General features: G+C 71.6%; 55 protein-coding genes (2 of these 55 only partly in view). 41 read left to right on the top strand and 14 right to left on the bottom strand.

Annotation, left to right across the window (positions count from 1 at the left end; translation table 11 throughout):
- Both ACIBVP_RS26710 and ACIBVP_RS26705 read left to right on the top strand, forming a co-directional pair.
- A protein-coding gene (locus ACIBVP_RS26710) for a TIM-barrel domain-containing protein (protein ID WP_396109084.1) crosses the window boundary here: on the top strand, positions 1-1078 show its 3' end. It extends 2237 nt beyond the left edge of the window; 1078 of the gene's 3315 nt are visible here — the last part of the coding sequence; its start codon lies beyond the left edge, outside the window; the stop codon is at positions 1076-1078.
- Positions 1075-3924 carry a TIM-barrel domain-containing protein gene (locus ACIBVP_RS26705; RefSeq protein WP_396109083.1) on the top strand — a complete coding sequence of 950 codons (2850 nt, stop codon included), beginning with the start codon at positions 1075-1077 and terminating at the stop codon, positions 3922-3924. Before ACIBVP_RS26710 ends, ACIBVP_RS26705 begins: the two co-directional genes overlap by 4 nt.
- On the opposite strand, the gene ACIBVP_RS26700 is transcribed toward ACIBVP_RS26705, so the two are convergent.
- Positions 3921-4598: a GNAT family N-acetyltransferase gene (locus tag ACIBVP_RS26700; RefSeq protein WP_396109082.1), complete on the bottom strand. Its 678-nt coding sequence runs from the start codon at positions 4596-4598 to the stop codon at positions 3921-3923. The two genes, ACIBVP_RS26705 and ACIBVP_RS26700, sit on opposite strands and share 4 nt — an antisense overlap.
- 69 nt (positions 4599-4667) lie before the next feature.
- Between ACIBVP_RS26700 and ACIBVP_RS26695 the strand changes: the two genes are divergently transcribed.
- The 9 genes from ACIBVP_RS26695 to ACIBVP_RS26655 all read left to right on the top strand — a co-directional run bounded on the left by ACIBVP_RS26695 (position 4668) and on the right by ACIBVP_RS26655 (position 12525).
- Positions 4668-6827 carry a transglycosylase domain-containing protein gene (locus ACIBVP_RS26695; protein ID WP_396109081.1) on the top strand — a complete coding sequence of 720 codons (2160 nt, stop codon included), beginning with the start codon at positions 4668-4670 and terminating at the stop codon, positions 6825-6827.
- A gap of 249 nt (positions 6828-7076) precedes the next feature.
- On the top strand, positions 7077-7574 hold the full coding sequence (locus tag ACIBVP_RS26690) for a pyridoxamine 5'-phosphate oxidase family protein (protein ID WP_396109080.1): 498 nt from the start codon (positions 7077-7079) through the stop codon (positions 7572-7574).
- 74 nt (positions 7575-7648) lie between these two features.
- Positions 7649-7993, top strand: coding sequence for a YciI family protein (locus tag ACIBVP_RS26685; RefSeq protein WP_396109307.1), 345 nt, complete (start codon positions 7649-7651; stop codon positions 7991-7993).
- Positions 7990-9135 carry an RNA polymerase sigma factor gene (locus tag ACIBVP_RS26680; RefSeq protein WP_396109079.1) on the top strand — a complete coding sequence of 382 codons (1146 nt, stop codon included), beginning with the start codon at positions 7990-7992 and terminating at the stop codon, positions 9133-9135. The genes ACIBVP_RS26685 and ACIBVP_RS26680 overlap by 4 nt, the downstream gene beginning before the upstream one ends.
- 38 nt (positions 9136-9173) lie before the next feature.
- Positions 9174-9746, top strand: a complete 573-nt coding sequence (locus tag ACIBVP_RS26675; RefSeq protein WP_396109078.1) for a nucleotidyltransferase family protein — start codon at positions 9174-9176, stop codon at positions 9744-9746.
- Entirely contained in the window at positions 9743-9997 is a 255-nt protein-coding gene (locus ACIBVP_RS26670; RefSeq protein WP_396109077.1) for a BON domain-containing protein, read from the top strand. The genes ACIBVP_RS26675 and ACIBVP_RS26670 overlap by 4 nt, the downstream gene beginning before the upstream one ends.
- Positions 9994-10710 carry a metallophosphoesterase gene (locus tag ACIBVP_RS26665; protein ID WP_396109076.1) on the top strand — a complete coding sequence of 239 codons (717 nt, stop codon included), beginning with the start codon at positions 9994-9996 and terminating at the stop codon, positions 10708-10710. The genes ACIBVP_RS26670 and ACIBVP_RS26665 overlap by 4 nt, the downstream gene beginning before the upstream one ends.
- A 31-nt stretch (positions 10711-10741) precedes the next feature.
- Positions 10742-11875, top strand: coding sequence for a sensor histidine kinase (locus tag ACIBVP_RS26660; RefSeq protein ID WP_396109075.1), 1134 nt, complete (start codon positions 10742-10744; stop codon positions 11873-11875).
- Complete coding sequence (locus ACIBVP_RS26655; protein WP_396109074.1) at positions 11872-12525, top strand: response regulator; 654 nt, start codon at positions 11872-11874, stop codon at positions 12523-12525. The genes ACIBVP_RS26660 and ACIBVP_RS26655 overlap by 4 nt, the downstream gene beginning before the upstream one ends.
- Position 12526: 1 nt before the next feature.
- Here the strand turns inward: ACIBVP_RS26655 and ACIBVP_RS26650 are convergent, their stop codons facing one another.
- The gene (locus ACIBVP_RS26650; protein WP_396109073.1) at positions 12527-13423 is read right to left on the bottom strand and encodes an alpha/beta fold hydrolase; all 897 of its coding nucleotides are present in this window, start codon (positions 13421-13423) and stop codon (positions 12527-12529) included.
- A gap of 289 nt (positions 13424-13712) precedes the next feature.
- Here ACIBVP_RS26650 and ACIBVP_RS26645 point away from each other — a divergent pair, with 289 nt between their 5' ends.
- Positions 13713-14195 (top strand): ATP-binding protein, encoded by a 483-nt coding sequence (locus ACIBVP_RS26645; RefSeq protein ID WP_396109072.1) that lies wholly within the window; start codon positions 13713-13715, stop codon positions 14193-14195.
- On the opposite strand, the gene ACIBVP_RS26640 is transcribed toward ACIBVP_RS26645, so the two are convergent.
- Together ACIBVP_RS26640 and ACIBVP_RS26635 are read right to left on the bottom strand one after the other, a co-directional pair.
- Positions 14161-14907: an ABC transporter permease gene (locus ACIBVP_RS26640; protein ID WP_396109070.1), complete on the bottom strand. Its 747-nt coding sequence runs from the start codon at positions 14905-14907 to the stop codon at positions 14161-14163. The genes ACIBVP_RS26645 and ACIBVP_RS26640 overlap by 35 nt on opposite strands.
- Entirely contained in the window at positions 14904-15626 is a 723-nt protein-coding gene (locus ACIBVP_RS26635; RefSeq protein ID WP_396109069.1) for an ABC transporter ATP-binding protein, read from the bottom strand. Before ACIBVP_RS26635 ends, ACIBVP_RS26640 begins: the two co-directional genes overlap by 4 nt.
- Positions 15627-15738: 112 nt before the next feature.
- On the opposite strand from ACIBVP_RS26635, the gene ACIBVP_RS26630 reads away from it, so the two are divergent.
- The 3 genes from ACIBVP_RS26630 (at position 15739) to ACIBVP_RS26620 (ending at position 18336) form a co-directional block, all read left to right on the top strand.
- A complete protein-coding gene (locus ACIBVP_RS26630; RefSeq protein ID WP_396109068.1) occupies positions 15739-16860 on the top strand; it encodes a sensor histidine kinase in 1122 nt (373 codons plus the stop codon).
- Positions 16857-17501 (top strand): response regulator, encoded by a 645-nt coding sequence (locus tag ACIBVP_RS26625; RefSeq protein ID WP_396109067.1) that lies wholly within the window; start codon positions 16857-16859, stop codon positions 17499-17501. Before ACIBVP_RS26630 ends, ACIBVP_RS26625 begins: the two co-directional genes overlap by 4 nt.
- A 76-nt stretch (positions 17502-17577) precedes the next feature.
- On the top strand, positions 17578-18336 hold the full coding sequence (locus ACIBVP_RS26620; protein WP_396109066.1) for a GAF and ANTAR domain-containing protein: 759 nt from the start codon (positions 17578-17580) through the stop codon (positions 18334-18336).
- A 25-nt stretch (positions 18337-18361) separates the two neighbouring features.
- Here ACIBVP_RS26620 and ACIBVP_RS26615 read toward each other — a convergent pair whose 3' ends face one another.
- The 3 genes from ACIBVP_RS26615 to ACIBVP_RS26605 are packed head-to-tail and all read right to left on the bottom strand — an operon-like array spanning position 18362 to position 21227.
- Positions 18362-18871, bottom strand: coding sequence for a DUF4240 domain-containing protein (locus ACIBVP_RS26615; protein ID WP_396109065.1), 510 nt, complete (start codon positions 18869-18871; stop codon positions 18362-18364).
- A 47-nt stretch (positions 18872-18918) separates the two neighbouring features.
- Positions 18919-20439 (bottom strand): glycerol kinase GlpK, encoded by a 1521-nt coding sequence (gene glpK / locus ACIBVP_RS26610; RefSeq protein WP_396109064.1) that lies wholly within the window; start codon positions 20437-20439, stop codon positions 18919-18921.
- A gap of 23 nt (positions 20440-20462) precedes the next feature.
- A complete protein-coding gene (locus ACIBVP_RS26605; protein WP_396109063.1) occupies positions 20463-21227 on the bottom strand; it encodes an IclR family transcriptional regulator in 765 nt (254 codons plus the stop codon).
- Between the two features lie 241 nt (positions 21228-21468).
- Here ACIBVP_RS26605 and ACIBVP_RS26600 point away from each other — a divergent pair, with 241 nt between their 5' ends.
- From ACIBVP_RS26600 to ACIBVP_RS26560, 9 genes are all read left to right on the top strand, one after another.
- Positions 21469-22251 (top strand): MIP/aquaporin family protein, encoded by a 783-nt coding sequence (locus tag ACIBVP_RS26600; RefSeq protein ID WP_396109062.1) that lies wholly within the window; start codon positions 21469-21471, stop codon positions 22249-22251.
- 14 nt (positions 22252-22265) lie between these two features.
- Positions 22266-23780: a glycerol kinase GlpK gene (gene glpK, locus ACIBVP_RS26595; RefSeq protein WP_396109061.1), complete on the top strand. Its 1515-nt coding sequence runs from the start codon at positions 22266-22268 to the stop codon at positions 23778-23780.
- 21 nt (positions 23781-23801) lie between these two features.
- A complete protein-coding gene (locus tag ACIBVP_RS26590) occupies positions 23802-25481 on the top strand; it encodes a glycerol-3-phosphate dehydrogenase/oxidase (protein WP_396109060.1) in 1680 nt (559 codons plus the stop codon).
- 176 nt (positions 25482-25657) lie between these two features.
- Positions 25658-26572 carry a sulfate adenylyltransferase subunit CysD gene (gene cysD, locus ACIBVP_RS26585; RefSeq protein ID WP_396109059.1) on the top strand — a complete coding sequence of 305 codons (915 nt, stop codon included), beginning with the start codon at positions 25658-25660 and terminating at the stop codon, positions 26570-26572.
- A complete protein-coding gene (gene cysC, locus ACIBVP_RS26580) occupies positions 26572-28479 on the top strand; it encodes an adenylyl-sulfate kinase (RefSeq protein WP_396109058.1) in 1908 nt (635 codons plus the stop codon). The genes cysD and cysC overlap by 1 nt, the downstream gene beginning before the upstream one ends.
- Before the next feature lie 7 nt (positions 28480-28486).
- A complete protein-coding gene (locus ACIBVP_RS26575) occupies positions 28487-29680 on the top strand; it encodes a hypothetical protein (RefSeq protein ID WP_396109057.1) in 1194 nt (397 codons plus the stop codon).
- 264 nt (positions 29681-29944) lie between these two features.
- Positions 29945-30631, top strand: coding sequence for a helix-turn-helix domain-containing protein (locus ACIBVP_RS26570; protein ID WP_396109056.1), 687 nt, complete (start codon positions 29945-29947; stop codon positions 30629-30631).
- Positions 30624-31277, top strand: a complete 654-nt coding sequence (locus tag ACIBVP_RS26565; protein WP_396109055.1) for an arsenate reductase ArsC — start codon at positions 30624-30626, stop codon at positions 31275-31277. The genes ACIBVP_RS26570 and ACIBVP_RS26565 overlap by 8 nt, the downstream gene beginning before the upstream one ends.
- A gap of 16 nt (positions 31278-31293) precedes the next feature.
- Positions 31294-31986, top strand: coding sequence for an aquaporin (locus tag ACIBVP_RS26560; protein ID WP_396109054.1), 693 nt, complete (start codon positions 31294-31296; stop codon positions 31984-31986).
- On the opposite strand, the gene ACIBVP_RS26555 is transcribed toward ACIBVP_RS26560, so the two are convergent.
- The 4 genes from ACIBVP_RS26555 to ACIBVP_RS26540 are packed head-to-tail and all read right to left on the bottom strand — an operon-like array spanning position 31987 to position 36168.
- Entirely contained in the window at positions 31987-32793 is an 807-nt protein-coding gene (locus ACIBVP_RS26555; protein ID WP_396109053.1) for an SDR family NAD(P)-dependent oxidoreductase, read from the bottom strand.
- Positions 32790-33632 carry an amidohydrolase family protein gene (locus tag ACIBVP_RS26550; RefSeq protein WP_396109052.1) on the bottom strand — a complete coding sequence of 281 codons (843 nt, stop codon included), beginning with the start codon at positions 33630-33632 and terminating at the stop codon, positions 32790-32792. Before ACIBVP_RS26550 ends, ACIBVP_RS26555 begins: the two co-directional genes overlap by 4 nt.
- On the bottom strand, positions 33629-34807 hold the full coding sequence (locus ACIBVP_RS26545; RefSeq protein WP_396109051.1) for a mandelate racemase/muconate lactonizing enzyme family protein: 1179 nt from the start codon (positions 34805-34807) through the stop codon (positions 33629-33631). The genes ACIBVP_RS26550 and ACIBVP_RS26545 overlap by 4 nt, the downstream gene beginning before the upstream one ends.
- Before the next feature lie 2 nt (positions 34808-34809).
- Positions 34810-36168, bottom strand: coding sequence for an aspartate aminotransferase family protein (locus ACIBVP_RS26540; RefSeq protein WP_396109050.1), 1359 nt, complete (start codon positions 36166-36168; stop codon positions 34810-34812).
- 189 nt (positions 36169-36357) lie between these two features.
- Between ACIBVP_RS26540 and ACIBVP_RS26535 the strand changes: the two genes are divergently transcribed.
- Positions 36358-37152, top strand: a complete 795-nt coding sequence (locus ACIBVP_RS26535; protein WP_396109049.1) for an IclR family transcriptional regulator — start codon at positions 36358-36360, stop codon at positions 37150-37152.
- Positions 37153-37217: 65 nt separating this feature from the next.
- On the opposite strand, the gene ACIBVP_RS26530 is transcribed toward ACIBVP_RS26535, so the two are convergent.
- Positions 37218-37352: a hypothetical protein gene (locus tag ACIBVP_RS26530; RefSeq protein ID WP_396109048.1), complete on the bottom strand. Its 135-nt coding sequence runs from the start codon at positions 37350-37352 to the stop codon at positions 37218-37220.
- Positions 37353-37371: 19 nt separating this feature from the next.
- Here ACIBVP_RS26530 and ACIBVP_RS26525 point away from each other — a divergent pair, with 19 nt between their 5' ends.
- The 12 genes from ACIBVP_RS26525 to ACIBVP_RS26470 all read left to right on the top strand — a co-directional run bounded on the left by ACIBVP_RS26525 (position 37372) and on the right by ACIBVP_RS26470 (position 50209).
- Positions 37372-39207 (top strand): hypothetical protein, encoded by a 1836-nt coding sequence (locus ACIBVP_RS26525; RefSeq protein ID WP_396109047.1) that lies wholly within the window; start codon positions 37372-37374, stop codon positions 39205-39207.
- Positions 39208-39218: 11 nt separating this feature from the next.
- Positions 39219-41327, top strand: coding sequence for a hypothetical protein (locus ACIBVP_RS26520; RefSeq protein ID WP_396109046.1), 2109 nt, complete (start codon positions 39219-39221; stop codon positions 41325-41327).
- Positions 41320-42576, top strand: a complete 1257-nt coding sequence (locus ACIBVP_RS26515) for a Gfo/Idh/MocA family protein (RefSeq protein ID WP_396109044.1) — start codon at positions 41320-41322, stop codon at positions 42574-42576. The genes ACIBVP_RS26520 and ACIBVP_RS26515 overlap by 8 nt, the downstream gene beginning before the upstream one ends.
- A gap of 27 nt (positions 42577-42603) precedes the next feature.
- Positions 42604-43827 (top strand): ABC transporter substrate-binding protein, encoded by a 1224-nt coding sequence (locus ACIBVP_RS26510; RefSeq protein WP_396109043.1) that lies wholly within the window; start codon positions 42604-42606, stop codon positions 43825-43827.
- Positions 43828-44014: 187 nt separating this feature from the next.
- On the top strand, positions 44015-44851 hold the full coding sequence (locus ACIBVP_RS26505) for a carbohydrate ABC transporter permease (RefSeq protein ID WP_396109042.1): 837 nt from the start codon (positions 44015-44017) through the stop codon (positions 44849-44851).
- Complete coding sequence (locus tag ACIBVP_RS26500; RefSeq protein WP_396109041.1) at positions 44848-45678, top strand: carbohydrate ABC transporter permease; 831 nt, start codon at positions 44848-44850, stop codon at positions 45676-45678. The genes ACIBVP_RS26505 and ACIBVP_RS26500 overlap by 4 nt, the downstream gene beginning before the upstream one ends.
- A gap of 2 nt (positions 45679-45680) precedes the next feature.
- A complete protein-coding gene (locus tag ACIBVP_RS26495) occupies positions 45681-46700 on the top strand; it encodes an NAD-dependent epimerase/dehydratase family protein (protein ID WP_396109040.1) in 1020 nt (339 codons plus the stop codon).
- Position 46701: 1 nt separating this feature from the next.
- Positions 46702-47688, top strand: a complete 987-nt coding sequence (locus ACIBVP_RS26490; protein WP_396109039.1) for a dihydrodipicolinate synthase family protein — start codon at positions 46702-46704, stop codon at positions 47686-47688.
- A complete protein-coding gene (locus ACIBVP_RS26485; RefSeq protein WP_396109038.1) occupies positions 47672-48625 on the top strand; it encodes a hydroxyacid dehydrogenase in 954 nt (317 codons plus the stop codon). The genes ACIBVP_RS26490 and ACIBVP_RS26485 overlap by 17 nt, the downstream gene beginning before the upstream one ends.
- Positions 48622-49524 carry a GNAT family N-acetyltransferase gene (locus ACIBVP_RS26480; protein ID WP_396109037.1) on the top strand — a complete coding sequence of 301 codons (903 nt, stop codon included), beginning with the start codon at positions 48622-48624 and terminating at the stop codon, positions 49522-49524. The genes ACIBVP_RS26485 and ACIBVP_RS26480 overlap by 4 nt, the downstream gene beginning before the upstream one ends.
- Before the next feature lie 65 nt (positions 49525-49589).
- Positions 49590-49937, top strand: coding sequence for a hypothetical protein (locus ACIBVP_RS26475; RefSeq protein ID WP_396109035.1), 348 nt, complete (start codon positions 49590-49592; stop codon positions 49935-49937).
- 101 nt (positions 49938-50038) lie between these two features.
- Positions 50039-50209, top strand: coding sequence for a hypothetical protein (locus ACIBVP_RS26470; protein ID WP_396109034.1), 171 nt, complete (start codon positions 50039-50041; stop codon positions 50207-50209).
- Here ACIBVP_RS26470 and ACIBVP_RS26465 read toward each other — a convergent pair.
- Positions 50185-51738: a PucR family transcriptional regulator gene (locus tag ACIBVP_RS26465; RefSeq protein ID WP_396109033.1), complete on the bottom strand. Its 1554-nt coding sequence runs from the start codon at positions 51736-51738 to the stop codon at positions 50185-50187. The genes ACIBVP_RS26470 and ACIBVP_RS26465 overlap by 25 nt on opposite strands.
- A gap of 137 nt (positions 51739-51875) precedes the next feature.
- Between ACIBVP_RS26465 and ACIBVP_RS26460 the strand changes: the two genes are divergently transcribed.
- From ACIBVP_RS26460 to ACIBVP_RS26450, 3 genes are read left to right on the top strand one after another with little or no spacing between them, the layout of a single operon-like run.
- Positions 51876-53135: an NAD(P)/FAD-dependent oxidoreductase gene (locus ACIBVP_RS26460; RefSeq protein WP_396109032.1), complete on the top strand. Its 1260-nt coding sequence runs from the start codon at positions 51876-51878 to the stop codon at positions 53133-53135.
- Complete coding sequence (locus tag ACIBVP_RS26455) at positions 53132-53317, top strand: hypothetical protein (RefSeq protein WP_396109315.1); 186 nt, start codon at positions 53132-53134, stop codon at positions 53315-53317. The genes ACIBVP_RS26460 and ACIBVP_RS26455 overlap by 4 nt, the downstream gene beginning before the upstream one ends.
- Positions 53314-53772 (top strand): GreA/GreB family elongation factor, encoded by a 459-nt coding sequence (locus ACIBVP_RS26450; protein WP_396109031.1) that lies wholly within the window; start codon positions 53314-53316, stop codon positions 53770-53772. The genes ACIBVP_RS26455 and ACIBVP_RS26450 overlap by 4 nt, the downstream gene beginning before the upstream one ends.
- Here the strand turns inward: ACIBVP_RS26450 and ACIBVP_RS26445 are convergent.
- Positions 53754-55061, bottom strand: a complete 1308-nt coding sequence (locus ACIBVP_RS26445; protein ID WP_396109030.1) for a family 43 glycosylhydrolase — start codon at positions 55059-55061, stop codon at positions 53754-53756. The genes ACIBVP_RS26450 and ACIBVP_RS26445 overlap by 19 nt on opposite strands.
- Positions 55062-55228: 167 nt before the next feature.
- On the opposite strand from ACIBVP_RS26445, the gene ACIBVP_RS26440 reads away from it, so the two are divergent.
- Positions 55229-56181, top strand: partial view of a TerC family protein gene (locus ACIBVP_RS26440; RefSeq protein WP_396109029.1) — the 5' portion only. 217 nt of this gene lie beyond the right edge of the window; the window shows 953 of its 1170 coding nt (coding positions 1-953); its start codon is at positions 55229-55231; the stop codon falls past the right edge of the window.

Here is a 56181-nt window from a genome sequence, read left to right as displayed (position 1 = left end):
CTACACCGAGGCGCGGAACTCGGCCAACACCGGCCTGCCGATGATGCAGGCGATGAGCGTCCAGTACGGCTCGGACGCGACCGCCGCGGCGCAGGACCAGCAGTACATGTTCGGGCGCCAGCTCCTGGTCGCGCCGATCACCACGCAGGGCGCGACGTCGAAGAGCGTCTACCTGCCAGCCGGTGAGTGGTACGACTTCTGGAACGGCGGCCGCGCTCAGGGGCCGGGCACGAAGACGTACTTCGCGGGCACCGACTCGATCCCGGTGTACGCCAAGGCGGGCGCGATCGTGCCGCTGAACCTGAACGCCAACTACCAGCTCGGCGGCACCATCGGGAACAGCGTCACCAGCTACCCGAACCTGACGTTCCGGATCTACCCGTCCGGCACGACCAGCTACGGCTACTTCGAGGACTCGGCGAACGCGACCCGCACGATCACCTCGACGGAGTCGTTCGGCACGCACACGGTCACCGTGTCCGCACCGGCCCTCACGACCACCTCGACGTTGCAGGTCGCGTCGACCAAGCCGACGTCGGTGACCCGCTCCGGCACCACGCTGACGCAGCACGCGTCGGTGGCGGCGCTGTCGGCGGCGACCGAGGGCTGGTACTGGGACCCGGTGCAGCAGCTGACGTTCGTGAAGCTGCCGAGCAGTGCCTCGTCCCGGTCGGTGGTCCTGAACGGCGTCGACAAGGCCGCGTACGAGGCCGAGTTCGGCACCAACACCAACGTGTCCACCAACACCGACCACCCCGGCTACACCGGGACCGGTTTCGTGGACGGGTTCACCGCCTCCGGCGACTCCGTGACCGTGGACGTCAACTCGGTGAGCGGCACGCACAACCTGAAGTTCCGCTACGCCAACGGTTCCGGGACCACCGCCACGCGGACGGTCCACGTGGACGGCGTGTCCGTGGGCACGGTCTCCCTGCCCGCGACCGCCAACTGGGACACGTGGGGCACGGCGACGCTGTCGACGTCCCTCACGGCGGGCAAACACGCGATCCGGTTGTCGTACGACGCGAGCAACACCGGCGCGATCAACCTGGACAACATCACGGTGGCCAGACCATGAGAAGAATCCTACTAGTCCTCGCGCTCGTCGCGGCGGGCCTGACCGCGTTCGTGCCGCAGGCCGCGGCCGCGGTGCAGCGGGTCCAGTTCAGCGCGGGCGGCAACTACCTGGTGGTCGAGTTCCTCGACGACGACCTGGTGCACTTCGAGACCGGTGTGGGCAGCGGCCCCGGCACGGGCACGCCGCTGTTCACGACCCGGCAGGTGTACAAGACCAACTACCCCGGCCCGACGAGCCTCACGCAGAACGGCGGGATCCTCACGACACCGGGCATCCGGGTCGAGGTGAACACCGCCACCCTGTGCGCGGCCGTCTACGACACGGTGCCCGCCACCGACCTGCTGCTCACCACGCAGTGCCCGCGCAACCTGACACAGGCGTGGAAGGGCCTGTCGTTCACGAAGTCGTCGATGCAGCACGCGTACGGGCTCGGCGAGCAGTTCTTCATGGGCGGCAGCGCGGACGGCGACTGGGTCGGCCGCAGCCGCACCCCGGGCGGCACGTACGGCAACGCGATGATCTATGACACCGACAACGGCCCGGTCGGCAACGCACAGATCCCGGTGCTGTTCGCGGTCGGCCCCGGCAACGCGAACTACGGGCTGTTCGTCGACCAGGTCTACAAGCAGGAGTGGAACCTGACCGGCGACCCGTGGACCATGGACACCTGGGGTGACCAGGTCCGCTGGTACGTGATGTCCGGCCCGGACCTGCCCGACCTGCGCAAGGACTACCTGGAGCTGACCGGGAAACCGCCCGTGCCGCCGAAGAAGGCGTTCGGGCTGTGGATGTCGGAGTTCGGCTACGACAACTGGGCCGAGGTCGACTCGACGCTGGCGTCCCTGCGCACCAACCAGTTCCCGACCGACGGCGTGATGCTCGACGTCGACTGGTTCGGTGGCGTGACCGCCGGGTCGGACAGCACCAGGATGGGCACGCTCGACTGGGACACCGCCGCGTTCCCCAACCCGGCCACCAAGATCGCGTCACTGGCGTCGGCGAACGGCGTCGGCGTGATCCCGATCGAGGAGTCCTACATCGGGCGGGCCCTGCCGGAGCACACGAGCATGGCCAACTCCGGCTACCTGGTGCGCGCGGGCTGTTCGACGTGCGCGCCCGTGTACCTCACCGGCAACGACTGGTGGGGCCGCGGCGGCATGATCGACTGGACGCAGCAGGCCGCGGGCACGTACTGGCACGACACCCAGCGCGACCACCTCGTCGACGAGGGCGTCACCGGGCACTGGCTCGACCTCGGCGAGCCGGAGATGTACGACGGCGGAGACTGGACCGCGGGCGTGCTGCCCGGCAAGCACGCGCACGCCGACTACCACAACGTGTACAACCTGGAGTGGGCGCTGTCGATCCAGAAGGGCTACGCCGACAACGCCGAGACCAGGCGCCCGTTCCTGTTGGTGCGGTCCGGTGCCGGCGGTATCCAGCGCACGGGTGCCGCGATGTGGTCCGGTGACATCGGGTCGAAGCTGACCGCGTTGGCGCAGCAGCAGAACGCGCAGATGCACATGTCGATGTCCGGTGTGGACTACTACGGGTCGGACATCGGCGGGTTCCGCCGCGAGATGCTGAACAGCGACCTCGACGAGCTGTACACGCAGTGGTTCGCCAACTCGGCGTGGTTCGACGTGCCGGTGCGGCCGCACACCGAGAACCTGTGCAACTGCCTGGAGACCGCGCCGGACAGCATCGGTGACGTGGCGAGCAACCGGGCGAACATCGCACGCCGGTACGAGCTGACGCCGTACTACTACTCGTTGGCGCACAACGCGTACACGACCGGTGACCCGCTGGTCCCGCCGCTCGTCTACCACTTCCAGAACGACCAGAACGTGCGCGAGATGGGCCACGAGAAGATGATCGGCAAGGACCTGCTGGTCGGTGTCGTGGCCGGGGCGGGTGAGCGGTCGCGGAACATGTACCTGCCCGCGGGCACCTGGTGGGACTACCACACCGGTCAGAAGATCGTCTCGACCGGACAGTGGGTGAACGACGTCCCCTTGTACCGCAACGGGAAGTTCACGCTGCCCACGTACGCCCGGGGCGGCGCGATCCTGCCGAAGATGCACGTCGACGGCCAGACCATGAACGTGCTCGGCAAGCGTGCCGACGGGACGACCCGCAACGAGCTGGTGACCCGGGTGTACTCGGACACCACGTCCTCGTCGTTCACCCTCGCCGAGGACGACGGCGCGTCGACCGGCTACCAGACCGGTGCGAAGCGGACGACGCTGCTGAGCCAGTCCCGCAGCGGCTCGACCGCGACGGTGACGGTCGCGGCCGCGTCGGGCACCTACTCCGGTGCGCCGTCGTCGCGGCAGAACGTGGTTGAGCTGGTCACGGACTCGCAGGCGTCGGCGGTCACGCTGAACGGCGCCGCGCTGACCCAGCACGCCAACAAGGCGGCGTTCGACGCGGCCGCGTCCGGTTGGTACAACGCGGGCGGGAACGTGGTGGTCGCGAAGTCGGCGTCGCTGTCGGTCACGTCGGCGAAGACGTTCCAGTTCACGGTGGGCCAGGCGCCGGTGTCGGCCACGTTCACCTGCACGAACGGCACGACCGTGGCGGGTCAGTCGGTGTACGCGGTCGGCAGCGCGCCGCAGCTCGGCGAGTGGTCGGTCGCGAGCGCGGTGAAGCTGTCGCCGACCGCCTACCCGACGTGGAGCGGCACGGTGACCGGCCTGCCGCCGAACACACCGGTCGAGTGGAAGTGCGTCAAGCGGCAGGAGGCGGGCTGGCCGGACACGGCCGACCAGTGGGAACCCGGGGCCAACACGGCCTTCACGACCCCGGCCACCGGCTCGTACGGCACGACGACGGGAGGGTTCTAGCCGGTGGGCGTGCGGAAGCCGCGGAAGATCACGCGTCTCCGCGTCTCGAACCCCAACCGTTCGTAGAGGGCGATCGCACCGACGTTCGACTCCGCCACGTGCAGGAAGGGGCGTTCGTCGCGGGCCATGACGCGCGCGACGAGCGCCCCGACCAGGCGGGCGGCGAGGCCGCGTCCCCTGGCCTCCGGCGCGGTGCAGACGGCGCTGATCTCGGTCCATCCCGGTGGGTGCAGCCGTTCGCCCGCCATCGCGACCAGCGTGCCACCGTCGCGGACGCCGAGGTACGTGCCGAGTTCGCGGGTGCGCTGCCGGAACGGGCCGGGCCTGGTGCGTTCGGTCAGGTCGAGCATCTCGGGCACGTCGGCCGCGCCCAGTTCGACCACGTCGCCCGCGTCCGGGGCCCGCCCGGTCCAGATCATCTGGCGGCCTTCGAGGACGAACACCGGCTCCCAGCCCGGTGGCGGGGCCACCGGGTGGCTGAACATGTCGGCGAACGCGCCGGGGCCCAGCAGCTTGGCGAGGTCGGGCCACCCGTCGCCGGTGAGTGAGGAGAAGGTCGCGACGTCCGGTTGGTAGGTGACCGCGCCGCCGAGCGTGCGGGCCAGGGCTGCGTGGTGACTACGCAGTGACGCGCCGACCGGGTCGTCGAGCGTGGTGTCGTCGAGGTTGCTCAACTGTGCGATACCTCTCGTGTAGGGCATTCGATCACGAGCCTCTCACGTCACCCTGCGTACCCTGGCCGCATGCGCACGAGGGGGAGTCTGCTCAGGATATTCGGTCTCTGCCTGCTCGCCGGGGTGCTCGTCGCGGGAACACTGCTCCCGGTCGCCGCACTGGCAGGGGTGATGACGAACCAGGCCAGCGAGACGGTGGAGTCGTTGTCCGCCGAGCTGGCCGACGAGCCGCCGCCCCTGGTCACGACCATCACGGACCGCGACGGCGCCCCCATCGCGACGCTGTACGACCAGTACCGCATCCCGACCCAGCCGGACGAGATCTCCGACGCGATGAAGTGGGCGCTGATCTCCGTCGAGGACCGCCGCTTCTACGAGCACCACGGCGTCGACTGGAAGGGCACCATCCGCGCGGCGCTCAACAACACCTCCGGCGGCGACACGCAGGGCGCGTCGACGCTGACCCAGCAGTACGTCAAGAACTACCTGATCAACGTCGTCTACCGGGACGACAAGGCCGGGCAGCAGCGGGCGCAGGAGACGAGCATCTCGCGCAAGCTCGCCGAGGCGAGGATCGCGATCCAGCTCGAGACGACCATGAGCAAGGAGGAGATCCTCACCGGCTACCTCAACGTCGTCGAGTTCTCCCGCCAGGTCTACGGCGTCGGCGCGGCCGCCAAGTCCTACTTCGGCACCACGCCCGACAAGCTCACGGTCGCCCAGAGCGCGCTGCTCGCCGGCATGGCGAACAACCCGTCGATCTACGACCCGTGGAGCCACCCGGAGCGCGCGCTCGACCGGCGCAACTTCGTGGTCGACAAGATGGTGGAGAACCGCAAGCTGTCGAAGGACGACGCGGAGCAGGTCAAGGACGAGGGGCTCGGCGTCCTCGAGGGCGGCCCCGACAAGCCACCGGCGAACTGCGTCGGCGCCGGCCCGGAGAACGGCTTCTTCTGCCAGTACGTCGAGGACTACCTGATCGAGCACGGCATGTCCAAGGACGACCTCTACACCGGCGGCTACACGATCCGCACCACGCTGGACCGGAGGGCCAACCACGCCGCGAAGGAGTCCGCGGAGCGACAGGTGGACAAGACGCAGGAGAACGTCGCCAACACGTTGTCGCTGGTCAAGCCCGGCAAGGACCGGCACGAGGTGGTGGCGCTGGCCGCCAACCGCGACTACGGCCCGAACGCCGACGCGGGCCAGACCGAGTTCTCGCTGCCGTCGGCCATCTCCAACGTCACCGGCACCGGTTCGAGCTACAAGATCTTCACCGCGGCGGCGGCGATGGAACGCAGGGTCGCGGGCATCTACGACACCGTCCAGTCACCCAGCTCGTACACCTCGAAGGTGTTCGTCGGCGGCGGCGACCAGTGCCCGACCGTCGCGCAGGGCACGCGTGCCTACTGCCTGACGAACGCCAGCGAGGGCGGCAGCGGCAGCATGACGTTGCAGACCGCGCTGCAGACGTCGCCGAACACCGCGTTCGTCATCCTCGAGGAGAAGGCGGGCATGGGCGCCGTGATCGACATGGCGCGCAAGCTGGGGTTGCGCAAGACCATGGCGTCCAACGCGGCGACCGGCGCCAAGCCGAACCCCAAGGGCGACAGCGCGGAGGTGCGGCAGAGCCAGGCCGAGTTCTTCGGCCCCAGCGAGAACTCGCCCGGCAAGGGTTCCTTCACGCTGGGGGTGAGCCCGACGAGCGGGCTGGAGCTGGCCAACGTCGCAGCCACGATCCTCAGCGGTGGCGTGTGGTGCCCGCCAACGCCGCTGCAGTCGGTCACCGACCGCGACGGCGAGCCGTACCCGGTGCAGGAGGAGAAGTGTGAGCAGGCGGTGCCGGAGGGCCTCGCCGACACCCTCGCCGTCGGGATGAGCAAGGACGACCTGCCCGGTGGCACCGCGGCCGCCGCGGCGGCGGAGGTCGGCTGGAACCGGCCGATGATCGGCAAGACCGGGACCACGCAGCACAACGGGTCGGCCGCCTTCGTCGGTGGCACGCCGCAGCTGGCCGGTGCCGCCATGGTGTTCCGGCCGGACCGGCCCTTCGGCGGGTTGTACGACGGCGGGCCCGGGAACGTCACCGCCACCGAGGGTGACTCCGGGAACATGTTCGGCGGCAAAACCCCTGCCAGGACCTGGTTCGGCGCGATGACCAAGATCCTGGAGGGGCAGCCGAGCCTCCCACTGCCCGCCTCCGACCCGAGCTACGAGCGGATCAACTGACGCCGGAATGCCCTGAAAGACGCTTTCGGTGTGCGACGGCCTGGCCATGCGGTGGCTACTGGACCCGGCGCGCGGCCGGTGCCGCGTCCACGCGGATGGGCTTCCCCCGGTGTGCTGAAGGACTTCACGAACCGGGCCGGGCGCTGCGCGCCCGGCCCGCGGAAGCGGGCCCGGTGTCGAGAACCGGGAGTCGGCTCCGTCCCAGGGGCACGAGCGGCCACGACGGGCCGCGTGACCAGGGAGCCGATCGTGGAGCAGAACGAGATCACCGAGGTCCTGAACCGCCCCTTCAGCCGGGAACTGCTGGCCCGTGACCTGACCCGGCTGGCCTACGTCGCGAAGGACGGCACACCGCGCACCATCCCCATCGGGTTCACCTGGAACGGCACGGAGATCGTCATGTGCACGACGACGAACGCGCCGAAGCTCGCCGCCCTGCGCCACAATCCCGCTGTGGCCCTGACGATCGACACCGAGGTGCACCCGCCGAAGATGCTGCTGGTCCGCGGCCGGGCCGAGCTGGACTACGTCGACGGCATCCCCGACGAGTACCTCCAGATGAACGGCTCGTACCGGATGACGGCCGAGCAGCGGGTCGAGTGGGAGGCCGAGGTCCGCTCGCTCTACGACGGCATGGTGCGCATCGTCGTCACCCCGACGTGGGCCAAACTGATCGACTTCGAGACGACCCTCCCGAGCGCCGTCGAGGAACTGGTCCGGCGGCGCGCGGAACGCCAGAACGCCTGAACGAGGAGCCCACCGTGAAGTACCTGCTGCTCAAGCACTATCGCGGCGCGCCGGCGCCGGTCAACGACGTGCCGATGGACCAGTGGACGCCCGAGGAGTTCGACGCGCACGTGCGGTACATGCGCGACTTCGCCGCCCGCCTGGAGGAGACGGGGGAGTTCGTCGACCACCGGGCGCTGGCGCCGGGCGGTGCGTTCGTGCGCAACGACGGCGAGGGCCGCCCACCGGTGACCGACGGGCCGTTCGCCGAGACCAAGGACCTCGTCGCCGGGTGGATGATCATCGACGTGGAGTCGTGGGAGCGCGCCGTCGAGCTGGCCGGGGAGCTGTCCGCCGCGCCGGGGGCCGGGGGCAGGCCGGTCCAGGAGTGGCTCGAGGTGCGGCCGCTCCTCACCGACTCGGCCCCGTTCACCGAGTGAACGCGGCGCTGCTGCGGGAGCTGGTGCCCGCGGTGATCGGCGTCCTCGTCCGGCGCGGAGCCGACTTCGCGTCCGCGGAGGACGCCGTGCAGGAGGCACTGATCCGGGCGCTCGACACGTGGCCCGACGACCCGCCGCGCGACCGGAAGGGCTGGCTCGTCGCGGTCGCGTGGCGCAAGTTCCTCGACGCCGCCCGTGCCGAGTCGGCGCGGCGCGGCCGGGAGCTCGTCGTGGACGCCGAGCCGCCCGCGGGCCCCGCGCCCGCGACGGACGACACGCTGCGGCTGTACTTCCTGTGCGCGCACCCCACCCTGCCGCCCGCCTCGGCGGTCGCGCTGACGCTGCGCGCCGTCGGCGGCCTGACGACACGCCAGATCGCGGCCGCCTACCTCGTCCCCGAGGCGACCATGGCGCAGCGGATCAGCCGGGCCAAACGCAGGCTCGCGGGCCTGCCGCTCGACCAGCCCGGCGACCTCGGGACGGTGTTGCGGGTGCTCTACCTCGTGTTCAACGAGGGGTACGGCGGGGACGTGGACCTCGCGGCGGAGGCGATCCGGCTCGCCCGCCAGCTCGTCGCGCTGACCGACGAGCCCGAGGTCGCCGGCCTGCTCGCGCTGATGCTGCTGCACCACGCCCGCCGCGCGTCGCGCACCGATCCCGACGGTCGTCTCGTGCCGCTCGCCCAGCAGGACCGGTCGCGCTGGGACACCGCCATGATCACCGAGGGCGTCGCGATCCTGCAGGCCGCGCTGGCCCGCGACCGGCTCGGGGAGTACCAGGCACAGGCCGCCGTCGCCGCCCTGCACGCCGACGCGCAGCGCGCCGACGAGACGGACTGGGTGCAGATCGTCGAGTGGTACGACGAGTTGCTGCGCGTCACCGACAGCCCGGTCGTCCGGCTCAACCGCGCGGTGGCGGTCGGTGCGGCCGACGGCCCGCACGCCGGTCTGGCGGCGCTCGCGGACGTGAGCCCCGACCTGCCCAGGTATGCCGCGGCGGCCGCCTACCTGCACGAACGCGCGGGTGACCACGAGCGGGCCGCGCAGCTGTACACACAGGCCGCCCAGGCCGCGACGAGCGTGCCGGAACGGGACCACCTCACCCGCGAGGCCGCCCGGGTGCGGCAACTGCCGCCCTCCTAGCGGGCGCGTTTTCCCGCGCGACGCCCGGGTAACCGTTCGTGGTGGACGAGGCGACGTTGCTGCACGCGTTGACGAAGGTGGTCAACACGCTCTCCGCCGCCGGCATCGACTTCGCGGTGGCGGGTGGGTGTGCGGTGTACGCGCGGGGCGGGCCACCGTCCGAACACGACGTCGACGTGTTCCTGCGTGAACAGGACGCGCGGGCCGCGCAGCAGGCGCTGGCGGCCGAGGGGATGCGCCCCGAGGACCCGCCGGAGGACTGGCTCCTCAAGGTCTACGACGGGCACGTGCTGGTCGACCTGATCTTCCAGCCCAACCACCGCGACCCCGGGGAGGTCCTCCGCCGCGCGGAGCCGATGCGCGTCGGGCCCGCGTACGCACCCGTCGTCTCGGCGACCGACCTGATGGTCGACAAGCTGCTCGTGCTCGGCCCGCACCGGTGCGACTTCGCGCCGCTGCTGACCGTCGCCAGGGACCTGCGGGAGCAGGTGGACTGGGCGCGGGTGGCCCAGGAGACCGCGGCGTCACCCTACGCGCGGTCGTTCCTGGTGCTCCTCAATGGACTGTCCGTTGTGGACATCGAGTCGTGCGGCGAAAGGATCCCGACATGACCGACGAGAGCCCGCAGTACCGGGTTGCGCACATCCGGCGCGCACTCGCGGAGGACCCGCGCACCGCCGAGATGGGCGTGCGTGTCAACGTGCGGGGCGACCACGTCCACCTGTCCGGTGAGGTCGCGACCGAACAGCGGCGCACCGAGCTGGAACAGGTGCTGGCCGAGGTCGCGCCGGACGTGTCGGTGAACAACGACGTGCGGGTGGCCGACACCCGCGAACCCGCGCGCCGGGAGGAACTCCGATGATCCGCATCGCCGCGGTCGGGGACGTGCACCTCGGCGAGGACGCGCGCGGGCAGCTGCGGCCCGCGCTCGAGAAGCTGCCCGCACACGCCGACGTGATGCTGCTGGCAGGCGACCTGACCCGGCACGGCACGCTCGACGAGGCGCGGGTCGTCGCCGACGAGTTCGCCGACCTGCCGGTGCCGGTCATCGCCGTGCTCGGCAACCACGACCACCACAGCGACCTGGCCGACGACATCGCGAAGCTCCTGGAGGACCGGGGGCTGCGCGTGCTCGAAGGCGAGGCGGTCACGCTCGAGGTCGACGGCACGAGCGTCGGCGTCGCCGGTGTGAAGGGCTTCGGCGGCGGGTTCGCCGGCAAGTGCGCGAGCAACTTCGGTGAGCCCGAGATGAAGGCGTTCGTCGGGCACACGGTCGAGCGCGCCGAACGCCTGCGTGCCGCGCTGCGCGGCCTGGACACCGACGTGCGGATCGTGCTGACCCACTACTCGCCGATCCCGGAGACGCTGCGTGGCGAGCCGCCGGAGATCTACCCGTTCCTCGGCTGCTACCAGCTGGGCGAGGTGATCGACGAGTGCGGCGCGGACCTCGCGCTCCACGGCCACGCCCACTTCGGTTGCGAGCAGGGGGTGACCGCGGGCGGCATCCGCGTCCGCAACGTCGCGCAGCCCGTCATCCGCAGCGCCTACGCGACCTTCGGCCTGACCGCCGCCTGAGTGGGTGCGCGGACGCCGCTAAGCTGCGCCGGTGATCGATCCTCGGGGGATTGTTCGTCGGTTCGGTGGCGTGGTCTGGTATTCGTCGATCGCGCTGATGCTCTTCGTCGGGTCGCTGGTCCCGGCGTTGCACAGCCACGGGACGCAGTTCGGTGGCATGCCTGCCCGGCCGTACGACGTGCTGGCCGTCGTCGCGATCGCTCTCCAGTGCGGTCCGCTCGTGGTGTGCAGGCGGTGGCCCGTCGCCGGTTTCGTCGTGGTGTCGGCCGGTTTCGCCATCGACCAGCTCCGCGGCTACCACTCGTTCGCGGGCACCGCGTTCGCGATCGCGTTGCTGACCGCCGCGTCGCGGTCGGAGCGGCACCGGCGGGCGACGGCGGTCGTGTCCTCCGCCGCGTACGTGGCGTTCGTGCTCGCGTTCGAGCTGCTCGGCGCGGGCGAGGCGGTGAGCGAGTACCTGACGTTCTACGTGGCGCTGGCGTTGGTGTGGGGCGTGGGCTCGTGGCTGCGGGCCACCAGGGCGGCCGAGGCCGAGCGACGCCGCCGCGTGGCGGAGGAAACCCGTGCCGCGGAACGGACCCGGCTCGCCCGCGAACTCCACGACGTCGTGACCCACCACGTGACGGCGATGGTGGTGCAGGCGGAGGCCGCGCGGTACCTGACCGCGAAACCGGACCGCCTCGACGAGACGCTGACCGTCGTCACCGACACCGGCAGGCAGGCGCTGACCGAGCTGCGGCACCTGCTCGACGTGCTCAACCCCGACCACGGCGCACCGTCCGCGGCCGGGCTCCGCACACTCGTGGAGCAGACCCGCAAGGCGGGCCAGCCCGTGGAGTTCACCGAGGAGGGCACCCCGGCCGGGTCGGCGGGCAACGCGGGCCCGGTGGCCTACCGGGTCGTGCAGGAGGCCCTGACCAACGCGCTCAAGTACGCGCGCGGCAGCCGCACGTCGGTGCAGGTCCTCCACGGCGACCGCGAGATCACCGTGGAGGTCAGCACCGACGCTGCCGGTCCCTCCGACGCGTCCCTCGGCGGGAGCGGGCGCGGACTGGCCGGCCTGCGCGAACGCGTTGACGTCCTCGGCGGCGAGTTCAGCTCGGGCCACGCCACGGGCGGCGGCTTCTACGTGCGGGCCCGCATCCCGGCGGGGGCCTCGTCGTGACCATCCGGGTCCTGGTCTGCGACGACCAGGTGCTGGTCCGCACCGGCCTGGTGACGATCATCGACGCGCAACCCGACCTCGAGGTGGCGGGCGAGTGCGAGGACGGCCAGACCGCGGTCGACCTCGCGCGTGCGCTCGACCCGGACGTGGTGGTGATGGACGTCCGCATGCCGGTGCTCGACGGCATCGCGGCCACCCGCCTGCTCGCGGGCGCCGACGTGCCGCGCCCGGTCAAGGTGCTCGTCGTGACCACGTTCAACCTGGACGAGTACGTGTACCAGGCGTTGCGCGCGGGGGCGGGCGGGTTCCTGCTGAAGGACAGCCCGCCGGACCGGCTGCTGCACGGGATCCGGACCGTGGCGACCGGCGCGGCGCTGCTGGACCCGGCGGTGACGCGTGAGCTGGTCGGCCGGTTCGCCACCCGGATCCGCCCGGCCGAGGGCAGGCCGCGGAACGTGCCGCTGACCCCGCGTGAGCTGGAGGTGCTGCGTCTCGTCGCGGACGGGTTGTCCAACAACGAGATCGCGGGCACGCTCGTGATCAGCCCCGAGACGGTCAAGACGTTCGTGTCGCGCATCCTCACCAAGCTCGGGCTCCGTGACCGGGTGCAGGCCGTCATCTACGCCTACCGCCACGGGTTGGTCACCTGAGTCAGCCGTTGTGCTCGGCGGCCTGCGCGACGACCTGCTGGATGGCCCGGACGGCGACCTCGGGTTCGTCGACGTGAACGTAGTGCCCGCTGTTCGGTGCGGTGACCAGCGTGCTGTCGCTGGAGACGGCGAGCCACTTCCGCTGGCCCTGCGCCCAGGCCTGCTCCATGTCCTGCCCGTACTCGGGAACGGCCTCGGCGAGGTACGGCTTCCCGTGCTGGACCACCTGCACCGGGATGTCCCCGGCGGACGCGACGTCCCCGTCCGGGGTCACGAGCCGCTCCGGGTTCTGCCCCCGCAGCACGGCTTCGGTCTGCGCCACCAGGTCGGCCGCGGGCCCGGTGGCGTTCGCCGGGACGATGGCCTTGAGGTCGGCGCTCTGCGTCGGTGAGGTGGCGTCCAGCAGGACCAGTCCCGCGACCCGGTCCTGGTGGTCGGGCGCGTACCGGGCGGCGAGCAGACCGCCGAGCGAGTGGCCGGCGAGGACGACCGGCGCGTCCCCGGCGACCCGGTCGATCACGGCGGTGAGCACGTCGCCGCTGTCGGCGATCGTCTGCGGCCCGCCCGGCTTGTCGCTGGCGCCCGCGCCGAGCCGGTCGTAGGAGCAGACCAGGTCCTTGTCGCTGAGCTTGTTCTGGAGGTCGGCCATCTTCGTCAGGTCGTCACCGCCGCCGTGCAGCAGCACGACGACGGGCCGGCCTTCCTGTGCCTCGCCCGCGCAGGAGACCTGCACCGAGCCGCCGTCGGCCTCGACCTTCCCGGTGAACGGCGCCTCGTTCTTCGCCGTGGTGGTGCTGTTCGCGGGCGGCGCCGAGGTCTCCTCCGGGGCCTCGTCGCAGCCCGCCAGTGCGACGCAGCACAGCGCGATCGAAGCGGTCACCTTGCCGTTGCGGTTCATCGTGTCCTCCCTCACGGATGTCGCGGCCGTACGCCGCGGCGGCCGGAACACTACGGATCCCGCGCGCCGGAATCGTCCCGTCACGGTGGACACCCGCACGTAGCTCTCATGGGGGACAACGGCCCGTCCCGGTGACCGATCTCGTTGGTGTGGCAGGGAGTTCCCGGCCCTTCGTGGACCGGGCACGCGGTCCGATGTTTCGAGATCGTCCCGGGTTGGTATCCGAACAGCGGACGTACGGGGGCGGTTGGTCGTCCACTGAGGACGGCGGCGCGGTGGGAGGGGCGGGATGACGGAGGCGGACGAGCCGGGAGAAGTCGTCTGGGCCTCGGCGCTGAGGTGGGACGAGGACCTCGCGAACAGCGGCGTCGCGGCGCTCCCCGCGATCCGGGTCTGGGTGCGGCGGACCGCGGGTGACCTCGGTGACGACGTGCTCACCGACCTCCTGCTGGTGGTGGTCGAGCTGGTGACCAACGCCATCGAACACGGCGGCGGCCCCCGCGCCCTGCGGCTGACCCGTACGGACACCGAGATCAACGTGGAGGTCGAGGACGCCAACCTCGACGAGCTGACCCCGGGCGTGTCCAGGTTCGGGCCCGCCGCGCACCGCGGGGCGGGCCTGGTGCTGGTGCGGCGGATCTGCCGGGTCTGGGGCGTGCGGCGTCACCCGGCCGCCGGTGGGAAGACGGTGTGGTCGACGATGCCGTGCGCGGACCACGCCCGCCACGACGAGGCCGTCAGTCCCACCGGAACCACACCGTCGCGACGGTGACACCGGCCGCGGTCACCGCGAGCAGGGCCACGACGGTGTCCGTCGGCACCGCGGCACCCGCCCAGGCGTGGGACAGCGCGTCGACGGTCGCGCCGAACGGCAGCCACGCCCCGACGAGGGCGACGACGTCCGGCAGCGCGTCCGTACCGCCGAACATGCCGCCGACCGCGCCGAGGACGAAGAACGCGACCAACCCGATGGCGACCGCGGAGTTCGGTGTCGGCGCCACCGACGCGACCACCATGCCCACCGCGTACAGCGCGGCGACCGACAGGAGCGTCGCGAGGGCGGCGGCCCCGGCCGCCGCCGGGGGCCGCGCCCCGAAGGCGAGCACCGCGAACGCGAACGCGAGACCGACGCCGAGCAGCGCCTGTGCCAGGCTGACCAGCAGTTGGGCGACGAGCACCAGCAGCGGTGACACCGGGGTGACGGCGAGGCGGCGGAGGATGCCCGCACGCCGGTAGTAGGCGAGGAAGCCCGGCATGTTGATCACCCCGATCGACGCGAGGACGATCGCGAACACCAGCGGCAGCACGTGGACGTCCAGCGCGGAGCGCCCGCCCCCGGCCGTCCGTCCCGCCGCCGCCGAGGCGTTCATGACCAGTACCAGCATCGGCAGCGCGATGGGCACGACGAGCCCGGCCGTGTCGCGGACGACCATCCGCGCCTCGCACTTCGTCAACGTCAGCCACGCGGCAGGCGGGGTGCTCACATCTCCTCCGGTTCGGTTCCGGTCAACGCCATGAAGGTCTCCTCGAGCGAGCCGGTGCCCGCCCTCTCGTTCAGCTCGGCGGGCGGCGCGAGCGCGACGACCCGGCCGCGGTCGAGCACCGCGACCCGGTCGCACAGCCGCTCCACCTCGTCCATCGCGTGGCTCACCAGCAGCACGGTCTCGTCGCGCAGCGCGTCGATCGCGGCCCACACCCGCCGCCGGGCACGCGGGTCGAGGCCGGTCGTCAGCTCGTCGAGGATCACCACCCGCGGTCTGCCGACGAGCGCGAGCGCGATCGACAGCCGCTGCTGCTGCCCGCCGGAGAGCCGTTCGAACCGGGTGCCGCGGTGCTCGGCCAGCTCGACCATGTCGAGCAGGCTCTCCGCCGATCTCGGGTTCCGGTAGAAGCCGCGGTACAGGTCGAGCAGTTCGGCGACGGTCAGTGCGTGGTGCAGGTACGGCTCCTGCAGCTGCACGCCGAGCACCTGCCGCAGCGCGGCCCGGTCCCGCCGGGGGTCGAGGCCGAGCACGGCGATCCGCCCGCGGTCGGGGGCGCGCAGCCCGGCGATCATCTCCACGGTGGACGTCTTGCCCGCGCCGTTCGCGCCGACGATCGCGACCACCTCGCCGGGTTCGACGCGCAGGTCCAGGTCGTCCACGGCGACGACGTCCCCGTACCGCTTGTGCAGGCCGGTCACGAGGATCGCTGGTTCGGTCATGGCGGCGACGCTAGGGGCGGCGGTCGGGTCCGCGCGGGTGCCGCCGGTCAGCGATCGCGACCATGACCATCGGCACCCCCGCCCGGGACGTCCGGATCCCTAGGCTGGGGGCATGGACCGGTTCGGACCCGACGACTGGTCGGGCGTCGCGATGCTCGTCGTGTGCGTCGGCGTCGGCGTGCCGGTGATTCTGGGCGCGACGGAACCCGCCGTGCCGCACGCGGTGTGGCTCGCCGGGTTCGCCGCGGTGATCGCCGCCGCCGTCGGGTCCGTGTTCACCGAACGACCCGCCGCGCGGTACGTGCTGTACGGGCTCGCGGTCGTGGTGAGCTGGGGGCTGGTCGTGACCGCGCCCGGCGCCGGGTTGTTGCCGATCCTGCTGGTGGCGCTCGCGGCGCTGGGCGCGGAGCTGGTCACCGTGCCGGTCGCGCTGGCCGTGACGGGCGCGAACACCGCGATCGTCGCCGTGACCGCGGCACGGCAGGGCGGCGGCGCGGTCGACGTGCTGACCGTCGGCGGGTTCTACGCGCTGATCCAGCTCGCGACCGTGCTCAGCGTCGCGGCCTCCCTGCGTGAGCGCAGGGCGCGCCGCGAGCTGGCCGCGGCCAACGTCGAGCTGCGGGCCGCGGGCGTGCTGCTGGAGGAGTCCGCGCGCACGGCGGAGCGGCTGCGGATCTCCCGGGAGCTGCACGACCTCATCGGTCACCAGCTCACGGTGCTGGCGCTGGAGCTGGAGGCCGCGCGGCACCGCGCGGACGGGCGGGCGCGGGAGCACGTCGAGCGGGCGGGCACGGTGGCGCGCGAGCTGCTCGCCGACGTCCGCGCGACCGTCGACACCCTGCGCACCGACCACGCGACCGACCTGGCGGAGGCGTTGCGCCGGGTCGGCAGGCAGGTGCCGGGCCTCGCGGTCACGGTCGAGATCGACGACGCGGTCGGCGCCGACGAGGAGCAGACGGCGGTGCTGGTGCGGGCGATGCAGGAGATCGTCACGAACACGCTCCGGCACGGGCACGCGGCCACGCTGCGCGTCGAGGTGGCCCGCGACGGCGACCGCATCCGGATGACCGCGGTGGACGACGGGCGCGGCACGCGGGAGGTGCGGGTGGGCAACGGGCTGCGCGGCCTGTCGGAACGCGTCGCCGCGCTGGGCGGCGACGTGTCCTTCGACGGCGCCGCGTCCTTCGACGGCACCGCGGGCTTCCGCGTCACCGCGACGGTGCCGGTGCGATGACCCGCGTCCTGCTCGTCGACGACCAGACCCTGGTGCGCCACGGCATCCGCGCCCTGCTCGACATGGCGGGTGTCGAGGTCGTCGGCGAGGCCGACGACGGCGGCGCCGCGCTCACGGCGATCGAGGAGACCCGGCCCGACGTCGTCCTGCTCGACCTGCGGATGCCGCGCCACGACGGCATCTGGACCCTCAACCGGTTGCGGGAACGCGGCATCGACCTGCCCGTGCTGGTGCTGACCACCTTCGACGACGACACCCTCGTCCTCGACGCGCTGCGGGCGGGCGCGCGCGGCTACCTGCTCAAGGACGTCACCCTCGACCAGCTCACCAGGGCGGTCGCCACCCTCGCCGACGGCGGCACCCTCATCGCCCCCGCCATCACCGACCGCCTGGTGCGCGCGATCCGGTCCGGCCCGTCACCGGCGGGTGTCGACGCGGTGCCTGCGCAGCCCCTCACCGACCGCGAGCTTGAGGTGCTGCGGTTGATGACGCGGGGTTACACGAACCGGGAGATCGCGGGCCTGCTGGTCCTCGCGGAGGGCACGGTCAAGAACCACGTGTCCACGATCCTGCTCAAGCTCGGCGCCCGCGACCGCACCAACGCGGTGCTCAGAGCCCTTCACGACGGCATTCTGCGCTGACGTCCCGGGTGATTCGTCCACCCGGTTTCGGGATACCCCTGCGCGGGAGCCTGTACGTGAAAGGAGACCGCGGCTCATGTCCGTTCCAGACGAAGCCCTGGCCCGTCCCTGGGACCAGGAGATCGACGGAAGCATGGTGCCGGCCGACCCGGCCGACCAACTCGCGGACGTGCTCGGCGCCGTGGCGCGGACACTCGCGGCGGAGCCCGACGTCAACGGGACCATGCACGCGATCGTTACGGCCGCCCTGGCGCACGTCACGGGTGCCGAGCACGCGGGGATTTCGTTGGTGGAGCGCGGCAAGGTGCACACGGTGGCGCCGACCGCGGACGTGGTGACCGAGATCGACGCCCTGCAGCTGCGGCTCGGGGAGGGGCCGTGCGTCGACGCCATCGCCGAGCACCACACGTACCGCACCGGGGACCTCGCCCACGAGGCCCGCTGGCCCGCGTTCGGCCAGGCCGCCGCGCAACGCGGTGTCCGGTCGATGCTCTGCTACCGGCTGTTCGTCCACGACAACACCGTGGGCGCGCTGACCCTGTACGCCAGCCGCCGCGACGCGTTCACCGAACGCACCGAACAGGAAGGGCGGCTGTTCGCGACGCACGCGTCGATCGCGTTGATCAGTGCGCAGAAGGAAGCCAACCTCGCCGCGGCCATCGAGCACCGGGACACCATCGCCACCGCGAAGGGCATCCTCATGGAACGCCACGCCGTCGACGCCGCACACGCGTTCCGCATGCTGGTGGAGGCCTCCCAGCACGCGAACATGAAGCTCTACCGGGTCGCGGAGTGGCTCGTCGACAACCGTGACGAGCGACCCCCGCAGCCCTGACCGGGGGACGCTGACCGGGTCGTCGTCAGTCGGCCCACCCGGCCTTGTTCGAGCACGTCTCGCGGGAGATGCCGGAACCCGTGTCCGGGAAGCTGTCGTGCCGTTCCGCGTAGCGGTGCGCGAAGAAGTAGCACATCGACTCGCACTCGGCGTCCTCGACGGCCAACGACGGGTCGGCGGCGACGGCCTCGTAGTACTCCCGGCCGAGCGCGACGACGAAGCCGCGGCAGTACAGGAAACCGTCGTCGGAGCCGTCCGTGATCTCGCGGAGGTCGGCGCGGTCGATGTCGTACAGCTTCCGCTCGAGGACGCGGTCGAGGTCGGTCAGCTCGGTGTCCGACAGGTCGGCCGAGAGCACCTCCAGGTGGCCGACGAACGCGTCGAGGTGCTCGACGATCGCCTCGGCGGTCTCCTCGTTGTCAGCGGTCAGCATGGCCGTGCGCAGTGTGGCGGGCGTGCTGCCGACACGCTGCCATGCCGACTCGATCAGATTCCAGAAGCGGGCCTCGTCGGCCGCGCTCGGCGTCGTCGTCACGCGCGAACGCCAACACCGTCGACTTCCGTATCACGGAGCGCGCCGACTCACGCCTGTGCCGACACCCGTCGGCGGGCCCAGCCGAAGGTGAGTTCCACCGCCCGTTTCCAGTTGGCGTACTCCTCCTCGCGGTGCCGGGGATCCATCTGCGGGGTCCACCGCGCCGCGAGGTGCCAGTTCCGGCGCAGCCCGGCGAGGTCGGGCCAGTACCCGACCGCGAGCCCGGCCGCGTAGGCGGCGCCCAGCGACACCGTCTCGGCGACCATCGGGCGCATCACCGGCAGGTCGAGCACGTCGGCGATGGTCTGCATCAGCAGGTGGTCCGCGGTCATCCCACCGTCCACCTTGAACACCCGGGAGCGCTCGCCGAGGTCGGCGGTCATCGCGTCGACGACCTCGCGGGTCTGCCACGCCGTGGCCTCCAGCACCGCGCGGGCCAGGTGCCCCTTGGTGATGTAGGAGGTGAGGCCGACGATCAGGCCGCGGGCCTCGCTGTGCCAGTGCGGCGCGAACAGTCCCGAGAACGCGGGCACGATGTAGCAGCCGCCGTTGTCCTTCACGGTCCGCGCGAGGGTCTCGATCTCGGGTGCGGTGTGGATGAGCCCCAGGTTGTCGCGGAACCACTGGACCAGCGACCCGGTGACGGCGATCGACCCCTCCAGCGCGTAGGTCACCGGCTCGCCGCCGAGCTGGTAGCCGATCGTGGTGAGCAGGCCGTGCCCGGAGCGGATGAGCTTGGTGCCGGTGTTCATCAGCAGGAAGCTGCCCGTGCCGTACGTGCACTTGGTCTCGCCCTCGGCGAAGCAGGTCTGCCCGAACAGCGCGGCGTGCTGGTCGCCGAGCGCGGCCGCGATCGCGATGCCCGGCACGACGCGGGTGGTGCGGCCGTGGATCTCCGTGGTGGAGCGGATCTCCGGCAGCATCCGCCGGGGAATGTCGAAGAAGGACAGCAGCTCCGGGTCCCACCGCCGCGTGGTGATGTTCATCAGCATGGTCCGCGACGCGTTGGTCACGTCGGTGACGTGCAGCCCGCCGTTGACGCCGCCGGTGAGGTTCCAGATCAGCCAGGTGTCCATGGTGCCGAACAGCACGTCACCGCGTTCCGCCCGGTCGCGCAGGCCGGGGACGTCGTCGAGCAGCCAGCGCAGGCTCGGCGCGGAGAAGTAGGTGGCGAGCGGCAGGCCGCACCGTTCCTTCACCTCGTCGGCGCCGGGGCGGGCGGCCAGCTCGGCCACCAGGTCGTCGGTGCGGATGTCCTCCCACACGATCGCCCGCCCGACGGGCGCGCCGGTGTGCCGGTCCCACACCACGAACGTCTCGCGCTGGTTGGTGATGCCCAGCGCCACCACCTGGTCGGCCGCGATGCCCGCGTCCCGCATCGCCTGCGGCATGATCCGGTCCACGTTGCGCCAGATCTCCACGGCGTCCTGCTCGACCCAGCCCGGTCGCGGGTAGTGCTGGCGGTGTTCCCGCTGGGCGACCGAGACGAGCCGGGCGTTGCTGTCGAAGACGATGCACCGGGTCGACGTGGTGCCCTGGTCGATCGCCATCACGAACCGTTGCGCCATTGCTCTCTCGTCCTTGGTCGGTCTCAGTTGTCCGCGGCGAGCGAACGGGACACGGCCTCCGCGGCGCGGCACACGTGGTCCACCATCGCCTGCCTCGGCCGGTTCCCGGTCTGGCAGATGCGGTCCACCGCACCGGAGATCCCGATCGCGCCGACGACGAGACCGCCGGGCATCCGGATCGGCGCGGCGATGCTCGCCTCACCCGGCACGTACTCCTCCGCCTCACTCGCCCATCCCGCCGCGCGCACCTCGACCAGCACGCGTTCCAGCGCGGCGGGCCGGACGATCGTGCGGCGCGTGAGCGAGGTCAGCGCGGCGCGGCGGATCGTCGCGAGGAGGCTCGCGTCGTAGGCGAGCAGCACCTTGCCCAGCGCGGTCGCGTGCAACGGCAGCATGCCGCCGATGCCGAGGGTCTGCATGGTGTCGTCCGGGCGGAACACGTGGTGCACGACGAGCACCGCCCCGTCGAGGTGCATGCCGATCCGGACCTCGTGGCCGCTGCGCGCGGCCAGCGTGTCGGCCCAGTTGATCGACCGGGACCGCAGCTCGTTCGCGTCCAGGTAGCTGGTGCCCAGGTGCAGCAGCGCCGCGCCCAGCCGGTAGCGGCCGGTGCCCTGGTCCTGCTCGACGAACTCCACCCGCTGCAACGTGCGCAGGATGCCGTGCGCGGTGCCCTTGGGCAGGCCGAGCGCGGCCGCGATCTCGGCCAGCCCGTGGTGACCGGAACCGCGCGCCAACAGCCGCAGCATCGCCGCGGCGCGCTCGATCGACTGAATCGGACCCGGCACGCCGCGGAACCTACCTAAATCGGTCGTCGTCGGCAATGTCGAACGCTCGCGGCGAGCGAGCCCGCCGGTCACCGCGTCTGTATCGCGAAAGTTGGCTCGCGGGTCCGGAGTGGATCGTCATGGCCGTTCGACAATGTCGACCGCTCGCCGTTGAGCTGCCCGTCACGCGCACATAGCTTCCCGGTACCCACGTGTCGGGGTGACACGCGAGCGTGGTCGTTCAACGGCGAATGGAGGAAACGTGTCTCTGACAGAGGTGTTCGTCAGCGAAACGCTCGGCACCGGCATGTTGATACTGCTCGGGGCCGGTGTGGTGGCGAACGTGCTGCTGGTCAAGTCCAAGGGCAAGGACGGTGGCTGGTTACTCATCAACTTCGGCTGGGGACTCGCGGTGTTCGCGGGCGTGTTCGTCGCCTACAAGTCGGGCGCGCATCTCAACCCGGCCGTGACCCTCGGCATCCTCGCCAGCGGCGCCGACACGTACGCGCCGGAGGTCTCGATCACCGTCGGCTCGACGCTGGTCTACTTCGCGGGTGAGTTCCTCGGTGCGTTCCTCGGCGCCTGCGCCGCGTTCCTGACCTACCGCAAGCACTTCGAGGCCGAGGAGGACGAGGGCAAGAAGCTCGCCGTGTTCTCCACCGGCCCGGAGATCCGCAGCCCCGGCTGGAACGTCGTCACCGAGGTCTTCGGCACGTTCGTGCTCGTGTTCGTCGTGCTGGCGTTCGGCAACACACCGCACCAGCTCGGCCCGCTCGCGGTCGCGCTGCTGGTCGTCGGCATCGGCGCCTCGCTCGGCGGGCCCACCGGGTACGCCATCAACCCCGCCCGTGACCTCGGCCCCCGCATCGCGCACGCCGTGCTGCCCACGCACCACAAGGCGACCGTCGCGGTCGGCGTCGGCGGTCCCGGCACCGCGTCCGCCCGTCCCCGCAAGGACTCCGACTGGGGTTACGCGTGGGTGCCGGTGGTCGGCCCGATCATCGGCGGCGTGCTCGCCGGTCTCCTCTCCCAGGTCGTGTTCTGAAAGGACTTGCCGCAATGACCCAGTACGTTCTCGCCGTCGACCAGGGCACGACCAGCACGCGGGCGATCGTCTTCGACCACTCCGGCTCGATCGTCTCGGTGGGGCAGAAGGAACACCAGCAGATCTTCCCGAAGGCCGGGTGGGTCGAGCACGACCCGAAGGAGATCACCGAGAACACCCGGTACGTCATCGGGCAGGCGCTCGCCAAGGCCGACCTGAACATCCGCGACCTCGCCGCCGTCGGCATCACCAACCAGCGCGAGACCGCGGTGGTGTGGGACCGCAACACCGGTGAGCCGGTCTACAACGCGATCGTCTGGCAGGACACCCGCACGCAGGCCATCGTCGAGGAGCTGGGCGCGCTCGGCGGCGGCGCCGACCGGTACAAGGCCAAGGTCGGCCTGCCGCTCGCGACCTACTTCTCCGGCCCCAAGATCCGCTGGATCCTGGACAACGTGGACGGTGCGCGACAGCGTGCCGAGAACGGCGACCTGCTGTTCGGCAACACCGACACGTGGACGCTGTGGAACCTCACCGGCGGCCCGAACGGCGGCGTGCACGCCACCGACGTCACCAACGCGTCGCGGACCATGCTGATGGACCTCGACACGCTGTCGTGGGACGCGGAGATCGCGGCCGAGATGGGTGTCCCGATGTCCATGCTGCCGGAGATCCGGTCGTCGTCGGAGCAGTACGGCGTCGGCGGTCCCGGGGTGCTGCAGGGCGTGCCGATCGCGGGCATCCTCGGCGACCAGCAGGCGGCCACGTTCGGCCAGGTCTGCTACGAGCCGGGTACCGCGAAGAACACCTACGGCACCGGCAACTTCATGCTGCTGAACACCGGTGAGGAGAAGGTCGCGAGCGAGAACGGCCTGCTCACCACCGTGTGCTACAAGATCGGCGAGCAGAAGCCGGTGTACGCGCTGGAGGGGTCGATCGCGATCACCGGCGCGCTCGTGCAGTGGCTGCGGGACAACCTGAAGATCATCGGGTCGGCAGCGGAGATCGAGACGCTCGCCCGGTCCGTCGAGGACAACGGCGGCGCCTACTTCGTGCCCGCGTTCTCCGGGTTGTTCGCACCGTACTGGCGGGCCGACGCACGCGGAGCGCTGGTCGGGCTCACCCGGTTCGTCGACCGCGGCCACCTCGCCCGCGCGGTGCTGGAGGCCACCGCGTTCCAGACCCGCGAGGTGCTCGACGCCATGAACGCCGACTCGGGCGTGGCGCTGACCGAGCTGAAGGTCGACGGCGGCATGGTCGCCAACGAGCTGCTCATGCAGTTCCAGGCCGACATCCTCGACGTGCCCGTGGTCCGGCCGAAGGTCGCCGAGACCACCGCGCTTGGCGCCGCGTACGCGGCCGGGCTCGCGGTCGGCTACTGGAAGGACCAGGACGAGCTGCGCGCCAACTGGGCCGAGGACAAGCGCTGGACGCCGAACCTCGACGCGGCCGAGCGGGAGCGGGTCTACCGCAACTGGAAGAAGGCCGTCACCAAGTCGTTCGACTGGGTCGACGCGGACGTCAACTAACCACAGGGGAGAGGTGCCGGGATGTCGGCGAAGCTGGACCGCGCGTACCGGGACGCGGCGCTGCGTGCCCTGGCCGAGACCGAGTTCGACGTGCTCGTCGTGGGCGGCGGCGTGGTGGGTGCGGGTGCCGCGCTCGACGCCGCCTCCCGCGGCCTGTCGGTCGCGCTGGTCGAGGCGAGGGACTGGGCGGCGGGCACGTCGAGCCGGTCCAGCAAGCTCGTCCACGGCGGGCTGCGTTACCTGGAGCAGCGTGACTTCGCGCTGGTGCGCGAGGCGCTCAAGGAACGCGGCCTGCTGCTGAACCGCCTCGCACCGCACCTGGTGCGGCCGGTGCCGTTCCTGTACCCGCTGACGCACCGGGTGTGGGAACGCGCCTACGTCGGGGCGGGTGTGCTGCTCTACGACAGCATCGGCGGCGCCCGTGCCCTGCCGATGCACCGGCACCTCTCCCGGCGCGGCGCGCTCGACCTGGCGCCCGCGCTGCGACCGGACGCGCTCACCGGCGCCGTCCGCTACTACGACGCACAGGTGGACGACGCGCGGCTCACCATGATGCTCGCGCGCACCGCCGCTCAGCACGGGGCCACCGTGCTGACGCGTGTCGAGGCGGCCGAGGTCCTCCGGGACCGCGGCCGGCTGACCGGGGTGCGCGTGCGCGACCTGCTCTCGGGAGGTGAGCAGGTCGCGCACGCGCGGCGGGTCATCAGCGCCGCGGGGGTGTGGACCGACGAGGTCCGGGCCCTCGATCACGCGAAGGCGCCGTTCCACGTGCGCATGTCCAAGGGCGTGCACGTGCTCGTGCCGCGCGACCGGCTGCGGCTGGACGTCGGGCTGATCACCCGCACCGAGAAGAGCGTGCTGTTCGTCATCCCGTGGGACCGGCACTGGATCATCGGCACCACCGACACGCCGTGGGACCACGACCCGGACCACCCGGTCGCCACCGGCGCGGACGTCGACTACCTGCTGGCCCACGTCAACGCCGTGCTGCGGGAACCGCTGACCGCCGACGACGTGGTCGGTGTCTACGCCGGACTCCGGCCGCTGCTCGACGCCGGCGTCGCGTCGGGCGACACCACGAAGCTGTCGCGCGAGCACGCGGTGGCCGAACCCGCGCCTGGCTTCTTCGTCGTGGCGGGCGGCAAGTACACCACCTACCGGGTGATGGCCGCCGACGTCGTGGACGCCGCCGTGAAGGGGCTCGGGCGCGCGGTCGCGCCGTCGCTGACCCGGCACCTGCCGATCCACGGTGCCGTGGGCTTCCGCGAGCTGTGGACGACCCGCGACACCCTCGCCGCCCGGGCCGGGCTGCCGGTCGCCACGGTCGAGCGCCTGCTCGGCAGGTACGGCTCGGCGGTCACCGACCTGCTGGCCATGATCGACCGCGACCCGCGGCTCGCCGCCCCGCTCACCGGCGCCGGGGACTACCTGGCGGCCGAGGTCGTCTACGCGGTGACCCACGAGGGCGCGCTGGACCTGGACGACGTGCTGTCCCGGCGCACCCGCATCGCCATCGAGTACCCCGACCGCGGGCGTGCCGCCGTCGACCAGGTGGCCGACCTGGTGGGGGAGCACCTCGGCTGGGAGCTGTCCGATCGGCGGGCCGCGCTCGACGCCTACGACGAGCGGACACGGGCGGAGCTGGCCGCGCTCACGGCCCGCGACGACGCGTCCGCCGTGACACGGCTCGTGGCGGGCTGACCCTCCGGGCCGCCCGGTTCAGGCCTCCGAGCTGCGAAAACACCGTCCCGGGCGGGGCGGATCGTGCTCAACATGTGGACTGGGTTGACCGGGCGAGCGGACGTGTGCTTGCGGTCGGTGGTTACCCTCGCGGGGCTGGACGGGTCCGAATTGCGGCTACCGGAGCTGGAGGGTGCATGACCGTCGGGGTGGAAGCGACCAGCGGACAGGACGCTGTGCTCGACGTCCTCGAGGCCGAGGCGATCCACATCCTCAGAGAGGCCGCGGGGGCGTTTCGGCGACCGGTCCTGCTGTACTCGATCGGCAAGGACTCGTCGGTGCTGCTGCACCTGGCCGTGAAGGCGTTCGCGCCGGGGCGGGTGCCGTTCCCCGTGCTGCACATCGACACGGGCTGGAAGTTCCGGGAGATGATCGCGTTCCGGGACGCGACGGCGGCGGGCCTCGGGCTGGACCTGCTGGTGCACACCAACCCCGAGGACGTCACGCCGTTCACCCACGGCACGCACGAGTACACCCGGATCAAGAAGACCGTCGCGCTGCGGCAGGCGCTGGACGCGGGCGGGTTCGACGCCGCCGTCGGCGGTGCGCGCCGCGACGAGGAGCGGTCCCGGGCCAAGGAGCGGATGTTCTCGCTGCGCGAGCCCGGCCACCGCTGGGAGCCGCGCAAGCAGCGGCCGGAGTTCTGGCGCTGCGCCAACACGCGGCTCGCCGAGGGCCAGTCGATGCGGGTGTTCCCGCTGTCGAACTGGACCGAGATGGACGTGTGGCGCTACATCCGCCGCGAGAAGATCCCCGTGGTGCCGCTGTACTTCGCGCAGCCGCGCCCGGTCGTCGAACGCGACGGGCGGCTGATCATGGTCGACGACGACCGCTACCCGCTGCGCGACGGCGAAGAGCCTCAGCAGCGCGACGTCCGGTTCCGCACGCTCGGCTGCTACCCGCTCACCGCGGCCGTCGAGTCGTCGGCCAGGACGCTCGACGAGCTGATCACCGAGATGCGCACCGACCGGCTCTCCGAACGGGCGGGCAGGCTCATCGACGGCGAGGGCGGCACGTCGATGGAGAGCAAGAAGGCGGAGGGCTACTTCTGATGACGCTCCTCGCGGAGGAACCGGTCACGGCCCGGCCGGAGCAGCCGGTCGTGCGCCTCGTCGCCTGTGGTTCCGTCGACGACGGCAAGTCCACGCTGATCGGGCGGCTGCTCGCGGAGACCGGCAGCGTGCCGGACGACCAGCTCGACCACGCCCGGCGCACCCGCCGGGGCGGCTCGACCGTGCCCGCAGGCGAGATCGACTACTCGCTGCTCACCGACGGCCTGGAGGCCGAGCACGAACAGGGCATCACGATCGACGTCGCCTACCGGCACCTCGACCTACCGTCCGGGCGGCGGGTGATCATCGCGGACGCGCCGGGGCACGAGCAGTACACCAGGAACACGGCCGTGGCGACGTCCACCGCGGACGTGGCGCTGCTGCTCGTCGACGCCACCCGCGGCATCCGCGCCCAGACCCGCAGGCACCTCGCCGTGTGCGCGCTGATGGGCGTGCGCACGGTGATCGCCGTCGTGAACAAGCTCGACGCGCTGGACTACGACCACGTCGCCTACGAGGAGCTCGCGGGCGGTGTGCGCACGGCCGCGGCGCACTTCGCCGTCGACGACGTGCAGGTCGTCCCGGTGAGCGCGCTGACGGGGGCCAACGTGGTGGCGCCCGCCGAGGAGCTCGGCTGGTACCACGGGCCGACACTGCTCGAGGCGCTGTCGGCGTGGCGGCCGCCGCAGACGGCGACCGCGCCCGGGTTCCGGCTGCCGGTCCAGTATGTGGTCCGCGCGGAGGGCTTCCGCGGGTTCGCGGGCACGGTCGTCGGCGGCGGGGTGCGTCCCGGCGACGCGGTGGTCGTGGTCTCCGGCGGCACCACGTCGGGCACGCCGCTGACGGTCGACCGGGTCCTCGGCCCGGACGGCGACGTGCGGGCGGCCGGGCCCGGCGAACCCGTGACACTCACGCTCACCGAGGAGGTCGACGTCCGCCGCGGTGACCTGCTCACCACGCCGGAGTCCCTGGAGGACGCGCTGCGCCCCGCCACCGCGTACAGCGCGGAGGTCGTGTGGACGGCCGAGGAGCCGCTGCTGCACGGCCGCTCCTACCTGCTGCTCGCCGGGCCGCTGGCCGTGCCCGCGGTGGTCACCGCCATCCGCGGCAGGCTCGACGTGACCACCGGCGACCGGCTCGCCGCGCGGACACTGGGCAGCAACGACATCGGCACCGTGGAGATCGCCACGGACGCCCCGATCTCCCTCGACGGGTACGCCACGAGCCGGGACACGGGCAGCTTCCTGCTGGTGGACCGGACCACGATGGACACCGTCGCCGCGGGCATGGTGCGCCACGCCCTGCGCCGGGGCCGCAACGTCGTGCCGCACGACTACACGGTCGACCGCGCGGCCAGGGCCAGGCTGAAGCACCAGCGCCCCGCGGTCGTGTGGCTCACCGGCCTGCCGGGCTCCGGCAAGTCGACCATCGCGGACGCGCTGGAGCGGCGGCTGCACGGCATGGGCGTGCACACGTACGTGCTCGACGGCGACAACGTCCGAAGTGGACTCAACCGCGATCTGGGCTTCACCCCGGAGGACCGTGCCGAGAACGTCCGCCGGGTCGCCGAGACCGCGCGGCTGCTGTTCGACGCGGGGCTCGTGGTGATCGTCGCGCTGGTGTCGCCGTTCGCCGCGGACCGCACGGTCGCGCGGAACCTGTTCGACGACGGCGACTTCGCCGAGGTCTGGGTGGACACCCCGGCCGCCGTCTGCGTGGCGCGGGACCCGAAGGGCCTGTACGCCAAGGCGAAGGCGGGCGCGATCCCCAACATGACCGGCGTCGGGCAGGGCTACGAGCCGCCGTCGGCCTCCGAACTCGTGGTCGACGGCACCGCGCCGCTCGACGACAACGTCGACGCGCTCGTCACGCTCGTGCTCGGCGAACGCACTGCGACCGAACGGTAGGTGCCACATGACCGGTCCCCGCAGCCGGGTCCTCCTCCACGTCGGTACCCCGAAGTCGGGTACCACGTATCTGCAGGAAGTGTTGTGGAGCAACAGAGAACGTCTCCGTGACGCCGGTGTGCTCTACCCCGGCGACCGGCCGGACGCCCACTTCCTCGCCACGCTGGACCTGCGCGGCATCGACTACCACGTGCCCGACCCGGACACGGCGGGCAGTTGGGACCGGCTCGCCGCGCAGGCCCGCGCGTGGCCGGGCACGACCGTCATCTCCCACGAGATGCTCGCCGCCGCCGATCCCGGGGCGGTGCGCCACGCGCTGGCGTCCCTGTCCGGCACCGAGGTCCACCTCGTGGTGACCGCCCGGGACCTGGCCCGCCAGATCCCCGCCGCGTGGCAGGAGGACGTGAAGAACCGCGGCCACCAGAGCTTCGGCGAGTTCGCCCGCGACCTGCGGGACCGTGCCGACTCCTACTTCGCGACGACGTTCTGGGGCTACCAGGACCTGCCCGCGATCCTGCGCACCTGGGGTGCGGACCTGCCGCCGGAGCGGGTGCACGTCCTGCCGCTGGCCCGCGGCGGCGGGCGGGACGCGCTGTGGCGGCGGTTCGCGGAGGTCGTCGGTGTCGACCCGGCCGCCGTCGACGGCGACCTGGAGGTCCAGAACGCGTCCATGGGGGTCGCCGAGACGAACGTGTTGCGGCTGCTCAACCACGAGCAGGCCATGGACGCGCTCGACTGGCCCGCCTACGACGCGCTCGTGAAGTCGTTCCTCGCGGTGGACGTGCTCGCCGCGCGCCCCGGCGCCGTGCCGCTGCGGCTGCCCGCCGACGAGCACGGCTGGGTCGAGCAGTGGAGCAAGGACGCCGTCGAGGCGGTGCGCGCGGCGGGCTACGACGTCGTCGGCGACCTCGACGACCTGCTGCCCGCGCCCGCGAACGGGCCGGACCCGGTGCACCCGGACGAGGCGTCCGGCACCGAGGTGCGGGACGCCGCGGTCCACGCGCTCGCGGCGGTGCTGCGCCGGTTCACCGAGGAGCGCAGGGCGTTCGACGAGGAGCGTGCGCGGTTCGAGGTGGACCGCGCTCGGCCGCCGGGCCTGCGGCGCGCCCTGGCCCACCGCGTCGCGAGGGAGCCGTGGGGACACCGCGCGCTGCAGGGCTACCGCGTGGCCCGCGCCGCGTGGCGACGCCGCTCGCGCTGAGCAGGCGCCGCGTTGTGCGGCACCAACGGCGAGCCGAGGTTGTTGATCAGCCGGAAGTGCCGCTCGCGCAGCCAGGTCCGCTCCCGCGCGGGCAGCACCGGCCCGGTGCTCCGGATCGCCGCCCGGCGTGGTGGGCGGCCTCTCCGCGGGTGGGCGCGCGGCCTACTGGGAGTGCGTGTTGCACGAGGAGAACGTCGACCTGTTCACAGACCTGTCCCGTGCGTGCGCTTGACGCGGTGAGATGCTTCAAGCATCATTGAGTCAATGGACGTTGAGTGGTCTTCCTCGGTGGTGGCGCGGGCGCGGCTGCACGCGGCGCTCGGCGAGCCCGCCCGGCTGGCGATCGTCGACCGGCTCGTGCTCGGCGACGCCGCGCCCGGCGAGCTGAGCCGCGCGCTGGGCGTGCCGAGCAACCTGCTGGCGCACCACGTGAAGCTGCTCGAGAAGGCGGGTGTGGTGGCACGGTCCCGCTCCGAGGGCGACCACCGCCGCACCTACCTGCGCCTGCGTCCCGAGGCGCTCGCGCACCTCGCCCCGGAGGGCACGGTGCGCGCGCCGAGGGTGGTGTTCGTGTGCACGCACAACTCGGCGCGTTCGCAGCTGGCCGCCGCGTTGTGGGCACGCCGCAGCCCGGTGCCCGCCGCGTCGGCCGGGACCGCACCGGCCGCCGGGGTGCACCCGCTGGCGGTCGCGGCCGCGCGCGGGCACGGCCTGTCGCTGGCGCGGGCCAGGACCGCGCACGTGGCCGAGGTGCTGCGGCCGGACGACCTCGTGGTCGCGGTCTGCGACAACGCCCACGAACAGCTCGACGTGGACCGCCTGCACTGGTCGGTCCCGGACCCGTCGCGTGCGGGCACCGAGGAGGCGTTCGACCGCGCGTTCACCGACCTCGCCGACCGGGTCGACCGGCTGGCACCCGCCGTCCAGCCACGTGGAGGAACAGATGGCTGACCAGAGCTACGGTCGTCCCGACCTGAGCATCGACCTGATGCACGCGCTGACCACCGCGGCCACCCGGCTGCACGCCGAGTTCGACGGCACCTTCGGCACCGAGACCATCGAACGGTTTCTCCACACCGGCTACGACCAGCTCGCCGCGCACAGCACCGTGCCGAACTTCCTCCCCCTGCTGGCGGAACGGTTCGCCCGCCAGCGCCTGCACGCGCTGGCCAAGGTCGAGGGCCACGCCGCGGGCACGCCGACCGTGCTGTTCCTGTGCGTGCACAACGCGGGCCGCTCCCAGATGGCGCTCGGGTTCTTCCAGCACCTCGCGGGCGACCGCGCGGTGGCGTGGTCGGGCGGTTCGGAACCCGCGCACGAGGTCAACCCGTCCGCGGTCGCCGCGATGGCCGAGCGGGGCATCGACATCTCCCGCGAGTTCCCCAAGCCGTGGACCGACGAGATCGTCCGCGCCGCGGACGTGGTGATCACGATGGGCTGCGGCGACGCCTGCCCGGTCTTCCCCGGCAAGCGCTACCTCGACTGGCAGCTCGACGACCCGGCCGGCAAGGGCGTCGAGGACGTCCGTCCCGTCCGCGACGAGATCGAACGCCGCGTCCGCGGGCTGCTCGACGAACTCGGCGTCCCCGCCGCCTGACCCGGGAGCATCCTCGTTGTCCCGCAAGGTCTTCGCCGAGTTCCTCGGCAGCCTCCTGCTCGCCGCGCTCGTCATCGGCTCCGGCATCGCCGCGCAGCGGCTCTCCGACGACGTCGGCCTGCGGCTGCTGGAGAACGCCGCAGCGACCGCCGCCGGTCTGTACGTGCTGATCCTGGTGTTCGGTCCGGTCAGCGGCGCCCACTTCAACCCGGTCGTGTCGATCGTGGACGCGGCGTTCGGCGGGCTGACCTGGCGTGCGGTGGCGGCCTACGTTCCCGCTCAGGTCGCGGGCTGCGTGTCGGGTGCCGTGCTGGCGAACGCGATGTTCGACCTCGCGCCGGTCAGCATCAGCACCACCCACCGAGCCACCGCCGCGCACGGGCTGTCCGAAGTGGTCGCCACGCTCGGGCTCGTCCTCGTGATCTTCGCGCTGGTCCGTTCCGGCCGCTCGGCCATGGCCCCGGCCGCGGTCGGTGCCTACATCGGCGCCGCGTACTGGTTCACCTCGTCCACCAGCTTCGCCAACCCGGCGATCACGGTGGGCCGCACGTTCAGCGACACGTTCGCGGGCATCGCCCCCGCGTCGGTGCTCCCGTTCGTCATGGCGCAGCTGGCCGGGGCCGCGGTCGCCGTGCTCGTGCTCCGTGTGCTCTACCCGCTCGCCGCCCCCGACCGGCGCCCGGACCCGGAGGCGGCACCGATTCCCTGATCAGTCGGCCAGGGTGTTGCGGTACGGCGGCATGAAGCGGTGACGCGGCATCTGGTCGGCCAGCACGCCGCCGTCGACCACGAGGGTGGTGCCGGTGACGTACCTCGCAGCCTCGGACGCGAGGTACACCACCGCACCGGCCACGTCCTCCGGGGTGCCGTACCCGCCCGCGAGGGGGATCCGTTCCTCCCACGCGGCCTCGAACTCCCCGCGTTCCAGGCGGAAGTCGGCGTCGATGGGGGTGGCGATCATGCCGGGGGCGACCGCGTTGACGGTGATCCGGTGGGGGCCCAGCTCGGCCGCGAGGGAGCGGGTGACGAGTTCGACCGCGCCCTTCGACGCGTTGTAGTGCGCCAGCCCGGCCTCGGCCATGAGACCGTTCTTCGACGAGATGTTCACGATCCGGCCGGGCCGCCCGGCCGCGATCATGTGCTCGGCGATCCGCTGCGACAGGAAGAACACGGCGTCCACGTTGACCGCCATGATCTCCCGCCACGCCCGCGGGGTGATCTCGTTGAAGTGTTCGAGCCGGGCGATCCCGGCGTTGTTCACCAGGATGTCGACCGGCCAGAGGCGGTCCGCCAGGTCAGCCAGCCCGTCGGTGTCGGCGAGGTCGAACTCGACGATCCGGCAGGTCCGGCCGTGCGACTCGACCGCCGCGCGGGTGTCCGCTGTGGACGGACCGCCCGGCCGGTCGACGATCGTGACATCCGCGCCGGCCGCCGCCAGCGCCACGGCGATGGCCTGCCCGAGTCCGCGTGCCCCGCCGGTGACGGCCGCCGCGCGGCCGGTCAGGTCGAAGCTCATGACAGCCCCAGCAGCGGCAGGGCATCCCGGTGGATGAGCTTCTCCACCTCGTCCCGGTCGAGCGGGTCCAGTCCGGGAATCCCCGGCACGGCACCGACCGCGCGCAGCCCGTCGATCGAGGCGTCGACCGTGGTGAACGGGTAGTCGCTGCCGAACAATAGCTTGTCCCACACGCCGTAGTCCTGCACCAGCCGGAGGCTGTGCCACAGCTGGAAGGGCCGGTAGTGCAGCGCGGACACGTCCGCGTAGACGTGCCGGTGCTTGCGGATCACCGCGACGCACTCGCCCTCGAACGGGTGGCCCAGGTGCGCCAGCACCATCCTCAGCTCCGGGTGGCGGATGGCGACCTCGTCGAGGTGGACCGGGAACGCGTACTTCAGCGGCGCCTTCGACACGAACGTGGTGCCGGTGTGCACGAGGAGCGGCAACCCGTGGAGTTCGGCGTAGGAGAACAGGTCGTCGTACTCCGGCGCCGCCGGGTCGAACCCGGCGTACATCGGCATCAGCTTGACGCCGCGCAAACCCAGGTCCTGGTGCCCGTGTGCCAGCTCGTCCCGCCACCCCGGCTGTGTCGGGTCGAGCGACAGGTAGCCGATCAGCTGGTCCCGGTGCGCCGCCACGTACTCAGCGACCGCCGTGTCGTCCACCCACAGCCCCGACCGGCGGGCCTTGCCCCCGACCACGATCGTGCGCGTGCCCTCCGGTGCGCTCGCCGCGTAGTCGGCCCAGCGCACGGTCAGGTCGACGTGACCGCCGTGCGCGCGGGCCGACTCCTCGGCGAACGGGTCGCCGACGTGGTCCGGGCACGTGAACAGGTGCGAGTGGACGTCTACGATCATGTGCGGTTCCGCTTCTCCCAGCCCTCGGCGAACATGTTCCAGAACCGGTGGGTCGGCGGGTGCTCGGCGAACACCTCGTCGGCCAGCTCGACACCGAGCCCCGGCCGGTCCGGGATGTCGATGTGCCCGTCCACCACGGGAAGCGTGCCGCGCACCGCGTCGAACACGTACGGTTCGAGCAGGCCGTCGAACGTCTCCAGGATCGTGAAGTTCGGGATGCCGAGCACCGCGTGCACCGAGGCGGTGGTGCAGAGCGGTGAGTTGGAGTTGTGCGGTGCCACGGTCATCGCGTGCACGTCCGCCATCGCCGCGAGCTTGCGCACCTCCGTGAACCCGCCCGCCATCGACAGGTCCGGCTGGATGATGTCGACCGCGTTCGTGTCGAACAGGCGGGCGTACTCGTAGCGGTTGTGGAAGTGCTCGCCGCCCGAGATGGGGAACGTGGCGCGGGCACGCAGCTCGGCGTAGCGCTCGATGTGCGTCCACGGCAGCGGTTCCTCGAACCAGCCGATGTCGTACGGCTCCAGCTCCCGCACCAACCGGGCCGCGGTGTGAAACGCGAACCGGGCGTGTCCCTCGACGAACAGGTCGACGTCCGGGCCGACGGCCTCGCGGACGGCGGCCACGATGTCCAGCGACAGCTGTCGCTCTGTCTTGGACAGCTCGCCGAGCCCCGCGCCGAACGGGTCGAACTTCAGCGCGGTGTACCCGGTGGCGACGGTCTCCTTCGCGCGTTCGGCGAAGGCGGACGGTTCCCGGTCGCCGGTGTACCAGCCGTTCGCGTACACCCGCACGCGGTCGCGGCACGCGCCACCGGTCAGCCGGTAGGCGGGCACGCCGAGTGCCTTGCCCATGATGTCGTGCAGTGCCTGGTCCACACCGGACACCACGATGCCGCCGATGTCGCCGCCGCGCAGGAAGTCGCCCTGGTAGAGCCGCAGCCACAGCTCCTCGACGTCGAACGGGTCGGCGCCGAGCAGGTGCCGTTCGCCCATCGCCTCGGCCAGCAGGCAGGTCTCGCGCACCCGGTAGGGGTGGGTGATCTCGCCGACGCCGGTGAGGCCCTCGTCGGTGTGGACGCGGACGTAGCCGAAGTCGCGCCACGCCGTGCCGAGCGTCAGCGTCTCGACGCGGCTGATCCGCCCGGCCGGGCCTGCGGCACGGGTCTTGTTCACCGTCAGCACCGCACCGCTCCCGCCATCGTCGACGCGCCCGACACGTCCGTCGCCGGGTCGGCGAGCTGTGCACGCACCGCCGCCTCGGTCGCCGTCAGCAGCCGGTCCACGTCGTCGTCGGTGTGGGCGTAGGAGAAGTGGCTGCGCTTGAGGTTGAGCGGCAGCTCGAAGATGCCGTGCTCCAGCAGCCTGCGGCGGTAGCCGACGAACATGCCGGTGTCGTTGGCGAGCAGGTCGTCGTAGCTCTTCGGCAGGCCGGTCATGAAGTAGGTGACGAACACAGAGCCGTACCCGGTGACAACCGCGGGCACGGCCAGTTCCCGGTAGAGCGCCGCCAGCTCGGTGCGGGCGCGGTCGCCGAGCCGGAACACGTGCTCGTGCACCGGTTCCCGGCGCAGCTTGTCCAGTGTGGCCAGTGCCGCCGCGACGACGGCCGGGTGCCCGTTGTAGGTGCCGGCGAAGAACACCGGTGCGCCGGGGCGGGAGCTGAACAGGTCCATCAGGTCGGCGCGGCCGCCCAGCGCGCCGATCGGGTAGCCGTTGGCGATCGCCTTGCCCATCGTGGTCAGGTCGGGCGTGATCCCGGAGATCTGCTGCCAGCCGCCGAGGCCGTGCCGGACGCCGGTGATCACCTCGTCGAAGACCAGCACGCTGCCGTGACTCGTGCACTCCTCCCGCAACGCGGTGAGGAACTCCTGGTCCGGCAGGAGGCAGCCGACGTTGTGCGGCACCGGTTCCACGATCACGGCGGCGATGTCGGCGCCGTGCCGGGCGAAGGTCTCGCGCACGGCGGCGACGTCGTTGAACCGCAGCACCAGCGTGGCGTCGAGCACCTCAGGGAGTATGCCCGTGGAGATCGGGTCGTGCCGCCCGACGCGGTCCGGGGTGGAGATCACGTTGAGGCTGACCGAGTCGTGCCAGCCGTGGTAGCAGCCCTGGAACTTCACGACGAGCCTGCGGCCGGTCGCGGCGCGCGCGACGCGCAGCGCGTGGAAGGTCGCCTCGGAGCCGGTGCTGGTGAGCAGCACCCGTTCGAAGCTGGGGATCAGTTCGGTCAGGGTCTCGGCGAGGACGACCTCGCCCTCGGTCACACCGACCCCGCACAGGTCCAGGCTGCGGGCCGCCTCGGCGACGGCGACGTCCACCTCGGCGTCGGCGTGGCCGAGCAGCGGCGGCCCGAACGCGGCGTGGTAGTCGGTGTACTCCCGCCCGTCCGCGTCCCAGAACCGCGCGCCCGCGGCCCTGGTGATCACCAGGTCGGACAGGCCTGGGACGTTGCGCTGCCCGCTGTTGACGCCGCCGGGGATGACCTGGCGGGCCCTTTCGGGCAGGGGAGTGGACGGGGTCTCCTGGTGGATCACGTGGTTCTCCTCGGGGTCACCTCGGAACCAGCCCCGCTCCGGGTGACGCGGATATCATTCCGCCGCGACATACGCTTTACGAAACACTATTCGTTCCTGTCGAACAGTACGACGATCGTAAGCGGCTCGAAGGTGCTGGTCAACGAGTGGCTTGAAGATTTGTGCGGTAGAGCCGTAAGCTGTTCGGTCATGACGAACAGCGAGGAGTCCCGGTACTGGATCCGCAGCGTCGCCAGGGCCGTGGACGTGCTGGAGGCCCTGGCCGGGGGCGAGCCGGGCAAGGGGCTGAGTGTGACCGAGGTCGCGGGCGCGTGCGGGCTGTCGAAGAGCTCCGCGTTCGCGACCCTCCACACGCTGCAGCAGCGCGGGCTCGTCGCCGACGACGGCGAGGGGATGAACCGGCGCTACCGGCTGGGCATGGCGCTGGCCCGCTTCGGTGACCGGGCGCGCGACCAGCTCTCCCTGCGGGACGTGGCCCGGCCCGTGCTCGCCGAGCTGACCCGCGCCACCGGCATGACGTCGCGACTGGCCGTGTCCGAAAGCGACCACGCGGTGGTGATCGACCAGGTGATGAACGGCGAACGCGTGCAGGTGGACCTGCGCATGGGCATGCGTGAGCTGCCGCACTGCACCGGCCTGGGCAAGGCGCTGCTCGCCGAGCTGGACGACCGGCAGGTCGCGGACCTGATCGCGAGGATCGGGCTGCCGAAGCGCACCGACCGCACGATCACGCAGCTCGACCAGTTGCTGGCCCACCTGAAGGACATCCGCGAGACGGGGTACGCGTTCGACGACGAGGAGGACGCGACCGGGGTGTTCTGCATCGGTTCCGCGTTACGGGACCACACGGGAGCGTGCGCGGGTGCGATCAGCATCACCGGCCTGAAAATCGGTCTGCCGACGTGGCAGTACCAGGAGCTGGGCAGGCAGGTGCGGGACGCGGCGGGCCGGATCTCCGAGGGGCTGGGGTACGTGCGCGCTTGACGTTCTCGTCGAGTCCTGTTTAGAGTTTCGCCACCAATCGGGCGTACAGCTGGCCCTCCGCGATGTCACAGCCCGACCGCGGAAGGTTCGGTCAGCAGCTCCGCCGCCTGCACGCCTCGCGTGTTCGCCCGGCCTTCCCTCTTCCGTTGCCGCTCCGCGCGGCCGCGGGCCTGGATCGCGTGAAAGCCGAGGCGTCCCATGACGAGTTCGATTCGTGCTGTGCCAAGGGTTTCCGGGGTCGGTGACTTCCGTACGTTCGGGATCGTCGACGACTCCCGGCCCGCGGACGACGCGCTCGACGCGCTCGTGAACGACCCGGCGATACACCGGATCGAGGCCCACTCGGACCTGTGGTTCACCCGCCGTCACACGTTCACCCGGTCCGATGTGGAGCTTGACTTCGGCGGTCACACGATCCGCACGGACGGTATCGAACGCAACATGCACGACAACCCGTTCGGTGCCGTCATGTTCTTCCAGGGCACCGTGACCGACACGACGGTGACCCACACGCTCACCGCCACCATGCCCGACCAGGCCGACGTGTTCGAGGTCGGTGACGCGTCGGCGTTCGCGGTCGGGCAGTGGTGGACCGCCGTGGTGAACAACCTCGCGGGCCGTGACGAGCGTGAGCTGCAGAAGATGGTCCAGGTCACGCAGATCGTCGACGCCGCACACATCCGGGTCGACTACCGCAACGGCTGGGACCTCGCGGCGGGCCGGGTGATCACGTGGACCCGGGTCGAGCCCGTCGAACGCGTTCACGTCCGCGACATGGTCTTCGTCGGCGCCCCGCCCTACGACGGGCCGCAGAACGGGGAACTGCCCGACGACCGCGAGTACACGGGCTCGCACCCGGTCGCCTACGAGTACGCGGTCCGGTGCGACGTGTCGGACCTCCACGCGACCGGCACGTGGTGGCCGGTGGTGATGCGCCGCTGGTGCACGTTCTTCCGCACCGAACGCTGCTCGCTTGCGAACCCGCCGACCGTGTTCTACGGCGGCGCGGGGTACCTGACCCAGCAGATCTACTGCCTCTACGGGCACGTCGTCGACTGCCACAGCTCCAACGCCCGCCACCTCAACGACTGGACGGCGTCCGCGTACGGCATCGTCGAGAACTGCCACGGCGACGGCGACGACTCCGGCGGCAACCCGTTCACCACCCACGGCCAGTACGAGCACGACCTGGTGTTCGTCGGCAACTCCGGGCTGATGGACATCGCGAACTCCGGTGCCCAGTGGGGCATCAGCGCCAAGCGCATCACCGTGAAGCGGCACGTCTGCTCCTGGTTCGTCGCCGGCACGAAGATCACCGACCTGACGTTGGAGGACGTGCACGTCGTGCCGAGGTCGACCTTCGACCCCGGCGGCACGCTCACGGTCAACGCGGACGGCGTGCACATGCGTGGCTGCTCGGCGCGTACGTTCGCGGTGGCCCAGCGCTCGAACCGGTCCGCGCGGCCGAACGTCATCGCGGACTGCGCGTTCGACCTGCCACCGAACCAGGTGCTCGTCCAGACCCCGGTGACCAACACCGTCCACTTCGTCCGGTGCCGGATCCGCGGCGCGAACGGCACCGTGCTGCGTGGCGCCGGTGCCGTGCACTTCACCGACACCGTGATCGACGGGGGCGAGAACGCGGCGCCGATGCTGGTCGGCGCCGCGGAAGTCGTGGTGCGCGGCGGAAAGCTGAGCAACACCGGCATCAGGCTCTCCGCCGTGCGCGACCAACGCCTCGCGGTCGGCGGCGGTGCCGTGGTCGAGGGCACCAACTCCGCACGCGCGCTGTTGTCCCGCGCCGACGGCCCCGGGCAGATCGTCTGGCAGCTCGGCGACTACCTCAGCACGACCGAAGACGCACACGTCGCGATCACCACCGGCACCAACCGGTACACCGCGGTCGGCACCCACTTCCACGGCGGCGCGCTGAACCTCGCCGCCTTCACCGGCGAGTCCTGCCTGCTGCACACCCGCTGCGTCGAAGAGAACGTCACGCGCACCATGCCCGCCGACGGGCCGCGCGTCCACACCACCCCGAACCTGACCGTGTGAGGAGTCGCACGATGAACCCATCCCTGACCTCCCGCCGTGCCTTACTCGCCGCCGGTGGCGCGGGCGGCCTGGCCCTTCTGGCTCCCGGCGTGGCGAACGCCGGTGAACGGACGGAACCCAAGGACGTCCGCGCCGTCGACACCGTCGCCGACCTGCTCGCCCTCCGCGGGACGCCCGACGGGACACTCGTGCGGGTCGCCGGGTACCACGAGCCCGGTGACGGCGGCGGCATGCTGGTCCGGTGGGCCGCGAACGACACGGCGGAACCCAACGGTGGCACCGTGATCGGCACCGGCGGCAAGGGACGCTGGCGCCAGCAGCACGTCGGCGTCGGCGACTTCCGCACGTTCGGCCTGTTCGACGCGAAGCGGCCCGCCGACGACGCGCTCGACGCGCTGGTGAACGACCCGGACATCAGCCGCGTCGAGGCGCACACCGACCTGCTGTTCACCCGCCGCCACACGTTCACCAGATCCGACCTGGAACTGGACTTCGGCGGCAACACCGTCCGCACCGACGGCATCGAACCGAACTCGCACGACAACCCGTTCGGCGCGGTGATGTTCTTCCGCGGCAAGGTCACCGACACCGTCGTGACCGCCACGCTGAGCGCGGACATGCCCGAGCTGTCCGACGTGTTCGAGGTGCCGGACTCCGGCGCGTTCGAGGTCGGCGGGTGGTGGGCGGCCGAGGTGAACCAGGGCGCGGGCCGGTGGGAACGTGAACTGCAGAAGCTGTTGCAGGTCACGCAGATCGTGGACGGCACGCACATCCGGGTCAACTACCTCAACGGGTGGCCGCTGAAGACGGGGCGCACGATCACGTGGACCCGTGTCGAGCCGGTCGAGCGCGTCCACGTCCGGAACATGGTCTTCGTCGGCACGGGCACCGACCAGTACAGCGGTTCGCACCCGGTGGCCTACGAGTACGCCACGTGGTGCGACGTCTCCGGTCTCGACGCCACCGGCACGTTCTGGCCGGTCGTCATGCGCCGCTGGTGCACCCACTTCCAGACCCGCGCCTGCTCGCTCGCCAACCCCAAGTCGGTCACCTACGGCGGCGCCGGCTACCTGACGCAGCAGATCTACTGCCTGTACGGGCACGTCGCCGACTGCCACACCTCCAACGCCCGGCACCTCAACGACTGGACCGCGTCCGCGTACGGGCTCGTCGAGAACTGCCACGGCGACGGCGACGACCAGGGCCCGTTCGTCACGCACGGCCAGTACGAGCACGACCTGACCTACATCGGCAACTCCGGTCTGATGACGTTCGCGAACTCCGGCGCCGCCTGGGGGTCGGCCGCGAAGCGGATCACGGTCAAGCGGCACGTCTGCTCGTGGTTCGTCGCCAGGGTCAAGGTCACCGACCTGACGCTCGAGGACATGCGCGTCATCCGCAAGGCGGGACTGGCCGGGTCCGGGATGATCTGGGTCAACGCCGACGGCGTCCAGTTGCGTGGCTGCTCGGCCGACGACCGGCTGATCATCTCGCAGGCGTCCACGCTGTCCGCGCGGCCCAACATCATCGAGGGCTGCGACTTCACCATCGCCACGGGCACCGAGGTCGTCCAGGCGTCGGTGACCAAGCCGGTCCACCTTGTGCGCACGGTGCTGTCCAACCTGGACGGAAACGCGTTCAACGGCACCGGTGAGCTGCACCTGACCGGCAGCACCCTCACGGGCAGGGAAGGCGGCGCCCCCATCACGGTCGCCGCGTCGGCGGTGACGGTGGCGGACAGCACCCTGTCCGGCACCGGCATCCGGCTCACCGGGAAGGCGGACCAGCGGCTGCACGTCGGCGGCGGGTCCGTGGTGCGCGGCACCAACAGCGCCAAGGCGTTCCTGTCCCGTGCCGACACCGCGGGCACGGTCCGCTGGGAGCTGCGGGACTACCGCAGCGTCGCCGCCGCCGACACCGCGCACGTCGAGATCACCGGCGGGAAGAACGCCTACTCGGCCGTGGGCGCGCAGCTCTCCGGCGGCAAACTCACACTCACCGACGGCGGCTTCGGTGGCGGGTCGTTCCTCCAGCACACCGCGTGCGTCGAGGAGGGCGTCGAACGCACGGTGCCCGCCGACGGTGACCGTGTCCAGACGTCGGGGAACCTCCGTGTCTGAGCGACCGGTGACCCTGGCGCTCGTCGGCGCGGGCAACCGGGGACAGACGTACGCCTCCTGGGTGGCCCGCCACCCAGGACGGGCGCGGCTGGTCGCGGTCGCCGAACCCGACCCGGTCCGCCGCGCGGCGGTCGCGACGGCACACCCCGGTGTCGCGGAGTACCCGTCGTGGCAGGACCTGCTCGTGGCGGGCACCGGTGCGGACGCGGTGATCATCGCGACCCAGGACCGGGAGCACGTGGCACCCGCGATCGCGTTCGCCCGTGCGGGCAGGCACCTGTTGCTGGAGAAGCCGATCGCGCCGACCGAGCGGGAGTGCTGGGAGGTGATCGACGCGGTCACGACGTTCGGCGTGCGGCTCGCCGTCTGCCACGTGCTGCGCTACACCCCGTACACCGACCTGCTGGTCGACGTGCTGAGGACCGGGGTCGTCGGCGAGATCATGAGCGTCGAGCACCTGGAACCGGTCGGCTGGTGGCACGCCGCCCACTCCTACGTGCGCGGTCCGTGGCGCAGCGAGAAGCTCGCGAGCCCCATGCTGCTCGCCAAGTCGTGCCACGACCTGGACTGGCTGTCCTATGTGACCGGTCGGCGGGTGGCGCGGGTCGCGAGCTTCGGCGACCTCGGGCACTTCCGGCCGGAGAAGCGGCCGGCAGGTGCGGCGGACCGCTGCCTCGACTGCGCCGTCGAACCGGACTGTCCCTACTCCGCGCCGAAGCTGTACTACCCGGTGCTGCGGGAGAAGGGCGCGGTCTGGCCGGTGTCGGCGATCACCGACGCCACCGACGAGGCCGGGCTCACCGAGGCGCTGCGGACCGGTCCGTACGGCCGGTGCGTGTACGCCTGCGACAACGACGTGGTCGACCACCAGGTCCTGGCCATCGAGTTCGAGGGCGGCGCTACCGGCACATTCACCATGACCGCGTTCACCGAGCAGACACACCGGCAGACCAGGATCTTCGGCACCCACGGCCGGATCGTCGGCGACGGCGAACGCCTGTCCGTCCTGGACTTCCGCACCGGCACGACGGAGGTCCACGAGGCCGGGACCACCGGCAGCACCAACGCGGGCGACGGTCACGGGGGCGGTGACGACGGCGTGATGGCCGCCTTCGTCAACGCCATCGCCACCGGCGACGACGACCTCATCCGGTCCGGGCCCGCCGACTCGCTCGCCGGCCACCTCGCCGTGTTCGCCGCCGAACACGCGAGACACACCGGCACGGTCGTCACCGTGCCCGCCACCTGACACGTCCACACCCCGAGAGGAACGACCATGAAACTCCGCGCGATCGCGACCGCCCTCGTGGCCGCACTCGCCGCCACGACGGCGGCGTGCGGCTCCGCCGGCGACTCCGAACAGGACGTCACCATGTGGGTGTACCCGATCATCCCGGACGAGGCGCAGCACCGTGACTTCTGGGACAACCAGATCGAGGCCTTCTCCAAGGACCACCCGAACATCAACGTGAAGGTCGAGATCTACCCGTGGGCCAAGCGGGAGGAGTCGCTGACCACCGCGATCGCCGGGAACAAGGCCCCCGACCTGGTGTACCTCATCCCGGACCAGATCCCGAAGTACGCCAAGCTCGTGCAGCCGGTCGACGAGTACCTGCCCGAGGAGACCAAGGGCGACTACCGCGACAACGTCACCGAAGCCGTCACCATCGACGGCAAGCTGATGGGCGCACCGATCCTGATGGGCGCCAACCCGCTTATGTGCAACAAGAAGGTGCTCGACGCCGCCGGTGTCGAAGCACCCGAGACGTGGGACGACATGCTGGCGATCGCCCCGGCGCTCAAGGCGAAGGGCTTCGACGTCACCAACTACTACGCCGACCCGTCCGCCACGCTCAACCAGTCGTTCTACCCGCTGCTGTGGGAGGCGGGCGGTGACGTCTTCAGCGAGGACGGCACCAAGACCGCGTTCGACGGCGAGGAGGGCGTGAAGGCGCTGACGTTCCTCAAGGAGCTGGTCGACAAGGGCTACACCGAGAAGGAGCTGATCACCGGCATCCCGGCGTTCGAGCAGACCCACCTCGCGCAGGGCAAGGTCGCGTGCACCTGGCAGCAGCTGCCCGCGGACGTCGAGTCGTTCTGGGGTGCGGACGCCATCACGATCCACCCGCCGCTCAAGGACAAGGAGCAGGTCGGGTACGGCTCGATCGGCGCGCTGTCCATGCTGAAGCAGTCCGACGCCAAGGACGCGGCGGGCGAGTGGCTCGCGTTCGTGAGCAGCCCTGAGGTGACGAAGGCGTACGACACCGCGGGCAACTACTTCTCGCCGTACAAGTCCACCGGCGCGCTCTACACGGACGGCCCGCAGGCCGAGGTGGAGAAGACGCTCGACCTCATGGTCGGCGCCCCGCTGCACGACAAGGCCCGGGACGTGATGGGCGTGCTCGCACCGGAGATCCAGGCCGCGCTCATCGGGCAGAAGAGCCCGGAGCAGGCCCTGTCCGACGCGGCCGAGGCAGCGAACAGCCTGATCGGCCAGTAAGAGGACGCGCGAACAGGCATTGCGGACATCCACCGACCCTGTTCGCGCGCCCTCTGACCCGGCGGCCGGGCCGTCCGGTCGGCCCGGCCGCCACTCCAAACCACCTGTGAGGACCAAGATGACGGTCACCGCTCCAGCGCCATCGCGGCCCCGCGCCGGGCAACCGCCGAAACCCAGGCGGAAGCGCATGCGGCCGGAGACCCTGTGGGGCCTCGGTTTCGTGCTGCCGTGCTTCCTGCTGTTCCTGGTGTTCCGGTTCGGACCGGCCATTGTCGGCGTCCTGCTGAGCTTCTTCGAGTACACCCTCGGGGACGCCCCGCGGTTCACCGGGTTCGACAACTTCGCCCGCATGTTCGACGACCCGCTGTTCTGGCAGGCGCTGAAGGTGACCGTGGTCTTCACGGTGCTCTACCTGCCGGTGTCGATCGCCACGTCGCTCGGGCTCGCGCTGCTGGTGCGGCGGTCGTTCCGCGGGTCGAAGCTGTTCCGCTCGGTGTTCTTCCTGCCGGTGATCACCAGCCTCGTGCTCGCGGCGACGATCTTCACCTGGCTGTTCTCGTCGTCCGGCCCGCTGGGCAAGCTGATCGGCGACTCGTGGCTCGCGTCGACGGTGCTGGTGATCCCGGCGCTGGTGCTCGTGTCGGTGTGGTCCCGGTTCGGGTACGGGATGCTGATCATCCTGGCCAGGTTGCAGGACGTGCCGCGTGAGCTGGAGGAGGCGGCACTCGTCGACGGCGCGGGCACGTGGGCGCGGTTCCGCCACGTGGTCCTGCCGCAGCTGCGGCCCGCGCTGTTCTTCCTCGCGGTGATCGAGACGACCACGTCCTTCCAGGTGTTCGACCTGGTGTACGTGATGACCGGCGGTGGCCCGGCCCGGTCGAGCTACACGCTCGTGATGGCGTTGTACGACCAGGGATTCCAGTACTTCGACCTCGGGTACGCGAGTGCGCTCGGCGTGGCCCTGTTCGTGCTCACGTTGTTCGTCGCGCTGCTCCAGCGCGTGCTGATCGGGAGGTCGAAGTGAGCAACGCACTCGAACCGCGCCGTGGCGGGAAGCTCCTGCGCGGGGTGTTCCTCGCCGTCGCGTCGGTGGTGACGATCTTCCCGTTCTACGCCATGGTGGTGCTGAGCCTGAAGCCCGTCGCCGCCGTGGAGTTCCCGAAGAGCCTGGTGCCGTGGCCCATCGACACCTCGGCGTACGACCGGGTGATCGGCGGCGGCGACATCCCGCTGTGGACGCTGAACACGCTGGTGTACTCGCTCGTCAGCGTCGTGCTGGTGCTGCTGCTGTCCGCGCTCGCCGGGTACGCGTTCGCCAAGAAACGCTTCCCCGGCAAGGAGACGATGTTCTGGTCGTTCCTCGCCATGGTGATGGTGCCCTACCACGTCACGCTGATCCCGCTGTTCGTGCTGATCGCCGAGGCGGGCGGCGTGGACACCTACTGGGGCCTGATCGTGCCCACGCTCGCCAACGCGCAGGCGGTGTTCCTGATGCGCCAGTTCATCGGCACGCTGCCCGACGAGCTGTTCGAGGCGGCGAAGCTCGACGGCGCGTCGGAGTGGCGGATCTTCACCACGATCGTGCTGCCGCTGTGCAAGCCGATCCTCGCGACGCTGGGCCTGTTCGTGTTCCTGTGGCACTGGAACGACTTCCTGTGGCCGCTGCTGGTCGGCAAGAGCACCGACATGCGGACGCTGACCGTCGGCATCGCGGCGCTGCAGGAGGAGAACGTGCCGCTCAACGTGGTGCTCGCGGGTGCCACCATCGCGTTCATACCGATCTTCGCCGCCTACCTGGTCGGCCAGCGCTACCTCACCGAGGGCGTGACCATGTCCGGAATCAAGGGATGAGGATGTTCGACTCCGAAGAAGCACTGGAAGACGCGCTCACGGCCCCGTCCGCAGCGCTCGTCGAGTCACTCGCCACCGCGCGCGGCGACCTCGTCGTGCTCGGCGCGGGCGGGAAGATGGGCCCGACGCTGTGCCGCCTGGCCCGGCGCGGCCTGGACGCCGCCGGCCGCGAGGCCGACACGGTCTGGGCGGTGTCGCGGTGGTCCGACCCGGCCGCCGCGAGGTCCCTCGAAGCGCACGGCGTCCGCACGGTGAGCTTCGACCTGCTCGGCAACCCCGACCTGACCACGCTGCCGGACGGTGGCGACGTCGTGTTCATGGTGGGCGCGAAGTTCGGCACCGCCTCGGCACCGCACCTCGCGTGGGCGGTCAACGCCGCCCTCCCGGCACGGGTGGCCGAGCGCTACCGGGACGCCCGGATCGCCGCGTTCTCCACCGGCAACGTGTACCCGCTGGTCGACCTCGCGACGGGTGGCTGTCAGGAGACCGACCCGGTCGGACCGGTCGGGGAGTACGCGATGAGCTGCCTCGGGCGGGAACGCGTGTTCCAGCACGCGGCCGCACAGGGCGTCCCGGTGAGCATCCTGCGGCTCAACTACGCGGTCGACCTGCGCTACGGGGTGCTCGCCGACGTCGGGCAGACCGTGCTCGCCGGTGAACCCGTCGACGTCACCACCGGGCACGTCAACGTCGTGTGGCAGCGCTACGCCAACGAGGTCGCGCTGCGGTCCCTCGACCACGCCGCGACGGACGCGTTCGTGCTGAACCTCACCGGTCCGGAGACCGTGTCGGTCCGCCGGATCGCGGCCGCCTTCGCGGATCGGTTCGGCACCGAGGCGTCGTTCACCGGCACCGAGGCACCGACCGCGTTGCTCAACGACGCGACCGCGTGCCACCGGCTGTTCGGCTACCCGGACGCGCCGCTCGGCGTGCTCGTCGACTGGCAGGCCGACTGGTTGTCCAGCGGGATGCCGATGGCGGGCAAGCCGACCAAGTTCGCCGTGCGGGACGGGAGGTTCTGACATGCCACTCGCACCGTTGCTCGACGGCGCGGTCATCCCGGCGCACCCGCTCGCGCTCACGGCCGGCCGCACGCTCGACGAGCGCCGCCAGCGCGCGCTCACCCGGTACTACCTCGCCTCCGGCGTCGGCGGGCTCGCCGTCGGTGTCCACACCACACAGTTCGCGATCCGCGAGGCCGGGCTCTTCCGGCCGGTGCTGGAGCTGGCGGCCGAGACCATCGCGGAGTCCGGCCGGGACGTGGTCGCCGTGGCGGGTGCGTGCGGTCCGGTGGAGCAGGCGGTCGCGGAGGCGTCGCTCGCCGCCGACCTCGGCTACGACGCGGTGCTGCTGTCACCGGTGGTTCCGGGTGCGGACGAGGAGGCGCTGCTCGCCCGGGCGAAGGCCGTGGGGGAGGTGCTGCCCGTCATCGGGTTCTACCTCCAGGCGGCGATCGGCGGCCCGGTGCTGTCCCGCGACTTCTGGCGCGCCCTCGCCGACCAGCCCTCCACCGCGGCGATCAAGGTCGCCCCGTTCGACCGGTACCGCACCATCGAGGTCGCCCACGGTGTGGCCGCCGCCGACCGGCGGGACGAGGTCGCGCTCTACACCGGCAACGACGACCACATCATCGGTGACCTCCTCGCGACACTGCCCGGCGGTCTGCGGTTCCGCGGCGGCCTGCTGGGCCAGTGGGCGGTGTGGACGCGCGCCGCCATGGCGATGTTCGACCAGGTACGCACCGAACCCACGGCGCTCGTCGCGAAGGCGCAGGAGCTGACCGACGCGAACGCGGCCGTGTTCGACGCGGCCAACGGGTTCGCGGGCTGCATCGCCGGCGTGCACGAAGTCCTGCGGCGGCAGGGCCTGTTCGACGGGATCTGGTGCCTGGACCCGGACGAGACGCTCTCGCCGGGCCAGGCAGCGGAACTGTCCCGCGTCAGCGCCGCCTACCCGTGGCTGACCGACGACGAGTTCGTCGCGGAGCACCGTGATGCCTGGCTTTCTTGATCCCACCACGCTGGTCTGTGTGCCGCCCTCGGTGCGTGCCGCCGTGTTCCCCTCCGGCCTCGGCGACGCGCGGCTGCTGGACGACGTGACCGGGCTGGCCGACGCACTGCCCGGCACGGAGGTGCTGGTGACGGGCTGGGGCATGCCCGTGCTGGACGCGGCCCTGCTCGACCGCGCGCCGGACCTCCGGCTGGTCGCGCACATCGGCGCGTCGGTGAAGTTCTTCGTCACCGACGCGGTGTTCGCCCGCGGCGTCCGGGTGACGCAGGCCGGGCAGGCGATGGCGCGGCCGGTCGCGGAGGTGGCGCTCGCGTTCACGTTGTCGCTGCTGCACCGGCTGCCGCGGTTCGACCACGCACTGCACGCGGGTGCGGAGTGGACGGTCGCGGAGCAGGCCCCGCCACGGCACGAGATCCTCGGCTGCCCCATCGGTGTCGTGGGCGCCTCCCGTACCGGCCGGGCCTATATCGAACTCGCCGAAGCCCTCGGGGCGCGGGTGTCGGTGAGCGACCCGTACTTCGACGGGGGCGTGCCGCTCGACGAACTCCTCGCCACGAGCCGGATCGTCGCGCTGCACGCGCCGGTGCTGCCGGAGACCCGGCACCTGCTCGGCGCTCGCGAACTGGCGCTGCTGCCGGACGGCGCGGGCCTGGTCAACACGGCCCGCTCCTGGCTGGTGGACGAGGCGGCACTGCTGGCCGAACTGCGCACCGGCCGCGTCGACGCGGCGATCGACGTGTTCGACAGCGAACCGCTCCCGGTCGACCACGAGCTGCGGCGGCTGCCGAACGTCCTGCTCACCCCGCACCAGGCGGCTGGCACGGTCGAGGGCCGGGTCCGGCAGGGCACGATCGTGCTGGCGGAGATCGAGCGGTACCGGTCGGGCCGGCCGCTGCGGCACGAGGTGACGCCCGAGTTGCTGCCGAGGACCGGGTGACCGAGTTCCGCACCGGGGACGGCGGCCCGGCCCTGCACGCGTTGTGGCGCACGGTGTTCCCCGACGCCGCGCACGTCGTGCCGCTGTACACACAGGACCCCGGCCGAGCGGACCGCACCTTCCTCGCGTACGACGGCGACGGGCCGGTGGCCGTCGTGTACTGGCTGCCGAGGCAGGTGCGGGGCCTCGACGGGGAGGCGCACCTGGTCGGCTGCGTGTCGAGCGTCGCGACGGTGCCGAGGGCCAGGGGACAGGGGCTGGTGCGTCAACTGCTGGCCATGGCCGTCGAGTCGATGACGGCGCACGAGTGCGCGTGGTCGCTGCTGTTCACCGGCACACCTCGGGTGTACTCGGGGTGGACGGTGTTCGATCGCCCGTATGTGCGGGGCGTGTTCGCCGACGTGGTGCCGCCCCGCCCGGGGTGGTCGGTCACCTCGGTGGGCGTCGACGCGTGGCCGGTGCTCGCGGAACTCCACGCGCGTGCGCACCGGCCGCTCAGCACGGTGCGCACGCGGGCGGACTGGACCGCGCGCGTACCGGTCTGGTACGGCCGAAAGCACCAGATCGTGCTGGTCCGCGAGCACGGCACACCGGCGGCGTACGCCGTGACCGACTGGCGGACCGGCGACGTCGTGGAGTTCGCGGTCGCGACCGCGGCGGCCGCACGTCCGCTGTTCGAGGCGGTGACGAGGAGTGCCCGCGAGCGGGAGGTGACCGCGGGCCGGTTGCTGGCACCGCCGGACCCGCCCGTGACGGCTGCCCTGCCCGCCCTGTTCACCACCTGGTCCACCGGCGTGGCGCGGACGGGCATGGTTCGCGGGCTCCACACCGGATTCGAGCGGGTGATGGCCGTCGTCGAGGACCCGACCGCGGTCCACTGGACAGCGGACTACTTCTGAACGCCCGGCGGGCGCGGCTGCCTCCCGCGACGACCGGCCCGTAAGCTGGCCGGGTGCGAGCAGCGATGAGGTCGAGCCGAACGGGGCTCCTGCTCGCCCTCCTGCTGGTACTGGTCGCCGTGACCGCACCCGCCATGTCCGGCGCCGGTGCGGCACCGCACTCCCCGACACAAGGCGCGACGGTCGGCACGGCCTCGTCGGTGTACGACGAACTGCACGACCGGCCCCGCGGCCCGGTGACGACGGGCTTCGCGCCGACCACGGCACAGCCGGACACCTGGTGGGTCGTCTGGCCGCCCGCGAACCCCGGGAACACGCAACAGACCCGGTCGTCGGTCGCCCCTCTCGACAGCACCGTGACGCCCGCGGCGGCGGTCACCCCGTGGTCGAGCCGGGCGCCACCACGCGCGTGAACTGAGTCAACCGAACCGTTCACCGCGCTTCTCCCCGGGTCGCGCTGCTCCACTGTGGGCAGTGCCGTGCCCGGGTGCGCCCGCATTCCTTCGAGGATCCCATGTCTGTTGTCGTGCTCGTGTTGTTCTTCGCCGCCGTCGCGGCCGCGATCGGTCTGCTCGTCACCATGTTCGCCAGGGACAGGCCGTTCTACGGCGTCGTCGCGTTGGGGTTGCTGGCCGGGCCGGGCGCCGTGCTGGCGTTCCTTCACCTGGCGGTCGCCCAGGGCTGACCTTCTTCCGCCGACTCGTCGAGCGCGGCCAACTCGATCGTCATCGCGATGCGTTTGCCGCCGTCGTGCAGGTCGATGGCGGTGAGCTCGCGCATCTTGCGCAGGCGGTAGCGGACGGTGTTCTCGTGGACGCCGAGCAGTCGCCCGGCCTCGGCCGGATCTCCCTGCGCCCGCAGCCACGCGCGCAGTGTGGCGACGTACTGCGTGGCGTTCTCCGTGTCGTGCCTGCGCAGTTCGGTGACCGGGCCGCGGGCCGGGGCACGGCCGGACCGTGCCGCGGTGCGGAGGCGTTGGAGGAGGATGTCGTCCCACGCCTCCTCGTACGCGGGCGGCCTGCTGCCCGGGTCCCGGGTTTCGTGCAGGGCAAGGCATTCGTCGGCTTCCTGCCGCGCCGCGGGGAGGTCCTCGGACGTCGCGCCGGCGCTGATGCCCGCCGCCAGCAACAGGTGCGTGGGCAGGGCGGCGCGCAGTGCGGTGATCCACGTGTGCGCGGTGGACACGTCGTCGGCGGGCAGCAGCGTGTAGACGGTGCGGCCCGCCAGCGCGCTGCGGCCGGGTCGGGACCAGCCGAAGCCGGTGGTCGCGCGGTCGAACGTGAGCAGCAGCGCCGCGTGCCGCTCCTCGTCGGCCGTGTGGGCGCGCAACGCGATGACGCGCATCCGGCCCTGCGGCAGGCCGAGCCTGCTCACGACGGTGGCGGCGTCGGCCGTGCCGTCGAGCAGCCGCGTGACCAGGTCGGTCTCGACCTGCCGTTCGAGGTCCGCGCTGGCCCGGGAGCGGAGCAGGTGCAGCGCGACCGTGCGGGCGCCGTCGGACAGCGCCTGGCGCCGACGGCCGTGAAGTGGTTCGGGGCAGGTCACCCACACCGACCCGAGCAGTTCGCGGCCCGCGCGCACGGCGACGACCATGCGGCCGGTGAGGCCGTGCTCGTCGTCCGCGGGAACGAACAGCGGCTCGTCCGACGACTCGAGGTGCGCGCTCACGCCGCGGGCCGCGAACAGGGCCCGCAGCTCCGCGGGCACCTGCCGGCCCAGGATCGTGTCGGCGCGGGCCCGGTCGGCGTGCTGCTGGAGGCTGGAGTAGGCGAGCATCCGCGACAGCCGGTCCTCGATGGTCACCGCGCCCTGCAGCGCGTCGGCGAGGCTGTCGGCCAGTGCGAACAGGTCGGTGGGGCCACGGCCGGACTCGGTCTCACGGCCTTCGAGCACCAGCCCGTACACCACGGCCGCCAGCTCGCTCCACGCCACGGCGGGGTCGACGAGCAGCACGGCGACCTCACCGTCGGGTTCCCCGGCCGGCACGTCGTCCCGCACCAGCACCACGGTCGCGCGGGCCGCCGACGCCCAGCCCACCGCCTCCTCGACCGAGCCCGCGTCGATGGCGAGCAGCACGTCGCCCACCACGGTGCGCCCGCCCGCCTGCTCGGGCAGCACGACGCTGCGCAGCTCGGACGAGCGGGGCACCGGGCAGCGGGACAACCGCAGCCCGTAGCCGCCGAGCACGTTCACCAGCCGATCCAACCTGACCATGTGTGCCAGCCTAGCCGCCGCGGTTTGTCGGGGCTCGACATCAGGCGTCCAGGCGTTTGTTCTCCTTCGACAAGAGGCCCCGGTCCTTGTGGGGTCATCCTGGGCTTGAGTCCCCATCACGTGTAGGAGGTCGCAGCATGTCCGGCAGCGGGCGCCTGGATTCCGGGCCACGGTCGGCGGTCGTCGTCGGCGCCGGGATCGTCGGGTTGTCGACCGCGTGGTTCCTGCAGGAGCGCGGCGTGTCGGTGACGGTCGTCGACCGCACCGGCGTGGCCGCCGGCGCCTCGTGGGGCAACGCGGGGTGGATCGCGCCCGGCCTCGCGATCCCGCTCAACGAGCCCGCCGTGCTGCGTTACGGCCTGCGGTCGCTGCTCAGCCCGTCGGCGCCGCTGCACGTCCCCGCGTCGGCCGACCCGCGGCTGTGGTCGTTCCTCGCCCGGTTCGCCGCCAACTGCCGCTGGTCGAGCTGGACCCGCGCGGTGCACGCCAACCTGCCGCTCAACGACGACGCCGTCGACGCCTACGACGCCCTCACCCGCGGCGGCGTCACGGCGCCGACGATCGACGCGCCCATCACCGCAGGCTTCGAGTCCCCACGCCAGGCCCAGGTCCTCCTCCGTGAACTGGGCCGGCTCGCCGAGGCCGGACAGCAGGTGCGGCACGCCCTGCTGTCCGGTGACGAGTTGCGGGAGCTGGTCCCGCTCGCGGCCCCCGCGCTCACCGCGGGCGTGCGGATCGACGGGCAGCGCTACGTCGACCCGGGCGCGTTCGTCCAGGCACTGGGCCGCGCCGTGGTCGCCCGAGGCGCCACCATCCACACGTTCGACGTCGTCGACGTGCGCACGGACGGAAGCGGGGTCCGGGTGCACCGCGCCGCGGGCAAGGCACTCCGGGCCGACGTCGCGGTCCTGGCCACCGGGGCGTGGCTGCCCGGCCTGGCGAGGAAGCTGGGGGTTCGCACCCCGGTCCGCGCGGGCCGTGGCTACTCGTTCACGGTGCCGGTCGACGAGCCCGTGCCGGGGCCGGTCTACCTGCCCGGCATCCGCGTCGCCTGCACCCCGTACCAGGACGGCCTCCGCGTCGCGGGGACCATGGAGTTCCGCGACCCCGACGCCCCCGGCGTGCCGGCCCGGCTCGCCGCGATCATCGAGTCCGCCCGCCCGTTCCTCCGGGGCGTGCACTGGGACGAACGCCGGGACGTCTGGGTAGGCCCCCGTCCGGTCACCCCCGACGGCCGTCCGCTCGTCGGCGCCCTGCGCGCGCCCGGCGTCTACGTCGCGGGTGGGCACGGCATGTGGGGCCTCGCCCAGGGCCCGGTCACCGGGCGGCTGCTCGCCGAGCTGATCACCACCGGCAAGGAACCGCCCGCACTACGCGCGCTGGACCCGCTGCGGTGACCGCGATGCCCGACCATCCACGGCCGCTGACCGAGGACGAACGCTCGGAACTGCTGTGGCTGCGCAAGGAGAACACGTTGCTCCGCGTCGAACGCGACATCCTGCTGCGCGTCGCCACGGGCTATGCCAATGACGCTGCCAACGACGCGGCCAACGATCCGAAGACGGAGACACACCGATGACCAGCACCTGGCTGACCCCCGAAACGCACGAGCGGCTGCGTGCCGAACTCGCCGCCCTGCGCGCGCCCGCCGCGGCCGACGACGCGGGTGTCGAGTCCGCCCACCGCCGCGCCGCCCGCATCCGCGAGCTCCAGGAGCTGCTGGCGAACGCGGTCGTCGGCGAGGACCCGCCGGACGACGGCGTCGCCGAGCCCGGCATGGTGCTCACCGTCCGCTACGACGACACCGGCGAGGAGGAGACGTTCCTGCTCGGCCTGCGCGACGCGGAGGGGACCGGCGACGACATCGAGGTCTACTCACCGGTCTCGCCGCTGGGCATGGCCGTCGCCGGTGCCCGGTCCGGCGAGCAACGCTCCTACCAGGTGCCCAACGGCGCCACCGTGCGCGTCACGCTGGTCAACGCCGTGCCCTACGGCCACCACCGGACCGCGGCCCGTCAGGCGACCTCCAGGTAGTCCAGTTCCGCCCACCGGCTGCGGAACTGGAGCCGGACGGTGTTGAAGCCCGCGGCCAGACTCACGTCGACGGACACCTGTGTCCAGTTGTCCCAGCCGCGGTTGGGGTAGTTGACGACCTGCGCCGCGCCACCGTTGACGGTGAGCGTGTGCTGGGCGTCGCCGTACCCGGCCGCGTATCCGATGTGGACGGTGTAGTTGCCGGCCACGGGCGCGAACACCGACGTGTCGGCCCAGCTGTCGGCGTAGTCGATACCCGCGGCGACCGCGCCCTGCGACGCACCGGCCGCGCCGGTGCGGACGTAGGCGTGGTTCAGCCTGCCGCGCTCGACCTCGTAGCGGACGCGGCTGCCCCGCACCACCGGGTAGTCGTTCGCCCAGCCGAGCGCGGCGGTGTACATGCCGCGGCCGCCGGCGGACAGGTGGCCGTGGAAGAAGATCCGGTTGCCGACGACGTCCGCGCCGCCCGGCCCGTTCACCGCCCCGTCCAGTGACGCGGTGGTGAGCAGCGGCCGGTACGCGCGGGCGTACGGGCCGGTCAGCGAACCGGAGACGGCGTAGCTGGTGTGGTAGCCGCCGTTCGTGTAGACGCCCGCCGAGAAGAACAGCACGTAGTGCGACGGCCGCCGCACCAGCACCGGCGCCTCGATCACGCCCTGGTCCTCCGGGCGGTTGTTGCGCAGCAGCTCGACCCGGTTGCCGGTGAACGTCACGCCGTCGGCCGCGGTCGGCTGCAGCCAGATGATCGCGGGCTGCCCGACGGCGTTCCCGTCGTTCTTGTACAGCAGGTACCGCGTGCCGCCCGCGTCCACGAAGCTCGACGGGTCGATGTCCCCGCCCTCCCACGCGTTGCACACGAGCGGCTGCGAGGACGTCGGCACGAACGGCCCGGCGGGGGAGTCGGCGAGCGCGGCGCCGATGCACATCCGCCCGGCCGCGACGCTCGGGCCGGTGAAGTACATGAGGAACCGGCCGTCCGCGCGCCGCGACACGTCCGGCGCCCAGAACCCGCCGCTGCCCGCCCAGGAAGGCTTCTGCGGCAACGCGTCGCCGCGGACCGTCCACGGCCCGGTCGGCGCGGACGCGGTCGCGTACGGCACACGGCCGGGGGAGGAGCTGGTCGAGTAGGCGTAGTAGGTCGCGCCGACCTGGATCACCTCCGGGTCGGGGAAGTCGCGGTTGATCACCACCGCGGGCGGCACCGTCTGGGCCTGCGCGGCGACCGGCGTGACGAGCCCACCCGCCAGCGCGACCACGACGGACAGGAGACCGACTCGTGACCGGTTCACGTCTTCTCCCACCAGTTGGCCAACCCCTCCCATCGAGACGTACCGGACGCGATCGCCGAACACCAGCCCTGTCCCGCTAATGGCGGAGCGGTTGCGGCGGTGCCGTGGACGTGGTGGTCTGCTGTGGACCAGCACCCCGAGAGGACGGACGCCGCGTGGACGTGCCGATGATCGTGTGGCTCCTGACGATCGCGGGGATCGGGGGGCTGCTGGTGTTCGACTTCGTCGTGCACGTGCGCAGGGCGCACTGCCCGACGCTGCGCGAGGCGACGGTGTGGTCGGCGCTCTACGTCGGGATCGCGCTCCTGTTCGGCCTGGGCGTGCTGGTGTTCGGCGGCACCGCGATGGGCACGGAGTACTTCGCCGGGTACGTGACGGAGAAGGCGTTGTCGGTGGACAACCTGTTCGTCTTCCTCGTCGTGATGTCGAGCTTCCGGGTGCCGAGGGCGAACCAGCAGAAGGTGCTGCTGTTCGGCATCGTGTTCTCGCTGGTCGCCAGAACCGGGTTCATCCTGCTGGGCGCGGCCCTGCTGGCGGCGTTCTCCTGGGTGTTCTACGTGTTCGGGCTGGTGCTGCTGGTCACGGCGGGCAACCTGATCAAGCCGTCCTCGGAGGAGGACCGCAACGCGGACAACGTCATGGTGCGCATCGCACGCAAGCTGTTCCGCACCGCGGACGACTACGACGGCGACAAGCTCTTCACCGTGGACCGCGGCAGGCGGGTCATGACCCCGATGCTGCTGGTGATGGTGGCGATCGGCGGCACGGACCTGCTGTTCGCGCTCGACTCCATCCCGGCGATCTTCGGGCTGACGCAGCACGTGTTCATCGTGTTCACGGCCACCGCGTTCTCACTGCTCGGGTTGCGGCAGCTGTTCTTCCTCATCGACGGCATGCTGAACCGCCTCGTGTACCTGTCGTACGGGCTGGCGGTGATCCTCGGGTTCATCGGCGTGAAACTCGTGCTGCACGCACTGCACGAGAACAACCTGCCGTTCATCAACAACGGCGAACCGGTGGCCGTGGCCGAGGTCGGCACCGGGCTGTCACTGATCGTCATCTTCGCCGTCCTGGTCATCACCGTCATCGCGTCGCTGACCAGCCAGTGGGGCCGAGCCCA

Origin of the sequence: Actinophytocola sp. NPDC049390, from assembly GCF_044466355.1 — a bacterium.
GTDB lineage: Bacteria > Actinomycetota > Actinomycetes > Mycobacteriales > Pseudonocardiaceae > Actinophytocola.
The sequence above is the reverse complement of the archived record's forward strand: the minus strand, read 5'-3'. Positions and strand labels throughout refer to the sequence as shown.

What these genes read in the sequence shown, in the direction of transcription:
- ACIBVP_RS26705 (WP_396109083.1), top strand. Translation starts at nt 1,075, where the DNA reads ATGAGAAGAATCCTACTAGTCCTCGCGCTCGTCGCGGCGGGCCTGACC.
- ACIBVP_RS26695 (WP_396109081.1), top strand. Translation starts at nt 4,668, where the DNA reads ATGCGCACGAGGGGGAGTCTGCTCAGGATATTCGGTCTCTGCCTGCTC.
- ACIBVP_RS26685 (WP_396109307.1), top strand. Translation starts at nt 7,649, where the DNA reads ATGGACCAGTGGACGCCCGAGGAGTTCGACGCGCACGTGCGGTACATG.
- ACIBVP_RS26670 (WP_396109077.1), top strand. Translation starts at nt 9,743, where the DNA reads ATGACCGACGAGAGCCCGCAGTACCGGGTTGCGCACATCCGGCGCGCA.
- ACIBVP_RS26665 (WP_396109076.1), top strand. Translation starts at nt 9,994, where the DNA reads ATGATCCGCATCGCCGCGGTCGGGGACGTGCACCTCGGCGAGGACGCG.
- ACIBVP_RS26650 (WP_396109073.1), bottom strand. Translation starts at nt 13,423, where the DNA reads ATGAACCGCAACGGCAAGGTGACCGCTTCGATCGCGCTGTGCTGCGTC.
- ACIBVP_RS26645 (WP_396109072.1), top strand. Translation starts at nt 13,713, where the DNA reads ATGACGGAGGCGGACGAGCCGGGAGAAGTCGTCTGGGCCTCGGCGCTG.
- ACIBVP_RS26635 (WP_396109069.1), bottom strand. Translation starts at nt 15,626, where the DNA reads ATGACCGAACCAGCGATCCTCGTGACCGGCCTGCACAAGCGGTACGGG.
- ACIBVP_RS26630 (WP_396109068.1), top strand. Translation starts at nt 15,739, where the DNA reads ATGGACCGGTTCGGACCCGACGACTGGTCGGGCGTCGCGATGCTCGTC.
- ACIBVP_RS26625 (WP_396109067.1), top strand. Translation starts at nt 16,857, where the DNA reads ATGACCCGCGTCCTGCTCGTCGACGACCAGACCCTGGTGCGCCACGGC.
- ACIBVP_RS26620 (WP_396109066.1), top strand. Translation starts at nt 17,578, where the DNA reads ATGTCCGTTCCAGACGAAGCCCTGGCCCGTCCCTGGGACCAGGAGATC.
- glpK (WP_396109064.1), bottom strand. Translation starts at nt 20,439, where the DNA reads ATGGCGCAACGGTTCGTGATGGCGATCGACCAGGGCACCACGTCGACC.
- glpK (WP_396109061.1), top strand. Translation starts at nt 22,266, where the DNA reads ATGACCCAGTACGTTCTCGCCGTCGACCAGGGCACGACCAGCACGCGG.
- ACIBVP_RS26590 (WP_396109060.1), top strand. Translation starts at nt 23,802, where the DNA reads ATGTCGGCGAAGCTGGACCGCGCGTACCGGGACGCGGCGCTGCGTGCC.
- cysD (WP_396109059.1), top strand. Translation starts at nt 25,658, where the DNA reads ATGACCGTCGGGGTGGAAGCGACCAGCGGACAGGACGCTGTGCTCGAC.
- cysC (WP_396109058.1), top strand. Translation starts at nt 26,572, where the DNA reads ATGACGCTCCTCGCGGAGGAACCGGTCACGGCCCGGCCGGAGCAGCCG.
- ACIBVP_RS26575 (WP_396109057.1), top strand. Translation starts at nt 28,487, where the DNA reads ATGACCGGTCCCCGCAGCCGGGTCCTCCTCCACGTCGGTACCCCGAAG.
- ACIBVP_RS26570 (WP_396109056.1), top strand. Translation starts at nt 29,945, where the DNA reads ATGGACGTTGAGTGGTCTTCCTCGGTGGTGGCGCGGGCGCGGCTGCAC.
- ACIBVP_RS26565 (WP_396109055.1), top strand. Translation starts at nt 30,624, where the DNA reads ATGGCTGACCAGAGCTACGGTCGTCCCGACCTGAGCATCGACCTGATG.
- ACIBVP_RS26555 (WP_396109053.1), bottom strand. Translation starts at nt 32,793, where the DNA reads ATGAGCTTCGACCTGACCGGCCGCGCGGCGGCCGTCACCGGCGGGGCA.
- ACIBVP_RS26550 (WP_396109052.1), bottom strand. Translation starts at nt 33,632, where the DNA reads ATGATCGTAGACGTCCACTCGCACCTGTTCACGTGCCCGGACCACGTC.
- ACIBVP_RS26535 (WP_396109049.1), top strand. Translation starts at nt 36,358, where the DNA reads ATGACGAACAGCGAGGAGTCCCGGTACTGGATCCGCAGCGTCGCCAGG.
- ACIBVP_RS26530 (WP_396109048.1), bottom strand. Translation starts at nt 37,352, where the DNA reads ATGGGACGCCTCGGCTTTCACGCGATCCAGGCCCGCGGCCGCGCGGAG.
- ACIBVP_RS26520 (WP_396109046.1), top strand. Translation starts at nt 39,219, where the DNA reads ATGAACCCATCCCTGACCTCCCGCCGTGCCTTACTCGCCGCCGGTGGC.
- ACIBVP_RS26510 (WP_396109043.1), top strand. Translation starts at nt 42,604, where the DNA reads ATGAAACTCCGCGCGATCGCGACCGCCCTCGTGGCCGCACTCGCCGCC.
- ACIBVP_RS26505 (WP_396109042.1), top strand. Translation starts at nt 44,015, where the DNA reads ATGCGGCCGGAGACCCTGTGGGGCCTCGGTTTCGTGCTGCCGTGCTTC.
- ACIBVP_RS26495 (WP_396109040.1), top strand. Translation starts at nt 45,681, where the DNA reads ATGTTCGACTCCGAAGAAGCACTGGAAGACGCGCTCACGGCCCCGTCC.
- ACIBVP_RS26490 (WP_396109039.1), top strand. Translation starts at nt 46,702, where the DNA reads ATGCCACTCGCACCGTTGCTCGACGGCGCGGTCATCCCGGCGCACCCG.
- ACIBVP_RS26485 (WP_396109038.1), top strand. Translation starts at nt 47,672, where the DNA reads ATGCCTGGCTTTCTTGATCCCACCACGCTGGTCTGTGTGCCGCCCTCG.
- ACIBVP_RS26475 (WP_396109035.1), top strand. Translation starts at nt 49,590, where the DNA reads ATGAGGTCGAGCCGAACGGGGCTCCTGCTCGCCCTCCTGCTGGTACTG.
- ACIBVP_RS26470 (WP_396109034.1), top strand. Translation starts at nt 50,039, where the DNA reads ATGTCTGTTGTCGTGCTCGTGTTGTTCTTCGCCGCCGTCGCGGCCGCG.
- ACIBVP_RS26465 (WP_396109033.1), bottom strand. Translation starts at nt 51,738, where the DNA reads ATGGTCAGGTTGGATCGGCTGGTGAACGTGCTCGGCGGCTACGGGCTG.
- ACIBVP_RS26460 (WP_396109032.1), top strand. Translation starts at nt 51,876, where the DNA reads ATGTCCGGCAGCGGGCGCCTGGATTCCGGGCCACGGTCGGCGGTCGTC.
- ACIBVP_RS26450 (WP_396109031.1), top strand. Translation starts at nt 53,314, where the DNA reads ATGACCAGCACCTGGCTGACCCCCGAAACGCACGAGCGGCTGCGTGCC.